Consider the following 57,150-nt stretch of genomic DNA (forward strand, 5'->3'; position numbering starts at 1 on the left):
ACGCCTTCTATGGTGATTTTCAGGCACTTTATGGGGTCGATCTACAGGTCGCACCCGGCGAGGTGCTGGCGATTATCGGGGCCAATGGGGCGGGCAAATCCACGCTGATGCGCTCGATCTCGGGGCTGACCCGGAATAAGGCCGAGATGGTCCGTTATCGCGGCGAAGCCATCGGAGCGCTGCGCGCCGACCAGATTGCCGCCAAAGGCATCGCGCTGGTCCCCGAAGGCCGGCAGCTTTTCCCATCGCTTTCGGTTGAGGAAAACCTGATCATCGGCGGACAAGTCGGCCGGGCCGGTCCATGGTCCCTACCCGCGGTCTATGATCTTTTTCCGATCCTCAAAGAACGGCGGCATCAGGAATCAACCTCGCTGTCCGGCGGACAGCAGCAGATGGTGGCCATTGGCCGGGCGCTGATGGCGAACCCGGACCTGATCCTTTTCGATGAAATCAGTCTGGGTCTCGCGCCCATTGTGATCAAAGACATCTACAAGGCGCTGCCCGGGATCATCGGCACGGGAATGAGCGCGCTGATCGTCGAACAGGACATCACCAAAGCACTGTCGGTGTCGCGCAGGTTTTATTGTTTGCAAGAAGGGCGCGTGTCGCTCGAAGGCGTTTCGGGCGAAGTCCCGCGCGAAGACATCTCGCGCGCCTATTTCGGGGTGGAATAAAATGGAATGGGTAAACGCAATCCTGCAAGGCGCCCTGCTGGGCGGGCTTTATGCGCTGTTTGCAGCAGGGCTGTCGCTGATCTTTGGGGTGATGCGGCTGGTGAATATCGCCCATGGCGATCTGATCGTGCTGGGGGCCTATCTGGGGCTGTCCGTAACGCTGGTGCTGGGGGTGCATCCGCTGGTCGCGTTGGTGCTGGTCGTGCCTGCCATGGCGGTGATTGGTTATGTTCTGCAACGGTGCATTTTGAACCAGACCCTGGGAAAAGACATCCTGCCCCCGCTCTTGGTGACGTTTGGGCTGTCGGTCATCATCCAAAACGCGCTGCTTGAGACTTACACAGCCGACCCCCAAAAAATCAGCGCAGGTGCGCTGGAAACCGCGAGCCTGTCAGTGGGCGGGCTGTCCTTTGGGGTGCTGCCGGTGATGACCTTTGTGATCGCCGTGGCAGTCATCGCCGGGCTGCAATGGGTTTTCTATCGCACGGCCCTTGGCCGCGCGTTCAGGGCGACATCGGACAATCAGGAAATTGCGCAGTTGATGGGGCTGAACCGGCGGCACATCTTTGGGCTGGCCATGGCGCTTGCCCTGGCGGTCACGGCCATCGCGGGCATCTTGCTGGGTATCCGCACCAGCTTTGATCCGTCCATCGGCGGCGGCCGTCTGATCTTTGGATTTGAGGCGGTGATTATCGGCGGGCTTGGCAACCTCTGGGGCACACTTGTCGGAGGGATCATCCTTGGCGTCGCCCAAACCGTCGGCGCCAAGATCGACCCGGGCTGGCAACTGCTGGCCGGGCATCTGGTGTTTTTGCTTATCCTGGCCATCCGGCCCAGCGGACTTTTCCCGAGGATCAAAGAATGATGGCTTCCAACTATTCGGTCACCCGCTCATCCGGGGCGACCAAAATCGCGGCGTTTGTCGGGATTATGATCCTTGTCGCATTGATCGCCGCGCCGCTTTGGGCGGGGCGGGCGGACATGCGGCTGATGGGGGAATTGTTCCTTTATCTGGCGCTGGCGAGCCTTTGGAACCTGATGGCGGGTTATGCGGGGCTCGTGTCTGTAGGGCAGCAAGCCTATGTGGGCTTTGGGGGCTATATGCTGTTCGCCCTGACGATGTTCGGCGGACTGCATCCGGTTCTGGCAATTGCGATTGCCGGCCTGCTGGGGGCCGTTATTTCGATCCCTGTCGCGCTGCTGATCTTCCGGTTGCGGGGGGCATATTTTGCCATCGGAACATGGGTAATTGCCGAGGTGTTCCGCCTGTCATTTGCGCAGGTATCGACACTGGGCGGTGGATCAGGATCATCGCTACCAGCGGGGATTGTACGGTCCCTTGCCGATAGCCGCGCCGGGCGGGAACATCTAAGCTATTGGCTGGCCTTGGGATCGGCTGCGATCGTGATCGCCGCGGTCTTCCTGTTCTTGCGGTCACGGAACGGGCTGGCGCTGACGGCGATCCGCGATAATGAGCTGGCGGCCGGATCGCTGGGGATCGACATCTGGCGCACCAAATTCGTGGTTTACATCGTCACCGCCGCGCTGACAGCGATGATCGGGGCGCTGATTTTCCTGCAAAAGCTGCGCATTTCACCCGATGCAGCCTTTTCCGTCAATGATTGGACGGCCTTTGTGATCTTTATCGTGGTCATCGGCGGCATCGGCACGCTAGAGGGGCCGATCATCGGCACCCTGCTTTTCTTTTTGCTGCGCGAGACGCTTGCAGACCTTGGCACCATTTACCTGATGGTGCTTGGGGCGGTGGCCATTGTCATCATGCTTAAGGCACCTAATGGCATCTGGGGGCTGATCCGCAACCGCTTCGATATCGAACTCTTCCCGCTTAGCTACCGCGTCAAACCTGCTCAGAAAGATTGATCATGCCCAAGGCAAAACAAAAGACCATCATCACCTGCGCCGTCACCGGGGCGATCCATACGCCAACAATGTCGGGTAGCCTGCCCTATACCTATGATGACATCGCGCGCGAGGCGGTTGAGGCCGCCGAGGCCGGGGCCTCGATCCTGCATCTGCATGCGCGGGACAATGAAACAGGGGCACCTTCGGTCAATACCGATGATTTTGCGCCCTTCCTGCCCCGGATCAAGCAGGCAACCGATGCTGTGGTGAACATTTCAACCGGCGGGTCGCTGACCCTGTCTATCCAGGACCGGATCACGCCAGCCAAGACTTTCAGCCCGGAAATGTGTTCGATGAATATGGGCTCAATGAATTTTTCGTTTCACCCGTTGGCAGGCCGCTACAAGGATGAGGATTGGAAATTCGATTGGGAAAAAGACTATGTGGCCAATTCGGACGGAAACATCTTTCGAAATACCTTCCGAGACATCAAAGAGGCCGCAGACACGCTGGCGCCCCACGACATCAAGTTTGAACATGAATGCTACGACGTTGGCCACCTTTATAATCTGAAATTCTGCATGGATATCGGGCTGTTCAAAGCGCCGGTCTTCATTCAATTCATCTTTGGCATCCTGGGCGGGATCGGGCCTGAGGTGGATAATCTGATTTTCATGAAGCGCACCGCAGACCGGCTGTTTGGCGATGATTATCGCTGGTCCGTCTTGGGCGCGGGCAACGCGCAGATGAACCTGGGGACCACCGCCAGCCAGATGGGCGGTCATGTACGCGTCGGGCTTGAAGATAGTCTGTTCATCTCGCGCGGGAAGCTGGCCCACAGCAACGCCGATCAGGTTCGCAAAATCCGGCGGATCGTCGAGGATCTGGGCTGCGAAGTCGCAACGCCCGACGAAGCGCGCGAGATGTTGGATCTAAAGGGCGGGGATAAGGTCGCCTTTTAAGGGGGTGCGCAGAACGCCGCGTTTCAGTTGAGTGCGTTGTCGTGTTAGGTTTTCGAGATGAGACTGAAGCATGTGAACCTGACCGCACGAAACGCAGATCGTCTTGCCGCATTCTATCAGAACACCTTCGGGTTTGCGGAACGAAGACCACCCAAGCGGCTGTCTGGCGAGGCCGTGTCCCGTGGGAATGGGCTGCTAAACTCAGACATCTACGCAATCTGGTTGAACATGGACGATGATAGCGGCCCCTTCCTAGAGATCATGGAATACACCGACACGGTCAACAGGCCAAAGCCAGCGGTGAATGAAACAGGATATGGCCATCTTGCCTTTGAGGTGAGCAACCTGTCTGAGTGTGTTGAGAATGTGCTTCGGTTCGGTGGGTCGCTACAAGGTGAAATTACAAACTTTGGAACCAGCGAAATACCTCTTCTAATCGTCTATGTGCGTGACCCGGAGGGTAACATTCTGGAACTGGAACAACCTTCCTGCGAATGAGGTAGAACATTAGGCTTGCCGCGCAAAGGTTAGCTTTCGGCAGGCGGCGTCCGGGACCGTTGGGCTGTTTTCCGACCTCAAAAACCCGCTGGATAAACACGTCCTTCGTCTGCTTGTGCTGCATCATTGGCGGCGGATTGCTCTGCGATGCGGGGCATGGGCCCATGCCAGTCTGGTACCAAATGGGGTAGATTCCGGCTGAGTGCAGAATAGTACGTTAAGCCGGGACGGCATTGCTGCGGTTGATTGATTTGTTCACCCGTCAGTTGTATCGCTAATCATGCTGATGCTCAGTAAATGATTTCTGAGGCTTTCGATTGAAGGGGTAAGTGTTTGTTATCGTTAGCAGTGATTGGGTATCAGTTGACCATCGCATTATCGTTGTTAGCTGCGAGAGTGTTTGGCTCGGCATTCAACAAGCCTGACCTGCTATTCTGGGTCGCCATAGGGTGGACTGCTTTTACTTTTGCCTTTGTGTTCGTATCCCCGTTGCTGATCTTGCAACTCTTGGTCATTTGGGGTGTGACCGCTTGGATCAGACCGCCGGATGAGGCACCCGTTCCACCGCGTCCCAGCAAGCTTGAAACGCTGACGGCGCAAGATGAGGAATGGCCTCGCATTTTCCGACGTGTTTGCGAGTCGCCTGCTGAGGAAGCATTTCTTGACGCAATGGTATCAGCGTTTGATCTGAAACCTGACAAAGGTCGCCTATCTGGTGGTGGGCTGTTGTTGCAGATGCAGGTGCAAGTAGCGAAATACCGGCTCGACTTTCTCATCGACAAGGGGCTGGTCGTTGAGGTCGATGGCGCGGCATGGCACTCGTCGTCGGAGGCTAAGGAACGCGATGCTGAAAGGGATAAGGCCCTGACAGCTAAAGGGTTTCACGTTTTGCGTATTCCTGCGAAGATCACTCTCTACAATCCAGAGCAGGCGATAGCACAGGTTCGGGAAGCGCGGGCGCTCTGGTTGACCCAAAAGGCTCAGACGCGAGTGTCCGTGATAAAAAGGCAAAAGTATCTGAGCAGCGTGACGGCAGTCGGCCAGCGAACGCTCTTGCTGCGGTAGAAAGTAGTCTGGACAAACTCAGCGGCCGCATCAACGCATCCAACCAAAATTTTTCTGAGAAATGCGATCAGTTTCTCGAAACCTGGCAGGAGAAACTGGATGAAAGCCTTGAAAATGCCCAAAAGCAGGTGGAGGAACGGGACCGACATATTCGGGAAGAGCTGAATGCTGATCCGGAATTGCGAAAGATTTACGAAGAGTTGCAAGTGAACTGGGACGAGAAATGAAATTGAGCTTCAGAACAAATCCGCGGCGCTGATATCCGTTTTGACTGTGTCGGCCTGTATGTCCGCGCCGACATTCTACGACAATTACAAAGCTGGGCAGCCTCTGCGGGGCTTTGCTTACAAAGCTGGTGTTGGGTGGGCTGCAATAGATCGCGACAAGACAAATTGCGAGATTGAGGCCGCCCAGAGGGTACCGCAAAATATCGTGGTTCAAACATCGCCCAGCTATACGACACCAACCCAGACATACTGCAATCAGGTTGGCACACAGACCATTTGCAATACCACCGGCGGGCAGACTTATGGTGGCCAAACGACATCAACGGATGCCAATGCCGGTTTGCGATCACGAGCATACGCGCAATGCATGGCGCAGAAGAATTACCGTTTCGTGGATATCCCGGCATGCCCAACAGGGACCGATCTGTCATCTCAGCATAATGAAACCATCCTGCGGCCACTTTCGCGACGAACATGTTATCAAGCCTACCCGTCAGGAAGCTTTGCCATCGGAGATGGGTGATCTGCAGAGTTGCCGCACTTTTTTTGGCGGAGATGCCAGTGCCAGGCAGATCAAGCCTTCAGTACCCGCGTCCCATAGTCGCGCAAATTCCCTTTTGGATCCACGTATCGGTAGAGTGTGACGGGGCGGATACCGAGCTCTTTGCATAGTTCGGAAACAGAGGTGTCACGATTGGCCATTGCGGCCTGCGCCATGCGAACTTGCGCTTTCGTCAGTGCAAATTTCCGTCCGCCCTTGCGCCCTCTAGCACGGGCCGCTTGTAGCCCCGCCATGGTGCGTTCCCGGATCAGTTCGCTTTCAAACTCAGCCAAGGCGGCAAAGATGCCAAATGAAAGACGGCCTGCCGCCGTTGTGGTGTCGATCTGCGCGCCTTGTCCGGTCAGCACCTTGAGACCAACGCCCCGCTCGGACAATAAGCTGACAGTTTTGACAAGGTGATGGAGGCTGCGGCCCATGCGGTCGAGTTTCCACACGACCAGCACATCGCCTTTCCGCAACGCTTTTAGGCAGGATTCCAAGCCGAGCCGGTCATCTTTTTTGCCTGATGCCAGATCAGAATAGATCTGGTCCTCTGCGACACCTGCCGCGATCAGTGCATCCCATTGCAAATCGAGCGATTGGCTACCGTCCGCTTTCGAAACCCGCGCATAGCCGATCAGCATATTTCACAAACGGTCGTTTGAGGAATGGTTTGAACTTCCATCGTGATAGCCACATAAGCTGTTACATAATCAGTTTCTTATTCAACGGTACCCAATCACTCCCTTGAAAGCAAAAGAAACATGACGCATCGCACTATTCTGACAGAGCGGCAGCGCTCTGATCTTTTTGATCTACCGACTGACGAAGCCACAATCCTACAACACTACATCCTGTCTGATGAAGATCTGGAGAAATCATCCGGACCCGCCGCCGCGCGCGCAATCAGTTTGGCTTTGCGCTGCAGCTATGTGCGCTGCGTTACCCAGGGCGGTTGTTGGCGCCGGGAGAAACAATCCCCGAGCCACTGACAATGTTTCTGGCTGCTCAGCTTGGTCTTAATCCAGATGATCTGGTCGACTATGCGCATCGCGCCGAAACGCGCCGCACACATCTTATCGAGCTTCGATCTGTATTTGGTTACAAGATGTTTTCCGGCCGCGGTGCGCGTGATCTGCGAGCCTGGCTTGAACAAGCGGCCGAGACTGGCGGTTCGAACAAAGAATTGGCACAAGGATTTATTGAGCAATGCCGGCGCACCCAGACCATTCTGCCCGGCGTGTCGGTTATCGAGCGGTTGTGTGCAGATGCCCTTGTCGCCGCCGAGCGCCGAATAGAAGCCCGTATTGCAGATCGGCTTACCAATGTGGAGAGAGACCGCCTCGATGGCCTGCTGACAGAACTGGTCGGTGGTACCGTCAGCCGATTTGTCTGGCTCAGGCAGTTCGAGGTCGGCAATAACTCAGCGGGCGCGGCCCGCCTCATTGATCGCCTGGAGTTCCTGCACGGTCTGGGGCTTTGTCCAGAATTGCTAAGGGACATCCCACCTCATCGTGTCACGCGATTGCGCCGACAAGGAGAACGATACTTTGCGGATGGGCTACGGGATATCAGCGGAGACCGGCGGCTGGTAATCCTCACCATTTGCGCTGTGGAATGGCATGCGGCCATTTCGGATGCGCTTGTGGAAACCCATGACCGGATTGTTGGGAAGACTTGGCGGGAGGCAAAGAAAATATGCGACGCGAGGATTGCTGACGCGAAGCTCACGCTTCATGACACACTGAAATCGTTCAAGAACTTGGGAGCCGCCCTGCTGGAAGCAAAAGAGGATCAGGCCTCACTTGATGTGGCGACCGAAACGGCTTGTGGCTGGTCGCATCTGGAAGGCCTTGTCGCGACTGCCGCAGAATTGACGGATACTATGTCCGCCGACCCGCTCGCTCATGTGGTGCAGGGCTATCATCGCTTTCGGCGATATGCCCCACGTATGCTGCGCGCGCTCGACATCCATGCGGCAGCTGTAGCCGAGCCGCTCATGGCTGCCGCTACAGTCATTGAACGGGACCACAAAGATGGCCATCGGTCCAATAACTTCCTGCGACGTGGATCAAAATGACATCGTCACTTCAATGCAGGGAACGAAAACGACCATCGGCTGTGGGAGGTCGCAGTTCTTTTCCACCTGCGTGACGCCTTTCGGTCCGGCGATATCTGGCTGGTGCACTCTCGGCGCTACGTAGACCTGAAAAAAGCGTTGGTACCAATTGAAGCGGCGAAAGCTACACCCAGACTGACTGTGCCTTTCAACCCGGAATCTTGGCTTTCTGATCGCAAAGTTCGCTTGGCCGATGGACTTGAACGCCTCGCCAAAGCCGCCCGAATTGGCGCAACCCCCGGCGGATCAATTGAAAATGGTGTTCTGAAAATTGATCGGTTGAGTTCCGCAGTCCCAGAAGAAGCCGACTCGCTCGTGCTTGATCTCTATAACCGACTACCAGCCGTTCGCATTACGGATCTCCTGTTAGAAGTCGATGACGAGATAGGTTTTACCGATGCCTTCCTGCATCTGCGAACGGGCTCGCCCTGCAAGGATCGTATCAGCTTGCTGAACGTCTTGCTGGCTGAAGGCGTGAATCTTGGCTTGAGCAAAATGGCTGAGGCGACAAATACACACGATTTCTTTCAGCTATCGCGCCTCTCGCGGTGGCATATCGAAAGCGATGCCATCAACCGGGCATTGGCCATAGTCATCGACGCACAATCCAGATTGCCAATGGCAGTGCATTGGGGCGGCGGTGTCACAGCATCAAGCGACGGGCAGTTCTTTCCCGCCGCACGTCACGGCGAGGCAATGAACCTCATCAACGCAAAATTTGGCTCCGAACCTGGCCTGAAAGCCTATACCCATGTCTCGGATCAGTTTGGGCCGTTTGCCACCCAGAACATCCCGGCTACCGTCAATGAAGCACCTTATATCCTGGACGGGTTGCTGATGGATGAGACAGGTCGGAAAATCAAAGAACAATACGCCGATACAGGCGGCTTCACGGATCATGTGTTTGCTGTCACCGCATTGCTGTCCTATCGTTTCATTCCCCGTATCCGGGACCTACCATCGAAGCGGCTCTACCTCTTTGATCCCGCGTCAGCTCCGAAGGAATTGCGGGGGCTGATCGGTGGCAAAATCAGAGAAAAGCTCATTGCTGAAAACTGGCCAGACATCTTGCGCGCCGTGGCCACCATGGCTGCGGGCATCATGCCGCCCAGTCAGTTGCTGAAGAAATTCGCGGCCTACCCCCGTCAGCATGAGTTAGCCGTAGCCCTGCGCGAAATCGGGCGGATCGAACGGACGCTGTTCATCATTGACTGGCTGCTCGACGCTGATATGCAACGTCGCGCCCAGATCGGTCTGAACAAAGGAGAGGCGCATCATGCTTTGAAAAACGCGCTGCGCATCGGTCGTCAGGGCGAAATCCGGGACCGCACGGCCGAAGGCCAGCACTACCGCATGGCGGGGCTAAATCTGCTCGCAGCGATCATCATTTACTGAAATACAAAGCACCTCGGCCATGCTGTCGCTGCAAGAAGCCAATCCAGCCTCGACTGCTCACCCGCCCTTCTGTCGCACATCTCACCCCTCGGATGGGCGCATATCCTGCTCACAGGCGAATACAGGTGGAAAAACCGACCGTGACCGGCCTTAACGTACTATTCTGCACTCAGCCGGAATCTACCCCCAAATCGTGACATCGCGCGATGTTATATGCCACTGATTGCCTTTTTGGCCGCGACCGACCGAACCCCGCGAAGTATTGGGTGTTTCGATGCGTCATTGTCGTAGAGGGCCCTAACGCTCCACATCGGAAAAAGCTTTCATATCAATTGTGCGGCCAACCGGTGATATCTGCCCCATCCATTTTGCTTACAGGAATGTTTGCAAAGCGCCCGAATTTTAGCCATCTTCAAGCCGATGGAACTGTTACCCTTTACCCATAGCGCTTTCTTGATCGTAATGTCCTGCCTGGTCGCGCTTGTCGCTGGCTTTACCGGATTGTCATTGACCCGCGATCTATCCGCAAAGCCGATGTTCCAGAAAAAGGCTGCGATTGCCCTGTCGTCGGTGGCGCTGGGCGGCGGTATCTGGGCGATGCATTTTGTAGCCATGCTGGGCCTGCAATTGCCGATTCTGTTCTACTATGACGCCGCAATCACGCTGGTATCTGCCTTGTCGGCGATCTTGTTGGTGGGCGCGGCCCTGATCCTTTTGCATTTTGCCGAACGTACACCAAAGATCATCATGCTTGCGGGCGCAATCGTCGGGGTCGGCGTGCTGGTCATGCACTATATCGGCATGGCCGGGCTTGAGCTTTGCCGCGCGATCTATACCCCCCTGGGCGTCATCTTTTCATCCATTGTGGCCATCGGCCTATGCATGCTTGCCTTTTGGATTGCCTATGGGCACCGCACCAATCGCAATATCGTTTTGGGCACGTTTTGCTTTGCGACTGCGGTTTGCTCGGTGCATTTTCTGGCGATGGCTGGCACCGCCTTTGTCGCCGAGCCAGATTTGGCGGAGTTTGGCCCCTCAATGAGCAATGAGACCCTGGCCCTTGGCGTCATCTTTTTCAGCTTTGTGATTTTTGGCGCCTGTCTTTGGGTCAGCGTAACCTATCTGGTCCCGCCGGTAGATCAGCCCGCCGATGCCCCCAAACCCGAACCCGATCCGGCACCAACACCGCCGCAAACACTTGCCCCTGTGGCCCCGCAGGTTCCTTGCGAAAGGGATGGCGCAAAGGTCTTTGTACGTGCCGGTGATGTGCTGTTTCTGCGCGCGGATGGGCACTATTCCCAAGTCTATACTGAAAGTGAGCGCCTCTTCTGTGTGTGGCCCATCACCGAAGCCACCCGCCGCTTGCTTCCTGCCGGTTTTCTGCAGACCCATCGCAGTTATCTGGTCAATCCTGGCCGCGTCGCTCGGTTTGAGCGCAGCAAGGATAAGGGGCGCTGTGTCTTTGACGCACCTGACCTGCCCCCGGCCCCGGTCAGCCGCACCAAGCTGCGGGCGACTCAGGATGCACTTGCAAACCAGGATGGCGCAACTCGTGCATGAGCACGCGCATTTCGTGCAAAAACCCAGTCTTTCATTGATTTTCTAAAGTCAAAGTATGCCGTTGCATGCTCACCTATCCCTTAGCCAGATCAATCGCTTTTTTAGGGAGGAGAGCCGATGATTCCAGCGGCCTTTGAATATTACAGACCCAAGGACATGGCCGGTGTCCTATCCTTGCTTGAAGAACACGGCGATGATGCCCGTGTTATGGCGGGCGGCCACAGCCTGATCCCGATGATGAAGCTGCGCATGGCCGACGTGCCGCATCTGATCGACCTGCAAGATGTGGGCGGTCTGTCTGATATCGCCTTGGATGGGGACATGATCCGTATCGGTGCGATGGTCACGCAGGCCCAGATTATTGACCATGCGGGCTTGACCGAAAGCGCCCCGATCTTGCGCGAAGCCGCCCTGCAAATCGCCGATCCGCAGGTCCGTTATATGGGGACCGTCGGCGGCAATGTGGCCAATGGCGATCCGGGCAACGACATGCCCGGCTTGATGCAATGTCTTGATGCGACCTTCCATTTGATCGGTCCTGACGGGACCCGTGATGTCGCGGCCCGCGACTTTTACGAGGCCGCCTATATGACCGAGCGCGAAGACGAAGAAGTGCTGACAGGGGTGACCATCCCTGCTCCCACCGGCGGCTATGCCTATGAAAAGCAAAAGCGCAAAATCGGTGACTATGCCACCGCTGCAGCCGCTGTTCAGATCACCAAGGATGGGGGCGCCTGTGCCAGTGCCTCAATCGCGATGACCAATCTAAGCGATACACCAATCCATTCCCAAGCGGCCGCCGCCGCCCTTGTCGGCACACCCGTGGATGAGCCCGCGCTCAGCGCCGCTGTTGCCGCGATGCTGGCCGATATTGATCCGGTTGAGGATAATCGCGGCCCCGCCGCATTCAAAAGCCATGTCGCTGGCGTGATCCTGCGCCGCGCGATCACACGCGCCTGGTCGCGGGCCTGAGGGAGGAGACAAAGATGTCGAATAAGATGCATATTAAGTTGAATGTGAACGGCAAGGACGAGGAATTCCTCGCCGAACCGCGCGAATTGCTGATCTACACCCTGCGTGAGCGGCTGAATATCACTGGCCCGCATATTGGCTGCGAAACCTCGCATTGCGGGGCCTGCACGGTGACGATTGATGGCAAATCGGTCAAATCCTGCACCATGTTTGCCGCCCAAGCGGATGGGAAAGAGATCACCACAATCGAAGGGATCGGCGGCCCCGACGACCTGCACCCGCTGCAGGCTGCGTTCAAGGAACATCACGGCCTGCAATGCGGCTATTGCACGCCGGGCATGATCACCCGGGCCACCAAGTTGCTTGAAGAGAACCCCAACCCGACCGAGGAAGAAATCCGCTTTGGCATGGCTGGCAATATCTGCCGCTGTACCGGGTATCAGAACATCATCAAATCCATTCAGGCCGCCGCCGCCGAAATGTCAGCCGCGAAGGAGGCCGCAGAATGAAGGACGAAGTAACTCGCGACGAACGTATCGATAACCTCAAGGGGATGGGCTGCTCGCGCAAGCGGGTCGAAGACGCCCGCTTTACCCAAGGCAAGGGCAATTATGTCGATGACATCAAGCTGGACGGGATGCTGTTTGGCGATTTCGTCCGCTCGCCCTATGCCCATGCCCGGATCAAGAATATTGATACCGCTGCCGCCCTTGAGGTGCCTGGCGTGCTGGCCGTTTTGACCGCCGCTGATCTGGAACCGCTTGGCCTGCATTGGATGCCCACCTTGGCCGGTGACAAGCAAATGGTCCTGGCTGATGGCAAGGTCCTGTTTCAGGGCCAAGAGGTTGCATTTGTTGTCGCCGAAGACCGGTATGCCGCTGCCGACGGGATGGAGGCGGTCGAGGTCGAATATGAGGAACTGTCCGTCATCGTCGATCCGTTTGAAGCGCTGAAATCTGATGTGGTTTTGCGCGAAGATACGGTCGATGAAAACGGCAAGCCAACCGATGGCGCCCATGGGCCGCGCAACCATCCAAACCATATCTTCACCTGGGAAGCAGGCGACAAAGACCCCACAGAAGAGGTCATCGCCAATGCCGAAATCGTCGCCGAAGAGGAAATGTATTATCATCGCACCCATCCCTGCCCGCTGGAAACCTGCGGCTGTGTGGCATCGATGGACAAGGTCAATGGCAAGCTGACCCTATGGGGCACCTTCCAGGCGCCGCATGCAATCCGCACGATTGTCTCGCTGATCTCAGGTCTTGAAGAGCATAACATCCGCGTCATCAGCCCGGACATCGGCGGGGGCTTCGGCAATAAGGTCGGTGCATATCCGGGTTATGTGTGTTCTGTCGTCGCCTCCATCGTGACCGGCAAACCCGTCAAATGGATCGAAGACCGGATGGACAATCTGATGACCACGGCCTTCGCCCGCGACTATTGGATGAAAGGCAAGATCAGCGCTACGCCAGAGGGGAAGATCACCGGCCTTCATTGCCATGTCACGGCGGATCATGGCGGCTTTGATGCCTGTGCCGATCCGACAAAATTCCCGGCAGGGTTTATGAATATCTGTACCGGGTCATATGATATCCCGACCGCCTATCTGGCGGTGGATGGGGTCTATACCAACAAGGCCCCTGGCGGTGTCAGTTATCGCTGTTCGTTCCGCGTGACCGAGGCTGTCTATTTCATCGAACGGATGATTGAGGTTTTGGCCATCAAGCTGGACATGGACGCTGCTGAGCTGCGCCGCATCAACTTTATCAAGAAAGAACAGTTCCCCTATACCGCCGCACTTGGCTGGGAATATGACAGTGGCGATTACCACACCGCTTGGGACAAGGCGCTGAAGGCCGTCGACTATGACGGGCTGCGCGCAGAGCAGGCGCAACGTGTCGCGGATTTCAAGGCCGGGAAAACCCGCAAGCTGATGGGCATCGGGCTATCATTCTTTACCGAGATCGTCGGGGCTGGCCCGGTCAAGAATTGCGATATTCTGGGCCTGGGGATGTTCGATAGCTGCGAAATTCGCATCCACCCCACAGGGTCAGCGATTGCGCGGCTTGGCACCATTAGCCAGGGTCAGGGCCACGCAACAACCTTTGCGCAGATCCTCGCCTCAGAAATCGGGCTGCCTGCGGACAGTATCACCATCGAAGAAGGTGATACTGACACTGCACCTTACGGTCTGGGGACTTATGGTTCTCGCTCAACCCCTGTAGCGGGGGCGGCCACGGCCATGGCGGGGCGCAAAATCCGCGCCAAGGCGCAGATGATCGCGGCCTATCTGTTGGAAGTGCATGACAATGACGTCGAATTTGATGTCGACCGCTTTGTTGTCAAAGGCGCGCCCGAGCGGTTCAAGACCATGAAAGAAGTCGCTTTTGCCGCCTATAACCAAGCGATCCCAGGGATCGAGCCAGGGCTAGAGGCGGTCAGCTATTATGATCCGCCCAATATGACCTATCCGTTCGGGGCGTATATCTGCGTGATGGATATCGATGTGGATACCGGCGTGACTGATATTCGGCGCTTCTATGCGCTGGATGATTGCGGCACGCGGATCAACCCGATGATCATCGAAGGCCAGGTCCATGGTGGCCTGACCGAGGCGCTAGCCGTCGCGTTGGGCCAGGAAATTGCCTATGATAATATGGGCAATGTGAAGACCGGCACATTGATGGATTTCTTCCTGCCGACCGCATGGGAAGTGCCCAATTACGAAACCGACTACACCGTCACCCCGTCCCCGCATCATCCGATTGGCGCCAAGGGCGTGGGCGAAAGCCCCCATGTAGGCGGTGTGCCGTGTTTCTCAAATGCTGTGCAGGATGCGTTCCGCCCCTTTGGGAACACGCATACGAACATGCCGCATGATCATTGGCGGATTTGGAAAACAGCGAATGGGCTGGGTCTGCACGACTAAGCGCGCTCACGGCGCCCCGGGCTTGCCCCGGGGCCTCTTACTCTCTTCTTTTGCCAGAGGTCCTGGGTCAGGCCCGGGACACGAGATACCAAATGTCCTACCAATCACTTCAAACAAACCTGGCGGACCAGGGCTATGTTGCATCGGATGATTTAGCCGTTGCATTGCAGCTGGCCTTGTCCCTTGGCCGCCCCTTGTTGCTGGAAGGGGCTGCTGGCGTTGGCAAAACCGAAATTGCCCGGACCTTGTCAGCGGTCCAGGACACGCAATTGATACGGTTGCAATGCTACGAAGGTCTGGACGCATCACAGGCAATTTATGAATGGAACTACCAACGCCAATTGCTAGCGATCCGCGCATCAGCAGAGGATGGGCAGACGGGCAAAGCCGTCGAAGACCGCATCTTTTCGCGCGATTTCCTGCTGGAGCGCCCCTTGCTGGCCGCCATCACCCAAGATGTATCCCCGGTTCTGCTGATTGATGAAATTGACCGCGCTGACGAAGAATTTGAGGCCTATCTCTTGGAAATCCTGTCCGATTTTCAGGTCTCTATTCCTGAGCTTGGCACGATTACCGCAACCACCCGCCCGATTGTCATCCTGACATCCAACGGCACCCGCGATCTGTCGGATGCACTGCGCCGCCGGTGTCTTTATACCTATGTGCCCTATCCAGACCGCGCGACTGAACTGGCCATCCTGAACGCGCGCTGCCCGGATATCGAGGCCCAGCTGGCCGCACAAATCATCGGATTTGTCCAAAAGCTACGCGAGGAAGAACTTGAAAAGACCCCCGGCATCGCCGAGATGCTGGATTTCGCCGCTGCATTGATGGGCCTTGGAATTGCGGACCTGACCGAAGACCCAGCCATCCTGCAATCGACCCTGACCACGCTTTTGAAAACCCAATCTGACCAGGCCAGTATCACCCCCGAGGTCGCAGGCCGCATTGCAGGCAAAGCCGCATGAGCCGCGTCACCAAATTTGCCGCCCGCGATCCTGGTCCAGCCGCCCGTATGACTGGTTTTATCGCCCATTTGCGCGAAAATGGGTTGCGGCTGGGTGTCGCCGAGGCGGATCTTGCCTTGGCGGCATTGACTCAAATTGAGGCCATCCGCCCCGATGACAGCCGCCGCGCGCTGCGCGCTGTGTGCACCGGCTGCAAGGAAGAGGCCGAACGGTTCGATGACCTGTTCGACAGTTTCTGGATGGATATGGGCCGGGTAAAGCAAAAGACGGTGCCCACCCAATCTGCGCCGCCCAGCGACAATGTTCATTCCTCGCGCGATGCCAAGGGCGAAGATGCGGGCAGCGCAGGCAGCGCCACAGCGCCTGATGATCGGGGCGATAGCGATGCTGCGGGCGATGGAACGGGTAAGCTGATCGCATCTGAGACAAGCAATATGGCCCAAAAGGACCTGCGTGAAATGGTCCGCCCCGATGAAATCGCCAAGGCCGAAGAGGTCGCCCGCCTGATCGGCGCAGCCCTGCGCGACACCCGGTCGCGCCGCCGCATCGCCGCCCGCCGCGGCGACCGGCTGCACTTTCGCAAGACCATCCGCAGCAGCCTGGCCACAGGGGGCGAGCCGCTTCGCCTGATGAAAAAACGCAGACCGGACCGGACCCGCAAGATCGTGGCGCTTTGCGATGTGTCGGGATCAATGACCGTGTATGCGCAGGTTTTTCTGGCGTTTCTTGCCGGGTTGATGCGCGCTGATATGCAGGCCGATGCCTATCTGTTCCACACCCGTCTGGTGCGAATCACCGAGGCTTTGCGCGACAAGGATGCGATGCGTGCCATTGGCCGCCTATCGTTGATGGCTGACGGGTTTGGCGGTGGTTCAAAGATCGGGCCATCGCTGATGCGCTTTGCAGATACCTATGCCAAACGGTTCGTTGATGGGCGCAGCGTCGTGCTGATCTTGTCAGATGGGTATGACACCGAAGCGCCCGATCTGATTGGCAAGGCACTGACCAAACTGCGCAAACGCGGCTGCAAGGTGATTTGGCTGAACCCGCTAAAAGGGTGGGCCGATTATGCGCCGGTTGCGGCCGGCATGGCCGCGGCCCTTCCGCATCTTGATCTGTTTGCACCGGCCAACACCTTAGGCGATCTGGCCGCGCTTGAGCAGGAGCTGACACAGCTATGACCCCGGCTGAGATCATGTCCACCGATTTGGCCGAGGCCGCGCAAGAACTGCGCGCGCGGGATGAACCCTTTGCCTTTGCGACCATCGTGCGCACGGCAGGGGCTACGGCAGCCAAGCCGGGCGCGAAGGCATTGCTTAGCGCTGATGGCACGATCTTGCATGGCTGGCTGGGCGGCGGCTGCACGCGCGGGGCGGTCAAACGGGCCGCATTGCAGGCCCTGCAAGATGGCGCACCACAACTGATTTCAGTCGCCCCCGAGGATTTGCTGGCCGAAAAAGGCGTCAGCGCCGGGGACGAGGTTGATGGCACGCGCTTTGCCCGCAATGGCTGCCCGTCACGCGGGACGGTCGATATCTTTATCGAACCTTGCCTGCCGCTACCGCAACTGACTGTCATGGGCAGCTCGCCGGTTGCACAGGCGCTTGTCGCGCTCGCCCCGCAATTTCATTGGGCGGTCACCGCAGCACCCGGCGCTGAAAAACCCCACCAGCAACGCTTTATCGTGATCGCCACCCAAGGCCAGGGCGATCTGGATGCGCTTAAATCCGCATTGGGCAGCCGCCCAACCTATGCGTCCTTCGTTGGCAGCGCCCGTAAATTTGCGACCTTGGCGGCAAAGCTTGAGGCCGCAGGCATCGCCCGCCCCTTGATCGATCAGGTTAAGGCCCCCGCCGGGCTTGATCTGGGTGCGGTCACCCCCGAGGAAATCGCGCTTTCGATCCTGGCCGAACTGGTCCAGGCCCGCCGGTCTGCCATGACTGCCCCCCAAACTGACACTGCAACGGAGACGACCTGATGAAAAAACTAAAGTCGACTATTGCACGAATTCACCGCAAACTGATGCTAACGCCCAAACAGGCGGAACAATTAGCAGCGATCAAATTCCCCTGTTGTTAAGAAGGAAAACAAATGGAACTCGCAGACGAAATCGTCATCAACGCCCCCAAGGAAAAGGTTTATGCCGCGCTCAATGACCCGGAAATCCTGCAGCAATGCATCCCTGGCTGCGAAGAGCTGGTCAAACATTCGGATACCGACCTAGAGGCCAAGGTCGTTTTGAAAGTCGGCCCAGTGAAGGCGAAATTCAGCGGCGATGTGCAGCTTGATACCGCCGGGGCACCCGATGCATTTTCGCTGACAGGGCAAGGCAATGGCGGCGCGGCGGGCCATGCCAAGGGCGGGGCCGATGTCACATTGACGGCGGATGGTCCGGACAGCACCATCCTGCGATATGAGGCCAAGGCCGAAATCGGTGGCAAGCTTGCCCAGCTCGGCAGCCGTCTGATCCAGGGCACGGCCAAGAAACTGGCGGCGAAGTTCTTTAAATCATTCGCTGATGTGGTCAATGAAGACGCCACTGCCTAACACGCTGGCCTATGCCGAACACGCGTCAGAGATCGTCGCAAAAGGGGCTGCGTGTATCGCGGCCTCTGAACGCTTTGCGCTGATCACATCGCTGGCGATTGAGGGCGGCGCGGCCCGGGCGGTTGGATCGCTTGCATTGGTTGACCAAACCGGCCTGATGACCGGCTATCTGTCAAACGGCTGCATTGATCGCGATATTCAGCTTCACGCCATGGATGCTTTGCAAACGGGGCAGAAAAAGCTGATCCGCTATGGCGATGGGTCGCGCTATGCCGACCTGAAACTGCCCTGCGGCGGGGCGCTGACCGTGTTGATTGACCCGGCCCCCGATCATGCGGCCATCACCGCCGCCCATGGCGGATTTCTGGCCCGCAAACCAATAAGCATGGATTTCCAAGGAACCGATGAAACCGGCGCCACTCTGGCACGGCGGTTCACCTATGCCCCGCAAACCCGGCTGGTTTTGGCAGGGCGCGGTGCGATCTTTCGCTCGGTTGCGCAAATTGCCCATGCGACGGGCTATGATCTGCGCCTGCTATCGCCCGAGGCCGAAGACCTCGCGGCGATTGGCCATCTGGCCAGTGCTGATCCGGTGCATCTGACCACGCCGGACGGGCCTGCGCCCTTAGACGGGATTGATGCCTATTGTGCCTTTTTGACCCTGTTTCATGATCACGACTGGGAGCCATCCCTGCTAAAGGCGGCCCTTGATACATCTGCCGGGTTTATCGGCAGCTTGGGCAGTCAACGAACCCATGCCATGCGCTGCGCGACATTGGCCGATATGGGCATTGACGAAAGGGCGCTGAAGCGGCTGCGCGGCCCGATCGGGTTGGTGCCGTCTTTGCGGGATGCGTCCTCAATCGCGGTATCGACATTGGCCGAAATCGTCGCGGCCTTCCCCGAAGCGGTTGAGATGCAACCGGACAACACGATTGCGACAGCGACGGTTGATTGACGGGCACAGCGGCAAAACAAATTGCGGTTGTTGGGATAGCTCTGCTAAGCCAGCGTAATGAATTCTGACCTTCCAAACCCCACTTCGGTCCCGCATCTCAGCCCCGTTTTGCACAAAGCCCTTTGGCTTGGCCTTTTGGTGATCTTAGCGCTGGTTCTTCTGCCAACGCTAAGCAGATCCCATGTCGAAGGGTTCACCTACCTGACCGAGACGATGTCGTTGCTCTGGCGGGATGTGTCCGCGACAGACCCGATTTGGGACATTTCCTATCGCTATTTCTATGTCTCGCGGCCTGGAACAATCTGGTTGATGGCGCCGCTGTCGGCGCTTGTGCCCGGCGCGGGCTATGATCTGCTGATGTGGATCATGATGCCAGCCGCATTTAGCGGGTTGATCGTGCTAACCAAGTTGTGGACCGGTGCGACCTGGCTGGGCTGCACCGCAGCACTGTTGTTTATCCCGCTGATGTTGGATGTGCAGTTTTTCCACAATGACAATCTGGCGGCCTTCAGCTTTGCGGTATGGGGATTGGCCCTTGTGACCTGGTCCAAACGCGGCATTGCGATCTTTGCTGCGGGCATGTTTTTGGCGATTGCGATACTGTGCAGGCTCGACCAGCTTCTCTTGCTGCCCCTGTTTTTCGGCATCGCGGTGATTGGGGCACCGCGGATCAGTGTCGCGGCGCTGCGGGTGGGACTGATGGCGGCAGGCGTGCTGGCCATGCACGGGCTTGCCGCTTTGCTCGACCCGCAAGTCGTGAATCTGTTCTACCGCATCGATGTTGTGACCGGAGCGGACGCGCTTTGGAGACGTGGTAATTTCTCATTTGGCATCAAAGTTCTGCGCGACAGTGCGGCCGCGATGCTCGCATTCGGAGCGGGTCTGCCCGCCATTTTGTATGGCTACAAGATACTGGCCGAACGGCGCCGTGACGCGCAATCAGAAGGATTGCTTGCGCCAAACCATTTGCTGCTCTTGCTTTTGCTGATTTACCCGGTTTTGATCTACGGTGTGACTGTTGGGAAGTATTACGACCCGCGCGGCTTCATGACGGTTGTTCCCCTGATTGCCCCCGCAATCGCGTTGGCCATAGATCGCCACATCCTGCTGCCCATCAGCGATCACGATCCGAACGACCCGGAACAGCGCAAACTGCCTTTGGCGTTGATGCTGCTTTTTCTGGTCGTTCCAGGCGTGCCGCCCATCGCGGATTTCACTGCCATCCGCCCTGAATCCGAAAATGCCGTACCGACACTGACCGGACGGGTGTGGTACGGGCATAGCTGGCGACACTGGCAACAGGGTTTTGAGAGGGCAGAGGATGAAGCCACAGCGCTGATGGACGCTGTCCAGGAAACATCCGAACCAGCCATCATCATATCGACCCAATGGACCCTTGATCGATTGTTGCAAAGCACGATGGCAACCCAGGGCTATCGGCCCGTACCATCACAGTTGGACGCATGTCAGGATTATGTAGAAGCCTGGCAAAAACCCGGTGGGTCAACGCTTTATCACTTGCGAACCCATGTGCCATTCTTCCCAAACGGAGAGGTCTACACAGCCGCCCTGTTCCAGTTATTTGGCGAAAATTGCATCAGACAATTCGACCCCAATCGGCGATTTACCATGACAACGATTATTGCAGCCACCGCCGAAACCAAAAGAGAGATCACACTTACCCCCGAACCGGGTGGATTTTTCAAAGTACCGGACAGCGCCTTGGAAACACTGGCTGCCGACGCGTATGATACATTGGTCGAAGGTGATCCCGATATCGATGCCGTCGCTGAGGTGCTGCTCGGGCGGGCACATGCGGTTTTGAACGGCCAATAAGGCGCTGCGGGGTCGGTTAATCACCCCCTGTTTGATAAACCCACACCCCATCCGCGTTCAGGTGCCGGGTGGCGCGCCCCGCAAGGTAGAGGTGATTGACATGGGCCACGGCCTCAACCAAGGCCAGCCCGTATTCCCCTTCGCCAATGCTGCGCTTGAATAGCGCTGGAAAACACGCGGTTGCGCTTTGGGGTATGGTCAGAAATTCTGACAAACGGCGCAGCGCGCTGTGGTGATTGTCGATCAACTGACGCAAGCGCAGGGGCAGCCCCTTATAGGGCAGTTTGTGGCCACCCAGAACCAGCTGATCTTCACGGGCGAAGTCCTGAAACCGCTCACAGCTTTCCAGCCATTCGGCGACCGGGTCGGCCTCTGGCTCGGTCGGGTAGACGCCCAGATTGGGGCTTATCGAGGGCAGCAGCTGGTCGCCGCCGATCACCAGATTGTCGTCCCGGCTCCAGAAGGTGGCATGTGCAGGCGCATGGCCATTGCCCATGCGGATGTCCCAGGTGCGGCCGCCCATCTGGATCGTGCCGCCCTCGATCAAACCGGTGAAGCCAAGGGGCAGCGGATCAACGCAATCGATGAAGTTGAACGGTCGCTCGGCCTGACGTTTAGCCAGAAGGGCGGGGTCCATGCCGGCGCGTTTGTAGAATGTCATCGTCTCGGGTGGGGGGGTGGCCTGTTCATCCAGTGTCAGCATCCGGGTCATCAGCCAGGCGGTACGTGACATCTGTAAATCCGACCCTTTACCGACAAAATATCCCGCCATGCCCACATGGTCAGGATGATGGTGGGTGACGACAGTGCGGGTGACAGGTTTTCCTGCGAGCGGGCCGCTCAGCAGGGCCTCCCAAATCGCTTTTGTGCGTTTGGAGGACATGCCCGTGTCGATGATTGTCCAGCCATCCCCGTCATCCAGCGCATAGACATTCACATGGTCCAGTGCCATTGGCAGCGGAAGTCTGATCCAAAGGACGCCTTCGGCGACTTCAATGATTGCGCCTTCGGCGGGGGGCGTATCCCAGGGGTAAGTGATCATGGGACCGGGTTACGTGCCCGGCGCGGCGGGGGCAAGCCCGGCCTCTTCCCGAAAACGTGCGGCCCAATCGGCATTGCGTGCATCGCTCAGGCGGGCTGTGCCAGGTCTGATGCCGTCAGCCTTGCGCTCATCACAGCCCAGGAAGTGCAGAACACGGCGCAATTGGTCGTTCGGGTCCTGCGCAAGGTCTTCATAGGCCACTTGCAGCGGCGTGATGTTTTGCCCGTCGAACCAGCTGTTCCAATTGCCATGCCCGACGCTGACTTCTTCATAGATCGCGTGGATTGCATCAAAATCATAGTCAGGCTCAGCTGGCGGTCGGGTCCGTTCCAGCTCGGACCCATCCGCGTTGCGATGCCAAAGCCCGGATTGATCAGCGATAACGTAAGAGACGGCTTCGGCCACCAGATCGCGGCGGGCGAGATGGATGAACTTCAAGGGCCCGAAGGCAGCTTGCAACCGATCAAGGTCTGTTTGGGCCGCGGGGAAGAGGACCCCGAGCCGTTGAATGAAATCAGGCACATTGTTCTGCCACATGATCCGCATGCCGAAACACCCCGTATTGGCGCTGCCATGGGTTAGGGCCGCATCAATGTAGGATTGGTCAAAGTCATCCAAACTGGGCGCAGGAACGTCCCACTCTGCCGCGAAATCCGCCAGGGATTGCGGCCGAAAGAACGAATTCGGCTTGCCCGCCACCCCGGTTTGGCTGAGCAGATCACATAGCAGCGTGCTGCCACTGCGCGGCATGGTGCAAATCAGATAGCCCTGTTCAGGCCGCAAGATCATCGGCGCTGATCGCCATCAAATCATCGGCCCCTTCACGCACATGCGCCAAAAGGCTGGCATGTTCGGGCAGCAGCCGCTTGATGTAAAAGCGCGCCAATTTGATCCTTACAGCATCCCCGGCCATCGCCGCGCTTAGATGCGCATGCCCGCCCAGCACCCGCGCAAAGGCCCGCAAATAGGGCACGGCACCGGCAAACCGTTGGGTCAGATCATCTTGTTCGACCAGCCATTCGGTTGTCTCGCGCAAGGTTTCGGCGGCCTGCCAGACAGCTTCGGCCAGATCCGGATAAGTGCCTTTGGCAGCTTCTGCGCCTTGCTCGATTTCTTCAAGAAGGCGAAAGGCGGCCTCGCCCCCGTCCATCAATTTACGCGCCACAAGGTCCATGGCCTGGATGCCGTTGGTGCCTTCGTAAATGGCCGTCACCCGCACGTCGCGGCTGAATTGGGCGGCGCCGGTTTCCTCGATAAAGCCCATGCCACCATGGACTTGCACCCCCGTGCTGGACACGTCGATGCCCACATCTGTACCGAAGGCTTTGCCAATCGGCGTCAAGAACGCGGCGCGCGCTTTCCAGCCCGCATCGCCGGTGGCTGTTGTCATATCAATCGCAACCGCGTTCATCATCGCGATGGCCCGGGCCGCAAAAACATCGGCCTTCATCGTGCTCAGCATCCGGCGGACATCGGCGTGTTCGATGATCGCACCTGAACCCGGCGCTTTGCCCTGTTTGCGTTCCTGCGCATAGGCGATGGCATGCTGCAACGCGCCCTCGGCGGCGCCAATGCCCTGCACGCCAACCCCAAGCCGGGCGTTGTTCATCATGGTGAACATCGCGGCCATACCGCCATGCTCCGGCCCCACCAGCCAGCCCTGCGCGCCGGAATATTCCATCACAGCCGTGGGCGAGCCATGCAGACCCATTTTATGTTCCAGGCTGACGACGCGCAGATCGTTTTGCTTGCCGGGATTGCCCTCTGAATCAGGGATGTATTTCGGCACCATGAACAGACTGATCCCTTTGGTCCCAGGTACCCCGTCCGGCAGGCGTGCCAATACCAGATGGCAGACATTTTCGGTGAAATCATTATCACCCCAGCTGATATAAATCTTCTGGCCAGTGACCGCATAGGTCCCGTCGCCATTGGGCTCGGCCTTTGCGCGCAGCGCGCCCACATCTGACCCTGCCTGCGGCTCGGTCAGGTTCATCGTGCCACACCATTCGCCCGAGATCAGCTTGGGCAAATAAGTTTCCTTCAACGCGTCGCTGGCGTGATGCTCAAGCGCTTCGATCTGGCCTTGGGTCATCAGCGGGTTCAACTGCAGCGACAAACACGCCCCGGCCATCATTTCATTGACAGCGGTCGTCAAGGTCATGGGCAGGCCCATGCCGCCATGCTCGGCCCCTGCTGACATGCCGATCCAACCGCCCTCGGCAATGGCTTTATAGCCATCTGCAAAGCCCGGCGACGTGCGTACGATCCCGTTCTCCAGATGCGCCGGATGCAGATCGCCGTTGCGGTTCAGCGGGGCCAGGATATCGTCGCACATCTTCCCCGCCTCGGACAGGATCGCATCAACCATATCGGGGGTACTTTCGGCGAAGCGATCTGTTTTTGCGACCTCTTCAAAGCCGATGACGTGGTCCATCAGGAAACGATAATCGCCAGTGGGCGCACGATAAGGCATTGTTTTATCTCCGAATTTCGCGACCGCTTGGCAAATCTGGCGCGCGAGTCTATGCATCTAAAACTTGCGTCCAATCTACCCAAGCCCCGCGACCCATCAACCAAAACGCCACGTCATGACCAAAGCGCCGTTCCAGATATTCCAGCCAGACCCCGCCGGATTGGCCAGCGCCGCCGCGCTGTTGCAGGCCGGTGGGCTGGTGTCCTTTCCGACTGAGACGGTCTACGGGCTGGGGGCTGACGCCCGCGATGACAAGGCTGTTGCCGGTATCTATGCCGCTAAAGGCCGCCCTAGTTTCAATCCGCTGATCGTGCATCTGGCCAGTTTGCAGGAAGCTGAAAATCTTTGTGTTTTCAATGATCAAGCCCAACGGCTGGCGGGTGCATTCTGGCCCGGCGCCCTGACATTGGTGCTGCCGCTGAAACCGAATGCAGGGATATCAAAGCTGGTGACAGCAGGTTTGCAGACATTGGCCGTCCGGGTGCCGGATCATCCTGTTGCGCAGGGGCTGCTGCGTGCCTTTGCGGGGCCTGTGGCAGCCCCATCGGCCAATCCGTCGGGGCGTGTCAGCCCGACCACTGCGGTGCATGTGGTGGATGGTTTATCACATAAGATCAATGGGTTGATTGATGGCGGCGCGTGCGCTGTTGGGCTGGAATCAACCATCGTTTCCTGCGTTGCACAGCCCAGCCTGCTGCGCGCGGGTGGTATCCCGGTTGAAGCGCTTGAGGCATGCCTTGGCGCGCCGCTCAGCCGCCCATCTGACCCTGCAACGCCGGTCGCGCCGGGGCAGCTGGCCTCGCATTATGCGCCGAAGGGCACTGTGCGTCTGAACGCGGTGGATATCCATAAGGATGAGGTTTTACTGGGGTTTGGCCCGGTTGAGGCGACACTGAACCTGTCCCCATCCGGCGATCTGACCGAGGCCGCAGCGCGGCTTTTTGACTGCCTGCACAAGCTGGATGCGATTGGGGCAGAAAAGATCGCCGTCTCGCCCATCCCGGAAGAAGGACTAGGGCGGGCGATCAACGACCGGCTAAGGCGGGCCGCTGCGCCGCGCTGACATATCGCGTACAGAATGCGTACATACCGCGTATGTACGCGCGGCGCCGCAGGCACGATGCACCCAGTCAACGCAGAACTAACGTCTCATTTGCCGCGCCAGCAGCACCGCAAGAGCAGCAGCAACTGCAAGCCCGAGCGCCCCGGCGATCCAAGCGACACCCACGCCTTGCGTCTCGCCGACCGCGCCAAGGACAAGCAAGCCCATCATCGCACCGAGCTGTTTCAAAAGCGACTGAACCGACAGGATGGTAGAGCGGCGGTTGTCCGGCGCATGGGCATGCAGGATACTTGCGGCAGGTGACTCGGAGATTCCCAGCAAGACCGAAAAAATGAGGAATACGACGATAAAGCCCAAAAGAGACGCCTGCAGGGCGAGCGTAATTTGACAAAGGATAAGCGCCGCAAGAACCGCCGCGAGCGTCACCGCGTGACGGCGTCTCAACAGGCGACCAACCGGTCCGGCAAGGCTCGCGCCCGCGGCAATCGCCAAAAAATATCCGGCAGTCAAAAGCCCCACGATGGCCGCCGCGCGTTCGGGATCAAGCATCGTTTGCACCACAGTGGGCCAAAGCACCTCGACCGGATTGGTGGCGAACAGCATGAGTGTCAGGATCGCCAGAAGCAGAAAAAGCGCATGGTGCGAGATCGCGAGCCGGGCACCATCGCCGATCGTGCGCGGGACGGCGCGTATCTCACGCAGAACAACTGCAGCATTCATCGGGCGGGCCGGTTCCCGGACCAAAAAGACCGTGTACACAATCACGCCCAGCGTGAGCAAAATGCCCGCAGCATATGACACGTCATAGACTGTGCGGCCAATCAATGGGGCCGAAGGATCATTCCCGGACGCGAGGCCAGGAAGGAACCCGCCCATAATCGCGCCACATCCCAGACCTATGAAATTCGCTGTCTGCGCACGGGCGAGGAGTGGCTGGATTTCGACACCGGGCGCGCGAACATGCAGTTCTTCGACATACCAGGCATCGAGCGTTCCCGACCGCAATGCACGCCCCAAGCCGACCAATCCGAACGACGCGGCAAGCGGCCAGAACGCGCCGGATATTATGAACACAGTGTATGCCATCAGGCTTGCAACCGTCGCGATCAGAAAGACCGGCTTGCGCCCCACGCCATCTGCAAGGCCGCCAAAGGGCAGCTCAGCGATCATGGCAACGGCGGCGTAGATGGCAAAAAGCGCACCAATCTGCGCAACATCCAAGCCGCGTCCTTGAAGGGCAAGAGCGGTCACGGCAACGATCACGCCCATAGCGAAACGATCTAGAAATTGGTGGCCTTGAAAAAGATACACATGCCGACGCGCGGAAACCGGCAGCTTTGCGAAGGGTACATATGTGTCAGACACCATATCCGCGAACTTCAGTGACAAAGAAACAAAGTGCAACGGTCATTGTGGTATGTCTGCTGAAACAGGCATTCATGCAGGGTGTGTATGGGCTGACCGCCGACCTAAGCCGCGCAACGCCTCAAGGTCAGTGGGCAGCCCTTCAGCGGACATTATTCGAAGGATCGTCAAGGTCTTCTGGGCGGGACGAAGCTGCCGTCGGATCGAAGCGCAGCATTGGGAAATATTGGGCTCTGAGCAGACCTAAGTGACCTAACCGAAGCGACGTCGCCTATTACACGAAAAGGAGCCATCAACAACTCAGGATACAAAGTAAAAAGGGGCGCTCAAAGCGCCCCTCATCTGAAGTCAGAATCCGTTCTGCTACCCTTCAGAACAGGTAGGCGAAGTTAATCCGCGCGATTGTCGCTGAATGAGATGTCAGGCCGCAATAGCTACATTGAGCTGCGGTGTCTGGGTCAATAAACTCATCGTTTTCCAATAGATGCAAAACGTCTGCTCCGATCGTGAACGTGTCAGAGATACGGTAGTCTACACCGACGCCAATCACAAAATTCTGAAAAGTACCTTCCGACCCAGATCCATTTTCGTCAAAGCTGCTCACTTCGGTCAAAGCGACGCCCGCAGTTGCGAAAGGGAGAATATCACCCATGTCATATCCGGCCCGACCGCGCAGTATTGTGACGCTCGTAACTTCGAGACCACACGTTTCGTCGAAGCAGCCGAATCCCGCTGTGCTGCCAACTGAACCGGAAATGTCCCCAAACATCAGATCCCCTGCGACGCCGTACACGATGCTGCCGTTCTGCCAATCATAGCCAGCAGTTATACCGACGAGACTGCCATCGGCTTCCGGATTTGGCAGGCTGCTTTTGTCAGGATCGGAACAGGATGCGAACGCCGCCCCATCGTCGCAGAAATACGAGGAGTGCGTCGCTGTACCCAGTGAGCCGCCTACGTAAGCGCCCGACCAATCACTAGCGTGCGCAACTACAGCAGGTGCCGGCAGAATGTCGTTTGCGGACGCAGGAAAAGCAAATGCGACGATCGCAGTCACCAGCGAAATTTTCTTCAGACTATTCATAATAATTCTCCGATAAATGTAATAGGCAAGTAACTGTAATCCTAATCGTAAAAGCAGGTAGTGCCGGAACTCAGTGTCGCTAAACTTCTCCGGATTGTGTCACATTTTTGCAACTGCGCCCCGTCCACGTTCCCGCTGTAACTTATTGGCTTTCTTGGCCTGCGACTGAATCAACAACGCTTGGCATTGGTGCGAGCATTGCCAAGCTCGGCGGCTATTTCGGCGGAGCAGCCATTCGACGCATCACTTCGATGCGGACAGTTGGGCACTAAGCTGCCACCGGACGTCGGCCAGCAGCCAAGTCACCGCGTCAAGTGCCAAGAAAGCGGGTTTATGGGAAACCCTCGCATCATTTGATCTATCATGGCGGCTTGGTGGATATCAGACTGACGCGAGGGCCGCGCGCCCCGGGGAAAACCGTTCGGCGTTGATCCTAAGATGCTAGGCCTGGCCCAAGGTCGCGGCGTTGACCCTATCGATTTCGGCTTCGTACCAGGCGATTGTTTCTTTGGGATGCGCGCGAAAGGCAGGTGCGAAGCTGTCAGGCGCCTCGGTGTTTTCGTCATATTCGGTCGACCAGACCATCATGCCCAGAAAGGCGGGCAGGAGCGCGCGCGCCTTGGCTGTGGGGATATAGCAGACTTTGCTTTTCTTCCGTGGATCGATGTGGCGTTCAAGCATGCCGCTTTCCTCAAGCTTTTGCAGACGCGTCGCCAATACGTTGGTTGCGATCCCCTCTTCAGAGCTCAGGAATTCCCCATAATAGCGTTTGCCATGCAACAAGACGTCGCGCAGCAGAACAAAGCTCCATTTATCGCCAAAGATGCCAGCCGCGTAGCGCACCGGGCAGCCGATCCAGGGTTTTTTCACTGTCTTAGCCATGCGTCTCATATAGCGTATCAAATTTCACTTGCAATTCACAAGTTCCGCCAATACGAATTTACTTGCAAAAAGCAAGTAAATGGAGAATGACGATGAGCACTGGTTTTGTATGGTTCGACAACATCGGGTCTGAACGTGCCCAAACGACCGCATTTTTGACCAAGACCTTTGGATGGGCCCGGAATGACATTGGCCTGATGACCTTTTTGATCAAAGGCGAGGGCCAACCCTTTGCGGCGACATGTGACGCGATGGAAGGGATCAGAGGTTGGGTGCCTTATGTTGAAATCGACATGCTGGCCGATGCGGTTGCCGTGGCCCAAGACAATGGGGCGACGGTTCTGGCCGAAAATATCCAAGGCCCAGCCGGGATCGCCACATTCATCACTGATCCGGGCGGCGTACCGCTGGCCCTGTGGAAACGGGCGGAGGGTATGTGAATGGCCCTGCAAACTGTCCTAACCGTGCTAGCCTTCATGGTTGTGTCCTTTGCTGTGCAGGGGCTTTCGCATTTCATCATCAATGCCAAGCATTTCGCAGATATTGGCTTCATGCGCCCCGATCCGATCTTACCCATGGGTTTTGCGGTGATGATCATTCAGGCGTTGATCATTAGCTTTGTCATGATCAACCTCTGGCCCAACGGGGCCACGATAATGCAGGCTTTGACGGTTGCCGCTTGCTTTGGCCTGTTCCTGGGCAGCTACATCGCTCTGGCGGAACCGGCCAAATATGCGGCGCCATCAATCCCGGCCTGGATCATGGTCGAAGCCTCGGCAAGCTTTGTGCAATTCGCGGGTTTTGGCGTGTTGCTCGGGCTGATCTATCGCGGATCGCCTGCGACGTAGTTCACGACCATTCCGACAGTTCCTGCGCTTTCTTTTTATGAAACGAACTGTTCCGCCAAATTTGGCCAAGACATCAAGGCGTACCGACCCTCGCGCGCGGCAAGGGCTACAGAATTTTCAGAAAGACATCTGAACAAAGACCCGTCCCTTGGCGGGTCTTTTCGTTGGTACATGGGAAAAAGCACTGGTAAGATCATGCGCAGGGGGCGCGTCTTGATAAAGGATTTCGCGCGAAATGGAACTCGACAGCATAGATTACCGCATTTTGGCCGTTTTGCAGCGAAAAGGGCGGATTTCGAATGCAGACCTGTCCGAGCAAGCCAATTTATCGGCCTCGGCCTGTCACAGGCGGGTGCAGCGGTTGGAAAAAGACGGGTATATCCGTGATTACGTCGCGCTGCTTGATCCGCGCAAAATGGGGCGGCCAACCACGGTTTTTGTGGAAATTACGCTCAGCGGTCAGGCCGATGAGGTACTTGATGCCTTCGAAAAGGCCGTCGCCCGGGTCCCGGATGTGCTGGAATGCCATCTGATGGCGGGCACGGCGGATTACCTGCTTAAAGTCGTGGCGGGCGATACCGAAGATTTCGCGCGGATCCACCGCAAATATCTGGCCACCTTGCCCGGGGTAGCGCAGATGCAGTCTTCATTCGCGCTGCGCACCGTCAGACAAACCACAGCGCTACCTGTCTAGGCGTCGAACGGGCCCAGCACGCCGCCTTTGATGGTCAGCAATTGGGGGGTCAACGGTCTGCCATTTGCAACCGGATCAGCGACGCTTTCGGCATGCATGACCGCGGCGATCTCTTTCATGCCCGCAACGGAATCCGGATCATTCGCCCCGCATGCATGGATCGAAACCCGTGTTCCGACCGCGAAAACAGGCGGCCCGTCTAGCGCATCCAGGTCCAACCAGGTCTCGGTGGTCAGCAAAAACGACGCTGATAGATCCAGGTCGGGTGTAAACCGGGCACGATATCGGCCGCCGCCACCCTCGACCGTCAGATCAGCTGCGGCAGCACGCAGCCGGGCCATAGCGATGTCGCGCGCGGCGTCATAGCTCAGGCCCTGTTGATCCAGATGGGCAGATGACATCAGCTGAAAAGACGGCCCCGCATTCAGCGCCAGAACCTCGACAACCCCATCGACAACCGGGCGGGTGACAGGAATGTCTGCATCGCCCGCACCTGCGTTACGCAATGTTTCAACCGTCGCGGCCAAACTGTCAGTGTCACGCAGCAGAATGTCGATCTGCGTTGAAGGGGCCTCTGCCTTGGGTTTCCGTTTGAAGATATCCAGTAAACCCATGGTCCTGCCCCTTTTGCTATGGTGCCGGGAAATCCGCCACGTCCCTCTTTCCCTTGCCTGATGTGCAAGGTAAAGGGGCGCAACTGTAAAAAGGGAGCCTCTGCCATGGGCTATAAGATCGTCATTGTCGGCGCCACCGGGAACGTGGGCCGCGAAATGCTGAACATCCTCGACGAACGGGCCTTTCCCGTTGACGAGATGGCCGTGCTGGCCAGCCGGAAATCGCTGGGCACCGAGGTGAGCTTTGGGGAAAAGACCCTGACGACGCAGGACCTGGATACATTTGATTTCAGCGGCTGGGACATTGCCTTATTTGCCGTGGGATCAGAGGCCACCAAAACCTACGCGCCCAAAGCTGCGGCGGCTGGATGCGTGGTCATCGATAACTCATCGCTTTACCGCTATGACCCGGACGTGCCGCTGATCGTTCCCGAGGTCAACGCAAACGCGGTCCATGGCTATGCCAAGAAAAACATCATCGCGAACCCCAATTGTTCGACGGCGCAGATGGTTGTGGCGCTCAAGCCGCTGCATGACCGGGCCACGATCAAGCGCGTTGTGGTCAGCACCTATCAATCCGTCTCAGGCGCAGGCAAAGGCGGCATTGATGAACTTTGGGACCAGACCAAATCGATGTATAACCCCACCGATGACAAGCCGCCCAAGCAGTTCACCAAACAGATCGCCTTTAATGTGATCCCGCATATCGACAAATTCCTGGATAGCGGTGAGACCAAAGAAGAATGGAAAATGGTGGCCGAGACGAAAAAGATCGTCGATCCATCGATCAAGGTCACGGCCACTTGCGTACGGGTACCGGTCTTTGTTGGCCATTCCGAGGCCATCAATATCGAATTCGAAGGTTTCCTTGATGAGGACGAAGCACGCGACATCCTGCGCGAAGCGCCCGGCGTCATGGTCATCGATAAACGCGAAGACGGCGGTTATGTGACCCCGGTGGAATGTGTCGGCGATTTCGCGACATTCATCAGCCGGATCCGGCAGGACAGCACCATTGATAACGGGCTGAACCTGTGGTGCGTGTCAGACAATTTGCGCAAAGGCGCCGCATTGAACGCCGTGCAAATCGCCGAGCTACTGGGACGTGAGTGCCTGAAAAAGGGCTGAGGCCGTTTCGATCTTGACGAAGGGGGCGCGATTTTCGTGCCCCCTTTTTCGTTGGATGCACGGTTTGCTTTGCCCCGGGCCCCCAGGATCAGGATGTATCCCAATTCAAAATGATTACTGTCTGACGGAGTATCGCAAGCAAAGTTTGCAATACGGACCAGCCCAGTTGCTTTGATATTGGATAACAAGGTCCCGATAACATAAGCCAACAACAAACTCACAGAAAACAACAAAGGTAACACATTGAAAAAACTAATTTGTTCGGTTGCGCTCATTGGCTTGGCAGGGTGTTCATGGACACCGCTCGATCTTTGCAAGCGCGATGCGTATTTCGAAGCGCTCGATCTAGAAGAGCAGATCGAGCTGGCAGCCAAAAACTTGGATCGGGGATACGGCGTTGGCTACATTGAAAGCAATGACTTCTGGTCGCACAAGTTAGGATACCGAAACAGGTGCCAATCATTTGGACAAGAATACCATTGCCACGTGCTGCTGGAAGACGGTTCTGTTGGGCATATTGAAAGCCCACAGCGCGTTCCAATCTCAATGACGCAAGAGCGCGTGCTTTTGGAAAGATACACGAACCGGCTTGGAAACAAGGAAGAGTATGTGCGGAACGCTTTTGCAGCATGCCAGCAAGAATACCCTTCTCATGTTGGGCAGGATGAAAAGTATCCCGGGGACGGTAGCGATCTCTGGCAATAAGACTCAAAAACAGAAAAAAGAAGAAAGCTGAAATGAAAGAAATACTATCAGTCGTGACAATCGTTGGCCTGTCATCTTGCGGTGTTGGCCAGTGGGCATGCGAGTTAGGGGTCGATAATCAGATTGCCGCATTGGAGCGACAAATTTATGCTGCAGAACAGCATTTAGAAAGCGGCTACGCATATGTTTCCAACGAAGTTGTTCGTAGAAGCGTTGTTACACCGGCAAGAAACGAAGATCCCGATTTGCGTGCAGTTCCATGTACTGGAACCGATGTGGATGGCGCTATACGTAACTTTACCTGCTTTCATGAAGTGACGTCGCAATCTGCCCCTGGACGGAAAATACCGCTCGATAGGGCCTTCGAAATGCGGGTTCTCAATGAAGCGCGTATCGAACTTCGCGAACGGCGCGCTAGCCGTGAAAAAGACATTGCTGAGTGTATCAGCTAGCTTAGACCCTTATTGGAAAATGTGCCCTTCACTCTGTATTGAGAGTGGGGGCACAGCAGCCGGACGCATTCGCCGCATGATCTTGAAGCCATGCCGACGGCACGAACCGAGCAGATACGGTGATTGTCACGCTGCCCGCACATTCATCTTGAAACCACAATAACTGGGTTGGGCTAAGCAGGGATCTCGGACAAGACCTACTACTAGGGTAAAAAGTTTGGGGGTGTCGGCCGTCCTCAACTTTCGGAGACCAACAGCAAAGGACAGATCACTGGCTTTTGTTGCGATTGACGATGCCCGGAAAAGTAAAACTTTTTGAGAATGGATCTTTCAGTGGAAAAGCCACCAACCATCTTCTTGCGTGACATGGCCGAAATAAAAAGCGGGATTTTCCTGTGAATTGATCTTTGGGATCAAACCCCAATAATCAGTCAGCGGCGGCAGTAATACCAGCCGCTGACTGACGTTATAACGCTTAGCCAGCGTATTCAGCGATCAGCGCGTCCAGGTTTTCGCAGATTGCTTCTTGGTCACCTGTCGCAGCCGCGGCTGTCATGGCTTCCTGCATTTTTGTGGAAAGCTCAGTCATCTTGGCTGTGTCGGTCGTCGCAAGGGCTTGCATCGCTTCGCTCAGGGTTGTTGTCTTCGCCTGAACATCTTCGGCAGTGCATTCTGCTGCGGCGGCAGTTGCAAGAACGCTCAGTGTCAGACCACCGGCCAGCTTGATGAAGGTCGATTTCATGTAATTCTCCAAATATTAGGGTAATATGCGCGTGCAAAACACGGCAAGCATTCCGCGCTTTAGCGCGTAGGCCGCAGTTAGGCTAGGCCTACCCGAACCGCAATCGATATCCGGCATCGCAAAAACCCGTAGGTGGAAATGTTCCTTTTTCATCAAATCCTTAGGTGCAATCTCGCCGATCAGAACTCGAGATCACAATTCACAGTTTCAACTATCCCAGTCCCGGTATAGGGGCGCCCGTTTATCGCATACGCCCGACCTTTTGTCAGGGCCTCAAAATATTTCGCTGATGCGCCAAGGATAACTGCCTGCCGCACGTCAAAGAGGTTATAAAGACCCTAATTCAAGCAGGAGACCCCTATGTTCCGCCCCTTATTGACCGCTAGTTTCATTGCACTTTCGGCGCCCGGTTTTGCCGATACCTTCACTGGTGAGGCCGTTATCGACACCGTCACGATCTACCCTGGCCTTGCAGAGATCAGCCGCTTGATCACGCTTGATCTGCCTGCGGGTAGCCACGACATTATTGTCCCCGGACTGCCCCAGACGCTGGCAACCGAAGGGCTGCGTCTTTCGGCCCCGCAATCGGTACAAGTGGGCGCGATCAGCCTGTCGCGCGACCGGCTGCCCGTAACGCCAGACCAGACAACCCCCGCCGTGCAAGCCGCCAAGGACGAGGTCACGCGACTGGAAGAAGCCCTGCGCCAGCGCGATGTCACGATCGAAGAAATTCGGCTGCGGGTTCTGGCCGCAGAAGAGCAGATCGCCTTCCTGCAAAGCCTCAGCCAGGCCAGCGCGGGCGACACGCTTAGCGCCGGGGCCGTGGCTGATATCCGGGCACTTGCACAGATGGTCGGAGAAGAAACGCTGGCCGTGCGGCAGGCCGCCTTCACGGCCGAGCAAGAGGCGCTGGCCGCCATGCGCGCCCGCGAGGACGATGTGACAGCCCTGAACGATGCGCGCCAGGCGCTGGCAGCACTGATCGCCCCTGAAACCGAAGGGTCTGTGCTGACATTTACGGTGAATACCGCTGCGCCGGGCGAAGTGGTGATCGATGTCAGCACGCTGGAATCCTACGCAAACTGGTCGCCGGTCTATGATATGCGCCTGACAACGGGTGATACAGCGGCGCTTGATATCGACCGGGCCGTGGTGGTCAGCCAGCAAACCGGACAAGACTGGCTCAACGTCAATCTGATCCTGTCCACCGCACGGCCAGGCGAGCAAATCGCGCCAAGCGATGTCTGGGCACCGCTGCGCCGGATCATCTCGGAAGAAGAACTGGCGCGCGAACAGCAACAAGTGATGCTTGCCGATCAGGTCATGACCCGTTCATTTGCAGGCGGCGTGAGCGAAATGGCCATGGAAGCCCCGGCCCCTGCGATTGTCGCGCAGGCCGATTTCAGCGGCGCGACCGTCACCTATCGCTATCCGGGCCGGGTCGATATTCGGAACGGGGTGGATGATCTGCGCCTGCCGCTTGATCAGCTCAGTCTTGAGGCCGATATCTGGGCCGAAGCCGTACCCAGCCGTGATGATATCGCCTATCGCGTGGCTGAATTCACAAACACAACCGATGAAATCCTGTTGCCTGGGCAGGCCCTTCTTTTTGCCGATGGAACGATGATCGGCTTTAGCCATTTGCCGTTACTTGCGGCGGGGGCCGATCAGAAAATGGGCTTTGGTCCGCTTGACGGGTTGCGGCTGACACGGTCGACGCCCCGCAAATCCGAAGGCGAAACCGGTGTATTCTCAAGCGCGAACCAGCTGACAGAACAGGCTCAGATGACGGTCGAAAACCTGACCGGGCGGGATTGGCGTGTGCTGCTACGCGATGCGGTCCCCTATTCGGAACAGGACGATCTTGAAGTGGAGCTGAACGCCTCGCCCGCGGTCACCCAGCGGAACCCGGACGGGCAGCGCGGCATATTGGAATGGGATCTGAATGTCGGCGCAGGCGAGACCGCCGAGATCGGCTTTGACTACACACTGACCTGGCCAACGGGGTATGTCCTGCAATAGGGCAACATCTAAAACCGGCGCGCTGATGGTGCGCCGGATTGCTACAGGCACCTAGTCGCGAATGGGCGAACTGATATCAACGGCAGAGCCCGCCGGGTCGCGCAGCATCAGCCGTCTTTGTCCATAGGGCAAATCGGTGGGCGGCTGGATGATATCGGCCTGCATCGCCCGCGCCTTTTCGGCCACCTCATCAAGGTCCGGCACGACAAATGTCAGGATGCTCCCGCCCTGGCCTTGCGGCAGATCTTTGGGGATCGTCTCATGGGTCTTGGACAAGATACCCAGCTCAAATCCCGGCATATCCTTATGCGACAAAAGAACGAACCAGCCAAAATCACCGGCGCGTTGCATACCCAATAGCGCCTCATAGAAGGCGGCTGTTTCGGGGACATTGCTGGTAAGAATATTTGTGAAGGCGCGGTTCATGGCGGTCCCATCCATTGTGATCTGTCAGATCCGTTTTCGCCCATACAATGGGTTGTACATACGCCATATGTACAGAATCTGTACGCCGCGCATACATGAAAAAGGGGCGCTGCTGCGCCCCTTGATCTGATCACATATTTGGATAATTCGGCCCGTCCCCCCCTGCGGGACGGTCCAGGTTATGTTCTGGCTGGGGTCTTTGATATCGCAGGTTTTGCAGTGCACGCAGTTCTGGAAATTGATCTGGAACTTCGTCTCATCCCCCTCGCCTACAAATTCATAAACCCCCGCCGGGCAATACCGCGCAGACGGGCCAGCGTATTTGGCCAGATTGACTGAAACCGGCACCGACGGGTCGGTCAAATGCAGATGGGCAGGCTGGCTTTCTTCGTGATTGGTAAAGCTGAAAGACACATTCGTCAGCCGGTCAAATGACAGGGTGCCATCGGGTTTAGGATAATCGATCACCTTGTGCTTGCTGGCATCCTCGGTCGCCTCTGCATCCGATTTACCGTGTTTCAAAGTGCCGATCGGGCTGATCCCGAACGTGTTCGCCCACATGTCAAACCCGCCAATGCCAAGCGAGGCGAGCAGCCCGTATTTGGACCAGAGCGGTTTGACATTGCGCACTTTTTTCAGGTCTTTACCAATCTCGCCACCACGCACGGCGGCATCATAACCATCAAGCAGATCGCCCGCGCGTCCGGCCTTGATCGCGGTGATGGCCGCTTCGGCGGCCGCAATGCCCGATAGCATCGCGTTATGGTTTCCCTTGATCCGTGGCACGTTGACCATGCCAGCTGCACAGCCCAGCAAAGCGCCGCCAGGGAATTCAAGCTGCGGCATGGACTGGTACCCGCCTTCAGAGATCGCCCGCGCGCCGTAGGCGACCCGTTTGCCGCCTTTCAGCAGGTCAGCCACCATCGGATGATGCTTGAAGCGCTGGAATTCCATGTAAGGGAACAGATGCGGGTTCTTGTAGTTCAGGTGAACCACAAAACCGACGTAAACCTGATTATTTTCAAGGTGGTAGATGAATGAACCGCCGCCTGCATTTCCGCCAAGCGGCCAGCCCATTGTGTGGGTCACGGTGCCTTCGCGGTGCTTTTCTGGGTCGATTTCCCAAATTTCCTTCATGCCCAGACCGTATTTCTGCACATCATAGCCTGCGCCCAGCGCATATTTTGCGATAACCTGCTTGGACAGCGATCCGCGCACGCCTTCACCCAGGAAGACATATTTGCCATGCAGCTCCATCCCCGGCTCATATCCGGGGCCAGGGGTGCCGTCGGCGTTTTTGCCAAACTCACCGGCGACAACGCCTTTGACTTCGCCATTTTCGCCATAGACCAGTTCAGAGCAGGACATGCCGGGGAAAATCTCAACACCCATCTCTTCGGCCTGTTCAGCCATCCAGCGGCAGACATTGCCCATCGAGACGATGTAATTGCCGTGATTGTTCATCAAAGGTGGCATCATCATGTTGGGCAGGCGCAGTTGGCCGGCCTCGCCCAGCATGTAGAAATTATCCTGCGTCACCGGCACATTCAGCGGCGCGCCCTTGTCTTTCCAATCCGGGATCAGTTTGTTCAATCCGACGGGATCAAGCACAGCGCCAGACAGAATATGTGCGCCAACTTCAGAGCCTTTTTCCAGAACAACAACATTCAGATCGGCATCAAGTTGCTTTAGGCGGATCGCCGCAGACAGGCCCGCAGGCCCTGCGCCCACGATCACTACGTCATATTCCATCGCTTCGCGTTCAATCTCGGCCATCGGCAAATCCTTCAAACTTCAGGGCAAAGCCCCTTTTATTCAGCTCCCGCAAGGGTTACCTGATGACAGATTGTGGGGCAATCAAGACACGACGTCAAAATGTGGCAACGCGACACCAAATCGCGGCAAAGCCTTGACTCTACGCGCCTCCAATAGACTATGACCGTTTGACTGACACTATTTGCCCCCGGGAGGGGACACGACATGGACAAGATACCACTCACCCGCGCCGGGTTCGATAAATTGGACGCCGAGCTGAAGCAGCTGAAAACCGTAGAGCGTCCGGCGATCATCCGTGCGATTGCCGAAGCGCGCGAGCATGGCGATCTGTCCGAGAATGCCGAATATCATTCGGCCAAGGAAAAGCAGTCTTTCATTGAAGGCCGCGTGAAAGAGCTGGAAGGCGTGATTTCACTGGCCGATGTGATCGACCCTTCCAAGCTGTCTGGCACCATCAAATTCGGTGCAACAGTCGAACTGGTTGATGAAGATACAGACGAAGAAAAGACCTATCAGATCGTCGGCGAATATGAGGCCGATATCGAAAGCGGGAAGCTGAATATGAAATCCCCGCTATCGCGCGCTTTGATTGGCAAAGACGAAGGTGATAGTGTCGAAGTGCGCACCCCTGGCGGCGTGCGCAGCTATGAAATTTTGTCGATCGCATATAAGTAGAAAGCGCGCGTTTTATGGCGCAAAATCCCATCAGTGACAGGGCGCCGAGCGCAACAGGATTAACCCGGGCCGAGGTCATCGCAATTGGTCTGGCCCTTGGGTGGATGGCCGCTGTTGGCCTGTTCTTTCTGATCTCGCCGCCGGCGCAGGTCGAAGGCGCGCCTTTTGACAGCCTGCGCCTTGTGCTGATGTTGATTGCGATCTTCATGCCTGTCGCCCTGATCTGGGTGGCCGCAGCCGCAGCCCGGTCGGCCCGGATCATGCGCGAGGAATCATTTCGCGTGCAGGCTGCCATTGATGGGATGCGCCAGACCTATCTGGCCCAGCAGGCAATGCGCCCGGCTCAGGAACCGGCTGTTGAAAAGAAACTGGATGCCATCGCCCAATCCACAAAGAACACCGAAACGGCGGTGTCTGGCTTTGCTTCGCGCCGCGAAGTATCGCGCGTGATCGTGCCCCGCGCCGCGCCGCAGGCCCCCAGCGATCAACCTGCATTGGAACTTGGCACCCATTTTGAGGAAATCGCCCCGCCGCTGGATCGTATTGATCTGGTCCGCGCCTTGAACTTTCCCAATGATGAACATGACGGCGAAGGCTTTGCCGCCCTGCGCCGTGCCTTGCGCGATCGGTCTGCCCGCAAACTGGTCCAAGCCAGCCAGGATGTTCTGACCCTGCTATCGCAGGATGGCATCTATATGGATGATCTGCGTCCCGACCCTGTTGGGGCTGAGTTATGGCACCGTTTTGCAAAAGGCGAACGTGGCCGCAGCATTGACCCGCTGGGCGGCGTCCGGGACAGGTCATCGCTTGCGCTGGTGGCGGGCCGGATGCGCGAGGACACGATTTTCCGCGATTCGGTGCATCATTTCCTGCGCCGTTTTGATCAGATGCTGATCGCCTATGAAGAACAGGCCACCGATGCCGATCTGCTTGAGCTGGCCGAGACCCGGACCGCCCGTGCCTTTATGCTGCTCGCCCGCGCCAGCGGGACATTCGATTAAGACCGAATGATCGATATTTTCCTGCAAACACTGCCGTTTTTCATGCTGATTGCCTTGGGCTATGGCGCGGCCCGCAGCCAGTTCTTTTCGCAAGAAGCCACCGCGTATCTGACCCGGTTTGTCTTTTATTTTGCCCTGTCGGCCATGCTGTTTCGCTTTGCGGCAAACCTGTCGCTGGATGCGATACTCGATTGGCAATTTGTCATGGCTTATGTCTGCGCTGGTTTGGCCGTGTATGTCATCGCCACGCTGGTTGCGCTGCGCCGCGGTCTGCCCATGACCGAAGCCGCGGTTGAGGCCCAATGCGCCGTTGTCGGCAATGTGGGCTATCTGGGCGTGCCGATGCTGGTGTTGCTGCTGGGCGAACCGGCCGTCGGCCCGGTCATGATGGTATTGGCCGTTGATCTGATGCTGTTTGGCAGCCTGATTGTGATCCTGATCACCGGCGCCCGCGATGGCCGAGTCTCGCCCCGGATTTTTGCCACCGTCGCCCTTGGTCTGGCCCGCAACCCGATGATCCTGTCGATCTGGCTGGGGATGCTGGTTTCGGTCAGCGGGTTCAGCATTCCGGGCCCGATCAATGAATTTCTAAGCCTGCTTGGGGCTGCTGCAACCCCGGGCGCGCTGTTTGCCATTGGGGCATCGCTTGCTTCTAAATCGGCCGAGCGCGTCGCGGTGGCCGGATGGCTTAGCTTTTGCAAGCTGATCCTGCATCCTGCAGCCGTTGCCATTGCCGCGCTGATGATCTTTCAGATCGAACCCTATGCGGCGGGTGTGATGATCGCGGCGGCCTCTTTGCCGGTGGCGGGGAATGTTTATATTCTTGCCCAACATTACGGCGTTGCGCCTGCCCGTGTCTCGGCGGCGATCCTGATTTCAACGGTTGCAAGCGCCGTCACCGTGTCGCTTGTGATTGCGTGGGTGACAAGCCTCTGATCCTGCGTTAGCCGTTGGGTCAAAGACAGGAGAGGCCCATGGAAACCCTATCCGAAAATCGTTGTTTTGGCGGTACCCAAGGGGTCTATCGCCACCGCTCGGACGCGTGTGCCTGCGATATGACCTTTGGACTGTTCCTACCGGCTGAGGCCGCCGATGGCCCAGTGCCCGTTTTGTGGTTTTTGTCGGGGCTGACCTGCACCCATGAAAACGCGATGACTAAGGCCGGGGCACAGGCCTGGGCTGCCGATCAAGGCATCGCGCTGGTTTTCCCCGACACATCCCCGCGCGGGGATGATGTGCCTGATGATGAGGCCTATGATCTGGGTCAGGGGGCCGGGTTTTACATCGATGCAACCCAGGCCCCATGGGACGAGCATTTCAAGATGTGGACTTACGTCGCCGATGAATTGCCCGGCTTGATCGCCCAGGCCTTTCCGCTGGATATGGACCGTCAAGGGGTCACCGGCCATTCGATGGGCGGGCATGGCGCGCTGACCATGGCGATGGCCCTGCCGGGGCGCTTTCGGTCGGTTTCAGCCTTTGCGCCGATCTGCCATCCCACGGCCAGCGATTGGGGCCGCAAACAGTTTGCCGCCTATTGGGGGGATGAAACCGGATGGGGCCCGCATGATGCGACATTGCTGATGCAGGAATCGGGCTTTGATGGGCCGATGTTGATCGATACGGGCACGGATGATCAGTTCGCCGATTTACTGGGCACTGAACATCTGGCCCAGGCGATGGCCGCCCGCCGCCAGGAAGGGCAGATCAGGCTGCAAAAAGGCTATGACCATTCTTATTTCTTCATCGCCAGCTTTATCGAAGATCATATCGCCTTTCACGCAGAGGCGCTTTACGCATGATTTATGTCGATGCCGATGCCTGCCCGGTCAAGGCCGAGATCGAACGTGTCGGCACGCGGCATAAGCTGAAAATGTTCATCGTCTCGAACGGCGGCATTCGCCCCTCGCCCAATCCATTTGTGGAAACTGTGGTGGTTCCTGACGGCCCGGATGTGGCCGATATGTGGATCGCAGACCGCGCGACCAAAGGCGATGTTGTCGTCACCGGGGATATCCCGCTGGCCGCCCGCTGTATCGAAAACGGGGCGTTGGTGCTGAAACATAATGGCGAGGCGCTGACCCAAGCCAATATCGGCAATGTGCTGGCCACCCGCGATCTGATGGCCGATATGCGCGCCGCTGATCCGTTTCGGCAGGGCGGCGGCAAACCTTTTGGCAAGGCGGATCGCGCCCGGTTTCTGGACGGTCTGGAACGGGCTGTGCGGACCGCGGCGCGGGCGTTATGACGCTGTCACCGGCAAAGCTCGGGGCGCTTTGCGCTGCGGTTTCGGTGATGTTCTTTTCGGTCAATGATGTGGCGGTTAAATTCCTCAGCGGCGGGTATGCGCTGCATCAGGTGGTTCTGCTGCGGTCGGTCCTGGGATTGCTGGTGATCATGATCGTGGTCGCGCCCCTGACCGAAGGCTGGGCCATCGCACGCACCAAACGTCTGGGCATGCATATGCTGCGCGGGCTTTGCGTCGTATTTGCGAATATGACATTCTATCTGGGGCTTGCTGCCATGCCACTGGCAGATGCGGTCGCGATCTTTTTCATCAGTCCTTTGGTCATCACCGTCTTTTCGGTGATCTTTCTGAAAGAAACAGTAGGGCCCCTGCGCTGGAGCGCGATTGCCGTGGGCTTTGTCGGTGTCGTGATCATGGTCCGCCCGGGCACAGCAGCGTTCCAGATTGCGTCACTTTGGCCGCTTTTGGCTGCATTTTGCTATGCAGGCATTCATATCATCACCCGCCGCATCGCAGGGACGGAAAGCGCCACGACCATGGTGTTTTACATTCAGATCATGTTCATCATTGTCAGCATTGGCATCGGGCTGGTCGTCGGCGATGGCCGTTTCGACACCCAATCAGACCCATCACTGTCCTTCCTTCTACGCGCCTGGAGCTGGCCTTTGCCCGCTGACTATCCCCTGTTTGTTCTGCTGGGCATCGGGATCGGGATTGGCGGCTATCTGATCAGCCAGGCCTACCGCGTCGCCGAGGCCTCATTTGTGGCCCCTTTTGAATATCTCGCCCTGCCCATGTCGGTTGTCTGGGGCATGATCCTTTTTGATGAATATCCCAGCCTTTGGGACTATGTCGGCATGGGGCTGATCCTCGGGGCGGGGCTTTTTGTGGTCTGGCGTGAGGCGCGCCAGAAAGATGCAACTTTACAGGACCCGGCCCCCGGTTAGGCTAGGGTTGAACAGCAAAAGGAAGCGACACGTGACGCAGGTTCAGGCAGTGGTTTTTGATATCGGGAATGTCCTGATCGAATGGCAACCCGAGCGGTTCTATGACGCAGTGATTGGGCCGGCGCGCCGGAAAGAAATGTTTGGAGCCATTGATCTGCATGGCATCAATGATCAGGTTGATCGCGGCGCCAATTTCCGCGACACGATCTATGCCGCCGCCGAAGCCAATCCCGCATGGCGCGATGAGGTCCAGATGTGGCATGACCGCTGGATCGAAATGGCCGCCCCCGCGATTGACCATTCTGTGCGCTTGCTGCGCGCATTGCGGGCGGCGGATGTCCCGGTTTTTGCCCTGACCAATTTCGGCATCCAGACATTTGAAATCGCCGAGCCGGTCTACCCGTTCCTTAAGGAATTCGACCGCCGCTATATCTCGGGCCATATGGGTGTGATCAAACCCGAACACAGCATTTATGAGATGGTCGAGGCCGATTGCGGCGTCGATCCTGCCGCCCTTCTTTTCACAGATGACCGGATCGATAATATCAGCATTGCCGATGAACGAGGCTGGCAAACCCATCTGTTTGAAGGATCGCAAGGCTGGGCTGACCGGCTGGTAAAAGCAGGCGTTTTGACCGCAGAAGCCGCCAAATGACGGTGATGATCCCCTTTGCCGAGGGCGAGCGGCATCTGGACTGGCTGGGCCTGACCGATGCGCTGGCCGCCGGACATGATTTGCCCCCTGCAGAGGTGGCTGATGTCTTTCTTTATGAAGGCGACAATACGCTGCTAAACCGCTCTGCCTGGATCCCGGGTATGGGTCTTGCAGTCAAATGCGCCACGATCTTTCCCGGCAACCGCGCCCAAAACGAACCTGCGATTGGCGGTGCGGTAAACCTGTTTTCCGGGCAAAATGGCGCGCTTGAAGCGATTATTGATTTTCATCTGGTAACCAAGTGGAAGACAGCCGGGGACAGCTTGCTTGCCGCGCGGCGTTTGGCACGGCCGGACAGCCGTAACATCCTGATCGTTGGGGCGGGCACTGTGGCTCATTCGCTGCTGGATGCCTATCAAGCCGCCTTTCCACAGGCCCAATTCACCATCTGGAACCGCTCACCCGGCGGGGCTGAGGCTTTTCAAACGACCCATCCACATGTCGCGATTGCTGCCGATCTGCAAAAGGCAGTTTCACAGGCCGATATTGTCACCTGCGCCACCATGTCCACAGATCCCTTGATCATGGGCGCATGGTTGCAGCCCGGGCAACATATTGATCTTATTGGCGCTTATCGCCCCGACATGCGCGAAACCGATGATGATGCCCTGCGCCGGGGCCGGATTTTTGTGGATAGCCGCGAGACCACAATCAACCATATCGGCGAGCTGAAAATACCGATCTCTGCGGGCGCCATCGCCGAGACCGATATTGTTGCTGATTTTTACACGCTTGACCGTTTTGCCCGGCAAAGTGATACAGAGATCACAATTTTCAAGAATGGTGGTGGGGCACATCTTGATCTGATGACCAGTCGATACATCCTATCGCACTGGCAACAGGAGGGGTGAGTCCACGCATCGCGCATCAGAAGGGGCGCATTTGGGATGTGGTTTTGGGGTTTTTTGCTGATCGTTTTGCTGGTGGCTTTCGCCCCGGCGATTATAGAGCGTTTGCGCCAAACCATTGGCCCCAAACAACGCGCGGGTGCTGATGGCGACTTTGCGCAGCTGTCACAAGGGATCACGCATTATAAATGGGTTGGCCCGGTGCGCGGCCCCGTTGCGGTTCTGATCCACGGGCTGACATCCCCGTCAATTGCGCTGGAAGGCGTCGCGGAGGGGCTAGGAAAACGCGGTTACCGCGTGCTGACCTATGATCTTTACGGGCGCGGTTTGTCGGACGCCGCGCCTGGGCTGCAAGACCGTGCCTTCTTTTTGCGGCAGTTGACGGATCTGCTGGATCATCTGGGCCTGACAGAGGAAATCACCTGCGTCGGGTATTCCATGGGCGGCGCCATCGCGACAGCCTTTGCCGCCCAAAGCCCGCATCGCATCAATCGTGTGATCCTGTTTGCAACTGCCGGTGTTGAAACAGTGGAAAGCGACTTTTCCAAATTTTGCCGCAACACGCCTGTCTTGGGCGATTGGGTTTATGGTTTGGTCGCACGCGGCCGCATCCTGGGCCAGATCCCCACTGATTCAGCCAACCCCTATGTCGAACGGGTCCTGGATGCCCAGCGACAAGAGCTAAAACGCCAAGGCTATTTGCCAGCAGTTTTGTCGAGCCGCCGCGGCATGCTGGCTGAAAGCATGGAAAAAGATCACCGTAAACTTGGGCGCGAAGATGTGCCCGTTGTGGCGATCTGGGCCGAACAGGATGAGGTGATCCCGATCTCGGCCCTGGGCACGCTGGCCCAGTGGAACAGGTTGGCCCGCCAGGAAGTGGTCGCAAAAGCAGATCACGCCGTGCCCTATACCCATCCGCAAGAACTGTTGGATGCGGTGGCCAACGCGATGCGTGATTGACCACGCGCTTTGCACGAAACAGGTAATTAAGTTTCGGTCTGCGCGCCCAATGTCACCACATGCCCGCCAGCAGCCTGCGCATCTTCGGCGTCATGCGTCACCATCAAAACCGGCAGCTGACGCGCCCTTGCACGGTCAAACACCATCTCGCGCACTTGGGCGCGCAACGCGGCATCAAGACGCGAAAAAGGCTCGTCCAACAGCAATGCGCAGGGCTCGGACAGCAGCATCCGCATCAAGGCCACCCGCGCCTTCTGCCCCCCTGACAGCGTCGCCGGATCGCGGTTTTCAAAGCCGCTCAGCCCGACCTCATCCAGCGCTTCGGCTATTTTGGCTGACCGCTCAGCCGCCGTCCCACCCGGTTTCAAACCAAAAGCAAGATTGGCCCCCACCGACAAATGCGGGAACAGCAGATCATCCTGAAACAAGATACCGACCCGCCGCCGATGCGGCGGGGCCTGCGTGATGTCTCGGCCATCCAGCCATACTGTGCCTTTGGCCCGGAAATCAGCGGGTAAGGTGCCTGTAATGAACGCAAGCAACGTTGATTTACCAACGCCGGACGGACCCATCAGGGTCAGGGCTTCGCCAGAGCCAACATCATGCGAGATCGACAAAAGCGGCGCGCCGCCTTTGGAAATTGTCACGTCCCGCAGGGACAGCCCCCTATCCATGTCGTAACCCTTTTCTGTTTCGCCAGACCAAAGCTGGGATCAGCAATGCCAGCATGAACGGGACCAGCGCGGCCCCTGTTTGCATCAGCCCATAGACGGCGATCGCCCGGCGGTCACCGCCCGAGGCCAGCGCCACCGCTTCGGTCGTCAATGTCACAACGCGCCCTCCACCGATCAGCAAGGTCGGCAAATATTGCCCCACCGATACGGCCAAACCAACCGCCAGCGCGGTCAGGATTGGCCGTAAAAGCATAGGAAGCCGAACCCGCCAGAGCACTCCGTTCGGACTCGCACCCAAGGCGGCGGCAATCGTGCCGGTTCGGCTGTCCCAGGCCCGAAATGGATCGGCCAGGGACAAGAAAACGTAAGGCAACACAAAGACCAGATGGGCCAGCATCACAGGCAATCGGCCCTCATCGGCCCCAAGGTTCAGCATGAGCGTTTGCAAGCCCGGCAAAAAGGCCGTCTGCGGGATCAAGAGTGGAAGATAGAGCAGCCAGACCGCCCGTTGGCTGAACGACAAACCATAGCGATATTCGGCCTCCAGACAGCCGATGGTCAGGATCAACGCCACCAAGGCCGCCGTGACAGCGATGAGCGCTGTTTCCAGCAAAGCATCCATCGTGCCCGGGCCAAAACGCATCCAGTTTCGCAAGGTCAGCCCGTCGGGCAGTGCATCGGGAAACCCCCAAAACCCGGCAAAAGACCAGATGATCAAAACCACCAGGCCCAGCAACACCGCAATGGCCGAGCCCGCCCCGGCGCCAAGCGCTAAACGGGCGACCAAAGGATCAAAGCGGCCACGCGCGCCGCGCGCGACCCAGCGTTTGCCCAGCGCTGCGATTGCAACTTCGCCCATTCGCCAAAAGACAAGCGCGCCGATGACCAAGGCAAGCTGCAACAAAGCGGCGGCGGCGGCCTCAAGCCGCATGGCAAGGTCGGGGTCAGACATCAATTTGACGATCTGAACCGATAGCGGTGGCGGTGTGTTCGGCCCCAGAATAACCGCGACATCCACAACGGACATCGAGTAGGCCAGCACCACATAAACGGGTGGTCTGATCTGCGCATAAACACGCGGCAGCACGGTTTTCAGCCAACCAGTCACCCGCCCATAGCCCAGCGCCTGCGCGATGGTCACGCTGCGCCGGCCGTCCGCCTGCCCGAGGGCGGCAAGCGTGATCAACAGCAAAAACGGGACTTCCTTGATGATCAGCCCCGCTGTCATCGTCAGGCCCCAGCTGTCCTGAATGATCAAAACATCAGGTGGTCTGTCCCAACCGGTCACACCAGGTGAAACAAGCCGCGACAACCAGCCCGATGGGGCAATCAGAAAGGCCAACCCAAAGGCAGCGGCGGCATGCGGCACCGACAGCAGCGGCGACAAAAGGCGTTCCACCGCATGAAAGGCACGGGTGCCAGACCAACCGGCGGTCAGCAACACAACGATCAAAAGCGAAATTGACGTGGCCAGCAGACCAGTTGTCACCGACAAAATCATTGCTCGGGGCAAACCGCCCCAGGTCAAAAGATCCCGGAAAGGATCAAGCGAAGGTCCGGTAAGCCCCGCCGCCGGAAGATGCCCGAATGCGGGCAAGACCGTGCCCAGCAGACCTGCGACCACCGGCCCCAACATTGCAAGCAATGTCAGGATCGGCAGGAACGGCAAGGCGCGGCGGCGTGTCACCGAAACAGACACGTTTACTGGGCAACACCGTAACGTTGCATCCAATCATCGGCGATCCGTGTCATCCAGCTTGGGTGCGGTTCGGCCTGAACGCTGCCCAATTCGGCAGGCGACAATGTCGCAACACCCAGCTCAAGCGCATCAAAGGCGGCGCGGTCCTCGGCAGGTAAGGCATCCATGTTCAAAACAGTGCCATAGCCCAGAATTTCAGGGTCTTGGGCGCGGGCCTGTGCCTCGGGTGACATCAGGAAATTGGCGACGACCATCGCACCTGCGGTCGATCCTGAATTGTAAGGAATCGCCACGAATGAGGCGTTGCCGATCGTCCCTTTGTCCAAAACAAATGTCCGTACAGACGGTGGCAGCTGGTTATTGGCAATGGCCGCAGTGGCTTCGCCCGGACTAAAGGAAATGGCCAGATCGACCTCACCATCGGCGATCAGCTGCAATTGCGCAGGGCCGGTTGCCGGGTAGGCGCGCCCTTCGCGCCAAAGCGTCGGTGTCAGATCGTCCAGAAATGCCCATAGCGGCGCGGTGACCGCATCGTAGTTGTCATCTGTGGCGGGCGCGGCCAGAACAGATGGATCATCCAGCAAATCGACCAAAGCCTGCTTTAGAAATGTCGTTCCCAGAAAATCCGGTGGCTGCGGATAGGTGAAACGGCCCGGATTGGCCGCTGACCAATCCAAGATGGCGTTCATCGATCCCAAAGGCGCGGCCAAATCGGATGTGTCATGAATGAACACGACCTGCGCCATCGCCCATGGGCTTTCATAACCTTCAACCGGCACAGTAAAATCTGTTTGCACGGTTTTGCCTTCCGCATCCACGAAAGCCCAGTTTGGCAACTGTTCAGCATAAGGACCAAAGAGCAGATCAGCCTCTTTCATCGCGGCGAAATTGGCGCCGTTGATCCAGATCATGTCGATCGCGCCGTCTTCATCCTCGCCGGCTTGCTTTTCTGACAGAACGCGGGTCACGGCATCTGCCGTATCGGTCAGTTTGACATGCTCAAGGGTCACGCCGTAATCTGCGGCGACACGGTCACCAACCCACGCGATAAAGTCATTGGTTGTGGTCGACCCGCCCCAGGCGTTCCAATAAACGGTTTGACCCTCAGCCTCGGCGATGACTGCGTCCCAATCGGCAGGGTCGGCATCAGCAAGCGCAGAGACTGGGGCCAGCATGGCGGCCAGAACGGCAAGATGTTTCATGTCGTAGTCCTTTATGACGTGTAGATTTGTTTCGCGGCATAAATCCGCAAGGTGGCGGTCGCAAAGCACAAGGCCCCAAAGGCCCAGGCAAAAATGGGAAAATAGGCGGGCAAAAGACACAGGATGACAAAGAAGATGATCGTCTCTGTGCCCTCTAACAGGCCATTTGAATAATAAAGCGATTTCTGACCTTGCGCGTCGGTCTTATGCCCATGTTTCTCAGCCAGAATAGCGTAGCCGAGGAAACTGGTCCCGTTGAAATAAAATGACGCCAGCAGAAATGCCCCTGCCGCCCCATTGGTGGCCGGATCATTCAGCACAAATGCCATCGGGATTGCCCCGTAGAACAAAAAATCAACGGCAATATCCAGATATCCGCCGAAATCAGTCTTACGCGTGGCCCGCGCAACGGCCCCGTCCAGCCCATCAGCGATCCGGCTGGCCAAAAGCGGGATAAGCGCCCAAAAAGGCGCGCCCAGCCCAATCATCAGTGCAGCGATCAATCCCAGCCCCAGCCCAATCAATGTCACACCGTCGGCCGTAAACCCTTGCGCAGCAAGCGTTTGCCCGATCCGGTTCAGGGGCGGATCAATGATCTGACGGGCGTGGCGATCAAGCATGCAACTGGTCCTAACGTTTGCGCGTTTGTGACCTAAGCTGTGCTTTGACGCAATCTGACTGACAGGAATGTGAGGTTGCGGACCGCAATTGACACATTTGCCAGGTACGGGCCCTAGGCGCGGGCAATGCGGGGTCTGCCGCTTCCCACCGCGCGCAATGTCGCCTCGATAAACATCGGCTGGCCTTCGATCTGCGTTTCTTTGACGTCGCGGGTAACGCGCACCGAAATCTCATCGACACCGGCCTCACGCGCCTTTTGGCGTACGCCGTCGCTTAGCGCGGCTTCAAGCGCGTCTAATGCAGCCTCTTGCGCAGTGAAAACCTGCACACCATCGGGCAAATGCACAGCGAATTTACCGGCGCCAGCCGCCGTGACCGTTCCGCTCATCTGCATCTGTACCTGCCCAATAACGGCGCCAATCGCATTGGCGACATGACCATTGGCAGGCAGCCGCATCTGCGTGCCCAGACGCGCGCCAACCGGTTCATAATAAGCCGCCGCCGAGGCCCCAAGCCCAATCACCGGCACCCCCAGCGACAGCTGGGTCTGGATAATATCGGCATGTTGATCCATCCCGGCCAATGCCAAAGGATGCCCCGGCAGGTCGGCAGGATCGGCCCAGTCGCGGCCATCTTCGGCAAAGGCGGCAGCCAGCAGGCAATCCACGGTTTGCGCTTGCAGTTGCTTGATGATCATCGCCGCCAAAGTTGGGGCATCCGCAGCGACAGGCTGGCCCGCTCCGGTCCGGTTACGGGCATACAGCGTCAGTGCCTTTTCTGCGGCGGCGATATCCCAAACATCCGTCAAACCTGCAACATGCGCCGCATCTGACGGGGTGACACCTGCCAATAAAACAAAGCCGCGATCAGCCAAGCGGATCAGCGCGGGGTTTTCCATACGGGTCAAGACCACATCGCCCAGCCTTTGCGGGCCGTTCGCGAGCCGGGCGGCCACCGCCGTTTCGCGTGCATCCAAACCAGTGGGCATGTTTTGCCAAAGAGGCACAACAAACTGCCCGCCATCCGCTGCCGGAACATCAAGCGTCAAGGCCTTGTCCAGCGCGTCGTGCACGAATGCCCGAAACTGCGTAGCGAGCAATGAAATGGGCATCAACCGGCGCGGCCCGAGGCGCAGACCGGCATTCAGACCATCGGTGATATGCACCGCACTATCGCCGCCAAGACCCGTGGTGCGCATTGCCACCGCTTCAACCATCGTGCGGAACGGCCCGACACGGGCGCCTTGCGGATCAATCTGCGGACGGCCATCGCGCAATAGGCAAATATCCGTCGTTGTCCCGCCAATATCGCTGACAAGCGCATCCGTTTCACCGGTTAGCCAACGCGCCCCCGCGATTGAGGCCGCAGGGCCGCTCAAGATCGTCTCAATCGGCTTTTCACGGGCCAGGTCGGCCGAAATCAACGCACCATCACCGCGCACGACCATCAGACGGGCAGGAATACCAAGGCGCTGCAAATGCGCCTCGCAGGCGGTGATCAACCCATCGATCATACCGATCAATCGGGCGTTCAGAACAGCCGTCAGCGCGCGTTTTGGGCCGCCCAAAGCCGATGACAGCTCATGCGAGCAGGTCACGGGTTTACCCGTCTTTTGGCGGATCAGGTCACGGGCTGTGATTTCATGGGCTGGGTTTCGGGTCGCAAAGCTGGCGGCTACGGCAAATGCGGTCACGCCAGGATCAAGCCGGTCCAGCCCGGCACGCAAGGCATCCATGTCAAATGGGGCAGCCTCCGCCCCCGCATGATTGTGGCCGCCGTCCAACCGAAGCACCGGATCACCGCGTAGCGCATCGCCAAGGCCGGCGCGGCCGAGATCGGCCTCTTCAAAACCAATGGAAATCAGCGCGACCCGGCCGCCCTGGCATTCGACAAGGGCATTGGTGGCAAGTGTCGTGGACAAGGAAACCAGTTGGATATCGGCTGCGGGAATGGCTGCCTGGCTGATCGCGGCATCAATCGCCGCGCCAACACCCAAAGCCAGATCAGGCCGGGTGGTCAAGGCTTTGGCGGTAGCAATAATCTGATCAGACGCATCATCAAGGATCACAGCATCGGTATAGGTGCCACCCGTGTCCACGCCCAAAAGATAGCTCATCACGTCGTCCGTTTCGTTTCACATTGGCCTGATAAGCGGTCCGAAGGGACCAAAATGCAACGACAATTTACCATAGTTCCGCCAAAAGCGTGGCGCATTGGCGGGACATGCTTTACGGCAACGCAATCTTCAACCAATCTGCGCCCTATTCGGCAGTGAAAGACAATTCATGTTCAAGAAATCCATCGGCCAAGCCCACGAAAAACTGGTTTTTAACCGCCGTGTCCGCGTGCTTGTTGAAGAAATCGGCGCCATGTTGCCTGCAGGGGCGCAAATGCTGGACGTGGGAACCGGTGATGGCCAGATCGCCAAGATGATCGGCGAACGGCAGGATGGCACGGTTGTCCAGGGTATCGACATCATGGAGCGTGAAACGATCCATATCCCTGTGACATTGTTTGACGGCAAAACCATCCCGATGGAAGATAACAGCGTCGATATCGTCACCTTTGTCGATGTGCTGCATCATACGGATGATCCGCAGATTTTGATCAGCGAAGCATCTCGCGTCGCCCGTAAAGCAGTGATCATCAAAGACCATCTAAGCGAGAACAAACTCGATCATCTGACATTGCGGCTGATGGATTGGGTCGGCAACGCGCCGCACGGGGTCGTGCTGCCCTATAACTATTCGCCGCGCCGCGATTGGGAAACATGGTTTGCAAATGCAGATCTGACAATCGATAAATTCCAGACCAAAGTGCCGCTATATCCTGCGCCGCTCAGGTGGGTATTTGGGCGCAAACTGCATTTTATTGCGCGTCTGACCCCGGGGAATGGCGAAAAATAATGAACCGGCAGATGGCATAGCTGACCACGGCAGCTGTGCCTGCCGTGACCAAGAAAATCAGCGTATCCCATAGAAAGATGCGCGTCACAAAACGGCTGGTGATCGTTGATACAACAGCGAGGCTGGCCACCTGTGTTCCCGCATAGATTAGCATAGCTGATCGGCCCGTCTGATCGGCGCGAAAGGCGATCTTCTTTTGCGCCCAAAAGGCCAGTGGAATGCAAAGCAGATAGATGATCACGCTTGTCGGTAGTGGCGGCGCAGAAGCAAAACGAATAAGTGCCGACGTCACAAGCGCATAGCTTAGGCTAAAACTACCGCCAACAGCCAGAAAACGCAGAAAGGCCCAATCCATCAGCGCAGCACTTCGAAAAGAAGCTGATTTTCATCCGAGAGCGGCACAGGGCGCAGCCAGTCAACGGTACCACCATCGGCCAAGGCGCGCGCGGGTGCGCCCCGATATTGATACCCTTTGCAAAGCAGCAGGTAAGTCGCGCCAGAGTCTTTGACAAAGGTCTCCATCTCGGCAGCTTCCAATTCGAAGGGAACGATACTGTTGCGCATCGCCGCCGCGCTGCGGTGATAGCTAACCGACAATACATCATGATGCGTCGCCCAAAGCAGTGAGGGGCCAAAATTGAAATTGTTCAAGATCAGGCCAGGAGGCGCTTCGTTCAGGGCAATAAGCGCGTCGTAGGTTCTGCAATCTGCGGCTTGGGTCAGTGCAGACCGATCAGTTACTGGCACAAAGGGTCGTATGGCAGCGGCGAACTGCCCCGGTGACATGACCGCGGTGGAAAAAACCAAAAGAAGCAGGGCACTGATCGGCTTTCGGCCTTTCAAATATCGATCAAGTAGGCAGGCAAGCACATATCCCGCCAATATCGGCACGACCGAGGCCGCCATGATCACAGTGCGCATCTGCACAAAAATCATGGCAATTCCAGCAAGGCAGACGAACAAAAGACCAAACAATGCGGTCGTATTACGCTGCTCGCGGCGATGACTGGCTAAAATGGCGAAACCAGCCAATGTGGTCACAAAGACGGGCAGGACAAATGTAACAAAGGGCGCAGGGCGGCTGATGGCATAATCCAATCCTGGCCTAGCCTCGATGATGCGGCCACTGATGAATTCCTGCAAAACGGGGGGGAGATTGGCATAAGGGCCGTCCAGGCAGGGCGATACCAGCTCCCAAGCTGCAAAAATGCCAATCGCCGTCAAAATGGCGGTGATCGCCAGATGAACCACAGGGCGGCGAAAGACCGGCCCAAAGGCAAGCGGCAAAACGCTGGCACCAGCGGCGATCCACACCAATGCCAGGGTTGGTGTGCCCAGTTGATCACAAATCGGCTGCAAGCGGCTGGCAGGCGCCGCCTGCCCCAGCCACAGGACAATGGCGCTCAGGCCAAGGGTCAGACAAAACGAAACCAGCAGCTGCCGGGTTAGCGCCGTGCCGTCCAAAATGACACGCAGCAGAACAACCGTGCCAATGACGATCACAAAGGGCAGGCTTTCAAGCCCAATGGCCAACGAAAAGGCCGCCGAAAATCCACCAACGATCCCAGCGAAAACAGGGCGATCGGGCCAAACAACGGCAAGGGCCATCAACGTCATGGTCAACATCTGCACATTGTGATGGTCCAGATTGCCGCCACCGGAATGCAAATCGCCCGTGACAGGCCAAAGGGCTGTGCAAAGCAGCGCAAAACAGGCTGCAGGAACGCCAAATAACCGGCGTGTGGCAAAGCCGATCACCATTAAATTCAGCATCATGACGAAGGTGGGCCAGATAACGGCTGCCAAGACCTCGGCAGTGGGCATTGGCAGGAACCATGACAAAGGCAGGATAATCGCAGCGATGCCAAGATCGAGATAACGGGACCAATGAAGCGAAACCCCCTCAGGCGGGACCGCGCGATATTGGGCCACATCGTACCAGCCCTGCCCGGCCAGCCAGTCCCGCACGGACAAAAGACGCATGATGTCATCATTGCCTTGTTTTGCGAAATTGGCGAAGGCCTGCGTGCTGTAGAAAATCGCCTCAATCAGGACCATGATCAGGACCAGAGCAAGCACGATCTGAAATGGGCGCTCGCGCAAAACGCGCAAAACAGCAGATTCGCTCATCAAAAATACCTTCTTTATGACCGTCAGAGGCCTAGCACGCGCGGCTATACCGCAACATAGCCGGTTATGGCCAACCGGGCCGCAGCGAAACGTTGTTGCGCAAAGGCCACGACATGGCCTATCCGCATCTTAACCAAGCCTGAATTACGCCCTAATCTGCCGCTACCAACCATGACGAAACAAATATAAGAGCCGCGCATATCATGACCGAACTAACCATCCTGATGCCCTGCCTGAACGAGGCTGAAACGCTCGAAACCTGTATCGTCAAGGCGATGGACTATCTCAAAAGATCCGATGTGGATGGTGAAGTGCTGATCGCTGATAACGGGTCCACCGATGGCAGCCAAGACATTGCCAAAAGGCTTGGGGCGCGGGTGGTTGATGTCCCGGTCAAGGGCTACGGAGCCGCGCTTGGGGCAGGCATTGCCGCCGCCAAAGGCAAGTTCGTCATCATGGGTGACAGCGACGATTCGTACGATTTTTCGAACCTTGATCCCTTTGTTGAAGAGCTCCGCAAAGGGGCTGATCTGGTGATGGGCAACCGTTTCCGGGGCGGGATCGAAAAAGACGCCATGCCGCCGCTGCACCGCTATTTGGGCAACCCCGTTCTGTCAGCAGTCGGGCGGGTCTTTTACCGGACGCCTGTGGGCGATTTCCATTGCGGGCTGCGCGGTTTCTCGCGCGAGGCTATTTTGGGGCTGCACCTAAACACACCTGGGATGGAATTTGCCTCAGAAATGGTGATCCGGGCGACGTTATTCGGGCTGGATATCCGCGAAGTGCCAACAACCCTGAAACCGGACGGGCGGTCACGGCCACCGCATCTGCGCAGCTGGCGCGATGGGTGGCTGCATCTGAAACTGCTTTTGACCTTCGCGCCGTACTGGCTGTTCTATTATCCGGGGCTGATCATGTTCTGGACCGGGCTGATCAGCTTTTGCGCGCTGATGATGGGGCCTGTGGTGATCGGCGGTGTGACCTTTGATGTCGGGACAATGATCTTGTCGAGTGCGCTTTTGCTGACCGGGTTCCAGATGGTCTGCTTTTACGCGCTATCACGGATTTTTGCGGTCCGGTTCAATCTTCTGCCGACCTCTGACAGGTTTGAACGGCTGCGCAAAAAGATCACGGTCGATAACGCCTGCATTGCCGGGGGTATCCTGCTGTTTATCGCATTTATCGCAACCTTGTCGGGGATCTTCAGCTGGGGGGCGACCGGCTTTGGGGATATGGATGCCAGCAGTATCGTGCGCGCCGCCTCTATGGCTGTGGTCAGCGCGTCCCTTGGGTTGCAATTCATCACGACCGGGTTCCTGTCATCGATGCTGCAACAACAGATCAGACCTGATCCGTCTTAGGGTCAGGACCCTAAGGGTTGCGATGGCATGAACCATGGCCAATAGTCGGGCCATGGACATCCTGAATGACGCCATCACAAACCGGCGCGATGATCTGATTGGGCTGACCCAAGACCTGATCAGGATCCCCACGCTGAACCCGCCCGGGGACTGCTATCGCGAGATTTGCGAATATCTTGAAAGGCGGCTGAAACGCAGCGGCTTTGAAACGCAGCTGATCCGGGCCACCGGCACACCGGGGGACAGTGATAAATATCCTCGCTGGAACATTGTCGCGCGGCGGACTGGCAAAATGGCAGGCGATTGCGTGCATTTCAACAGCCATACGGATGTGGTTGAGGTCGGCAGCGGCTGGACCAAAGACCCGTTTGGCGGGGAACTGGACGACGGCAAGATCTACGGGCGCGGGGCCTGCGACATGAAAGGCGGGCTGGCCGCCTCAATCATCGCGGCAGAGGCCTTTATCGCAACGCACCCGGATTTCAGCGGGGCGATCGAAATATCCGGGACAGCCGACGAAGAATCGGGGGGCTATGGCGGCGTCGCCTATCTGGCCGAGCAGGGTTATTTCGACCCAAAACGGGTCCAACATGTGATCATCCCCGAACCTTTGAACAAAGACCGGGTGTGCCTTGGGCACCGGGGTGGCTGGTGGGCCGAGATCGAAACATTTGGTGAGATCGCCCATGGGTCCATGCCGTTTCTGGGCGATTGCGCGGTGCGGCAT

The 57,150-nt window shown here is 57.5% G+C and carries 53 protein-coding genes and 2 pseudogenes (2 of these 55 only partly in view); 37 read left to right on the top strand and 18 right to left on the bottom strand.

Annotated features, from left to right (window positions below; genetic code table 11):
• From AABB29_RS05555 to AABB29_RS05580, 6 genes are all read left to right on the top strand, one after another.
• Positions 1–674, top strand: partial view of an ABC transporter ATP-binding protein gene (locus AABB29_RS05555; RefSeq protein WP_341367883.1) — the 3' portion only. The gene continues 34 nt to the left of window position 1, outside the view; the window shows 674 of its 708 coding nt (coding positions 35–708); its start codon lies off the left edge, out of view; the stop codon is at positions 672–674.
• 1 nt (position 675) lies between these two features.
• Positions 676–1,539 carry a branched-chain amino acid ABC transporter permease gene (locus AABB29_RS05560; RefSeq protein ID WP_341367882.1) on the top strand — a complete coding sequence of 288 codons (864 nt, stop codon included), beginning with the start codon at positions 676–678 and terminating at the stop codon, positions 1,537–1,539.
• Positions 1,536–2,555 carry a branched-chain amino acid ABC transporter permease gene (locus AABB29_RS05565; RefSeq protein ID WP_341367881.1) on the top strand — a complete coding sequence of 340 codons (1,020 nt, stop codon included), beginning with the start codon at positions 1,536–1,538 and terminating at the stop codon, positions 2,553–2,555. The genes AABB29_RS05560 and AABB29_RS05565 overlap by 4 nt, the downstream gene beginning before the upstream one ends.
• A 2-nt stretch (positions 2,556–2,557) precedes the next feature.
• Positions 2,558–3,499, top strand: a complete 942-nt coding sequence (locus AABB29_RS05570; RefSeq protein WP_341367880.1) for a 3-keto-5-aminohexanoate cleavage protein — start codon at positions 2,558–2,560, stop codon at positions 3,497–3,499.
• A gap of 57 nt (positions 3,500–3,556) precedes the next feature.
• The gene (locus tag AABB29_RS05575; protein WP_341367879.1) at positions 3,557–3,997 is read left to right on the top strand and encodes a VOC family protein; all 441 of its coding nucleotides are present in this window, start codon (positions 3,557–3,559) and stop codon (positions 3,995–3,997) included.
• Positions 3,998–4,360: 363 nt separating this feature from the next.
• A complete protein-coding gene (locus tag AABB29_RS05580) occupies positions 4,361–5,062 on the top strand; it encodes a DUF559 domain-containing protein (protein WP_341367878.1) in 702 nt (233 codons plus the stop codon).
• Between the two features lie 800 nt (positions 5,063–5,862).
• On the opposite strand, the gene AABB29_RS05585 is transcribed toward AABB29_RS05580, so the two are convergent.
• The gene (locus tag AABB29_RS05585) at positions 5,863–6,474 is read right to left on the bottom strand and encodes a recombinase family protein (protein WP_341367877.1); all 612 of its coding nucleotides are present in this window, start codon (positions 6,472–6,474) and stop codon (positions 5,863–5,865) included.
• 120 nt (positions 6,475–6,594) lie between these two features.
• Here AABB29_RS05585 and AABB29_RS05590 point away from each other — a divergent pair.
• The 11 genes and pseudogenes from AABB29_RS05590 to AABB29_RS05640 all read left to right on the top strand — a co-directional run bounded on the left by AABB29_RS05590 (position 6,595) and on the right by AABB29_RS05640 (position 21,117).
• Positions 6,595–9,488 (top strand): annotated as a pseudogene (locus AABB29_RS05590) (Tn3 family transposase).
• Positions 9,489–9,764: 276 nt separating this feature from the next.
• On the top strand, positions 9,765–10,904 hold the full coding sequence (locus tag AABB29_RS05595) for an MHYT domain-containing protein (protein WP_341367876.1): 1,140 nt from the start codon (positions 9,765–9,767) through the stop codon (positions 10,902–10,904).
• Between the two features lie 117 nt (positions 10,905–11,021).
• Positions 11,022–11,876, top strand: a complete 855-nt coding sequence (locus tag AABB29_RS05600) for a xanthine dehydrogenase family protein subunit M (RefSeq protein ID WP_341367875.1) — start codon at positions 11,022–11,024, stop codon at positions 11,874–11,876.
• Between the two features lie 14 nt (positions 11,877–11,890).
• A complete protein-coding gene (locus AABB29_RS05605; RefSeq protein WP_341367874.1) occupies positions 11,891–12,385 on the top strand; it encodes a (2Fe-2S)-binding protein in 495 nt (164 codons plus the stop codon).
• Positions 12,382–14,808, top strand: a complete 2,427-nt coding sequence (locus AABB29_RS05610; protein ID WP_341367873.1) for an aerobic carbon-monoxide dehydrogenase large subunit — start codon at positions 12,382–12,384, stop codon at positions 14,806–14,808. Before AABB29_RS05605 ends, AABB29_RS05610 begins: the two co-directional genes overlap by 4 nt.
• Positions 14,809–14,900: 92 nt before the next feature.
• Positions 14,901–15,776 carry a MoxR family ATPase gene (locus tag AABB29_RS05615; protein WP_341367872.1) on the top strand — a complete coding sequence of 292 codons (876 nt, stop codon included), beginning with the start codon at positions 14,901–14,903 and terminating at the stop codon, positions 15,774–15,776.
• Positions 15,773–16,957 (top strand): VWA domain-containing protein, encoded by a 1,185-nt coding sequence (locus tag AABB29_RS05620; RefSeq protein WP_341367871.1) that lies wholly within the window; start codon positions 15,773–15,775, stop codon positions 16,955–16,957. Before AABB29_RS05615 ends, AABB29_RS05620 begins: the two co-directional genes overlap by 4 nt.
• Positions 16,954–17,754, top strand: a complete 801-nt coding sequence (locus tag AABB29_RS05625) for an XdhC family protein (protein WP_341367870.1) — start codon at positions 16,954–16,956, stop codon at positions 17,752–17,754. The genes AABB29_RS05620 and AABB29_RS05625 overlap by 4 nt, the downstream gene beginning before the upstream one ends.
• 113 nt (positions 17,755–17,867) lie before the next feature.
• On the top strand, positions 17,868–18,323 hold the full coding sequence (locus AABB29_RS05630) for a carbon monoxide dehydrogenase subunit G (protein ID WP_341367869.1): 456 nt from the start codon (positions 17,868–17,870) through the stop codon (positions 18,321–18,323).
• Positions 18,304–19,281: an XdhC family protein gene (locus AABB29_RS05635; RefSeq protein WP_341367868.1), complete on the top strand. Its 978-nt coding sequence runs from the start codon at positions 18,304–18,306 to the stop codon at positions 19,279–19,281. The genes AABB29_RS05630 and AABB29_RS05635 overlap by 20 nt, the downstream gene beginning before the upstream one ends.
• A gap of 57 nt (positions 19,282–19,338) precedes the next feature.
• Positions 19,339–21,117 carry a hypothetical protein gene (locus AABB29_RS05640; protein ID WP_341367867.1) on the top strand — a complete coding sequence of 593 codons (1,779 nt, stop codon included), beginning with the start codon at positions 19,339–19,341 and terminating at the stop codon, positions 21,115–21,117.
• 16 nt (positions 21,118–21,133) lie between these two features.
• On the opposite strand, the gene AABB29_RS05645 is transcribed toward AABB29_RS05640, so the two are convergent.
• From AABB29_RS05645 to AABB29_RS05655, 3 genes are read right to left on the bottom strand one after another with little or no spacing between them, the layout of a single operon-like run.
• A complete protein-coding gene (locus tag AABB29_RS05645; RefSeq protein ID WP_373636818.1) occupies positions 21,134–22,159 on the bottom strand; it encodes an MBL fold metallo-hydrolase in 1,026 nt (341 codons plus the stop codon).
• Between the two features lie 9 nt (positions 22,160–22,168).
• Positions 22,169–22,948, bottom strand: a complete 780-nt coding sequence (locus AABB29_RS05650; RefSeq protein WP_341367866.1) for a Stf0 family sulfotransferase — start codon at positions 22,946–22,948, stop codon at positions 22,169–22,171.
• The gene (locus AABB29_RS05655; protein ID WP_341367865.1) at positions 22,932–24,635 is read right to left on the bottom strand and encodes an acyl-CoA dehydrogenase; all 1,704 of its coding nucleotides are present in this window, start codon (positions 24,633–24,635) and stop codon (positions 22,932–22,934) included. Before AABB29_RS05655 ends, AABB29_RS05650 begins: the two co-directional genes overlap by 17 nt.
• A 115-nt stretch (positions 24,636–24,750) precedes the next feature.
• Between AABB29_RS05655 and AABB29_RS05660 the strand changes: the two genes are divergently transcribed.
• Entirely contained in the window at positions 24,751–25,698 is a 948-nt protein-coding gene (locus tag AABB29_RS05660) for an L-threonylcarbamoyladenylate synthase (protein ID WP_341367864.1), read from the top strand.
• 78 nt (positions 25,699–25,776) lie between these two features.
• On the opposite strand, the gene AABB29_RS05665 is transcribed toward AABB29_RS05660, so the two are convergent.
• From AABB29_RS05665 to AABB29_RS05675, 3 genes are all read right to left on the bottom strand, one after another.
• Complete coding sequence (locus tag AABB29_RS05665; protein ID WP_341367863.1) at positions 25,777–27,066, bottom strand: MFS transporter; 1,290 nt, start codon at positions 27,064–27,066, stop codon at positions 25,777–25,779.
• 367 nt (positions 27,067–27,433) lie between these two features.
• Positions 27,434–28,147, bottom strand: a complete 714-nt coding sequence (locus tag AABB29_RS05670) for an outer membrane beta-barrel protein (protein ID WP_341367862.1) — start codon at positions 28,145–28,147, stop codon at positions 27,434–27,436.
• A 441-nt stretch (positions 28,148–28,588) separates the two neighbouring features.
• The gene (locus tag AABB29_RS05675) at positions 28,589–29,029 is read right to left on the bottom strand and encodes a helix-turn-helix domain-containing protein (protein ID WP_341367861.1); all 441 of its coding nucleotides are present in this window, start codon (positions 29,027–29,029) and stop codon (positions 28,589–28,591) included.
• A gap of 92 nt (positions 29,030–29,121) precedes the next feature.
• Here AABB29_RS05675 and AABB29_RS05680 point away from each other — a divergent pair, with 92 nt between their 5' ends.
• The 3 genes from AABB29_RS05680 (at position 29,122) to AABB29_RS05690 (ending at position 30,571) form a co-directional block, all read left to right on the top strand.
• Positions 29,122–29,469, top strand: a complete 348-nt coding sequence (locus AABB29_RS05680; protein WP_341367860.1) for a hypothetical protein — start codon at positions 29,122–29,124, stop codon at positions 29,467–29,469.
• Positions 29,470–29,877 carry a hypothetical protein gene (locus tag AABB29_RS05685; RefSeq protein WP_341367859.1) on the top strand — a complete coding sequence of 136 codons (408 nt, stop codon included), beginning with the start codon at positions 29,470–29,472 and terminating at the stop codon, positions 29,875–29,877.
• A 235-nt stretch (positions 29,878–30,112) separates the two neighbouring features.
• Positions 30,113–30,571 (top strand): Lrp/AsnC family transcriptional regulator, encoded by a 459-nt coding sequence (locus tag AABB29_RS05690; RefSeq protein ID WP_341367858.1) that lies wholly within the window; start codon positions 30,113–30,115, stop codon positions 30,569–30,571.
• Here the strand turns inward: AABB29_RS05690 and AABB29_RS05695 are convergent.
• On the bottom strand, positions 30,568–31,185 hold the full coding sequence (locus AABB29_RS05695) for a hypothetical protein (RefSeq protein WP_341367857.1): 618 nt from the start codon (positions 31,183–31,185) through the stop codon (positions 30,568–30,570). The two genes, AABB29_RS05690 and AABB29_RS05695, sit on opposite strands and share 4 nt — an antisense overlap.
• A gap of 105 nt (positions 31,186–31,290) precedes the next feature.
• On the opposite strand from AABB29_RS05695, the gene AABB29_RS05700 reads away from it, so the two are divergent.
• The 3 genes from AABB29_RS05700 (at position 31,291) to AABB29_RS05710 (ending at position 33,470) form a co-directional block, all read left to right on the top strand.
• The gene (locus tag AABB29_RS05700) at positions 31,291–32,313 is read left to right on the top strand and encodes an aspartate-semialdehyde dehydrogenase (RefSeq protein WP_341367856.1); all 1,023 of its coding nucleotides are present in this window, start codon (positions 31,291–31,293) and stop codon (positions 32,311–32,313) included.
• Positions 32,314–32,556: 243 nt separating this feature from the next.
• The gene (locus tag AABB29_RS05705; protein WP_341367855.1) at positions 32,557–33,018 is read left to right on the top strand and encodes a hypothetical protein; all 462 of its coding nucleotides are present in this window, start codon (positions 32,557–32,559) and stop codon (positions 33,016–33,018) included.
• Positions 33,019–33,050: 32 nt separating this feature from the next.
• Positions 33,051–33,470: a hypothetical protein gene (locus AABB29_RS05710; RefSeq protein WP_341367854.1), complete on the top strand. Its 420-nt coding sequence runs from the start codon at positions 33,051–33,053 to the stop codon at positions 33,468–33,470.
• Between the two features lie 475 nt (positions 33,471–33,945).
• On the opposite strand, the gene AABB29_RS05715 is transcribed toward AABB29_RS05710, so the two are convergent.
• Entirely contained in the window at positions 33,946–34,212 is a 267-nt protein-coding gene (locus tag AABB29_RS05715) for a hypothetical protein (RefSeq protein ID WP_341367853.1), read from the bottom strand.
• 360 nt (positions 34,213–34,572) lie between these two features.
• Here AABB29_RS05715 and AABB29_RS05720 point away from each other — a divergent pair, with 360 nt between their 5' ends.
• Positions 34,573–36,234, top strand: a complete 1,662-nt coding sequence (locus AABB29_RS05720; RefSeq protein ID WP_341367852.1) for a mucoidy inhibitor MuiA family protein — start codon at positions 34,573–34,575, stop codon at positions 36,232–36,234.
• A gap of 51 nt (positions 36,235–36,285) precedes the next feature.
• Here the strand turns inward: AABB29_RS05720 and AABB29_RS05725 are convergent, their stop codons facing one another.
• Positions 36,286–36,660 (bottom strand): VOC family protein, encoded by a 375-nt coding sequence (locus tag AABB29_RS05725; protein ID WP_341367851.1) that lies wholly within the window; start codon positions 36,658–36,660, stop codon positions 36,286–36,288.
• A gap of 130 nt (positions 36,661–36,790) precedes the next feature.
• A pseudogene (locus tag AABB29_RS05730) lies at positions 36,791–38,436 on the bottom strand (electron transfer flavoprotein-ubiquinone oxidoreductase).
• 204 nt (positions 38,437–38,640) lie between these two features.
• Between AABB29_RS05730 and greA the strand changes: the two are divergent.
• From greA to AABB29_RS05775, 9 genes are read left to right on the top strand one after another with little or no spacing between them, the layout of a single operon-like run.
• Positions 38,641–39,111 (top strand): transcription elongation factor GreA, encoded by a 471-nt coding sequence (greA, locus tag AABB29_RS05735; protein ID WP_341367850.1) that lies wholly within the window; start codon positions 38,641–38,643, stop codon positions 39,109–39,111.
• A 14-nt stretch (positions 39,112–39,125) separates the two neighbouring features.
• Positions 39,126–40,112 (top strand): hypothetical protein, encoded by a 987-nt coding sequence (locus AABB29_RS05740; protein ID WP_341367849.1) that lies wholly within the window; start codon positions 39,126–39,128, stop codon positions 40,110–40,112.
• 6 nt (positions 40,113–40,118) lie between these two features.
• Entirely contained in the window at positions 40,119–41,048 is a 930-nt protein-coding gene (locus tag AABB29_RS05745) for an AEC family transporter (RefSeq protein ID WP_341367848.1), read from the top strand.
• 38 nt (positions 41,049–41,086) lie between these two features.
• Complete coding sequence (gene fghA / locus AABB29_RS05750) at positions 41,087–41,914, top strand: S-formylglutathione hydrolase (protein ID WP_341367847.1); 828 nt, start codon at positions 41,087–41,089, stop codon at positions 41,912–41,914.
• Complete coding sequence (locus AABB29_RS05755; protein WP_341367846.1) at positions 41,911–42,360, top strand: YaiI/YqxD family protein; 450 nt, start codon at positions 41,911–41,913, stop codon at positions 42,358–42,360. The genes fghA and AABB29_RS05755 overlap by 4 nt, the downstream gene beginning before the upstream one ends.
• Positions 42,357–43,307, top strand: coding sequence for a DMT family transporter (locus AABB29_RS05760; RefSeq protein ID WP_341367845.1), 951 nt, complete (start codon positions 42,357–42,359; stop codon positions 43,305–43,307). The genes AABB29_RS05755 and AABB29_RS05760 overlap by 4 nt, the downstream gene beginning before the upstream one ends.
• Before the next feature lie 31 nt (positions 43,308–43,338).
• On the top strand, positions 43,339–43,962 hold the full coding sequence (locus tag AABB29_RS05765; RefSeq protein ID WP_341367844.1) for an HAD family phosphatase: 624 nt from the start codon (positions 43,339–43,341) through the stop codon (positions 43,960–43,962).
• Positions 43,959–44,873: an ornithine cyclodeaminase gene (locus AABB29_RS05770; protein WP_341367843.1), complete on the top strand. Its 915-nt coding sequence runs from the start codon at positions 43,959–43,961 to the stop codon at positions 44,871–44,873. Before AABB29_RS05765 ends, AABB29_RS05770 begins: the two co-directional genes overlap by 4 nt.
• Positions 44,874–44,909: 36 nt before the next feature.
• Positions 44,910–45,830 (top strand): alpha/beta hydrolase, encoded by a 921-nt coding sequence (locus AABB29_RS05775; protein WP_341367842.1) that lies wholly within the window; start codon positions 44,910–44,912, stop codon positions 45,828–45,830.
• A gap of 26 nt (positions 45,831–45,856) precedes the next feature.
• Here the strand turns inward: AABB29_RS05775 and AABB29_RS05780 are convergent, their stop codons facing one another.
• The 5 genes from AABB29_RS05780 to AABB29_RS05800 all read right to left on the bottom strand — a co-directional run bounded on the left by AABB29_RS05780 (position 45,857) and on the right by AABB29_RS05800 (position 52,142).
• Complete coding sequence (locus tag AABB29_RS05780; RefSeq protein ID WP_373636819.1) at positions 45,857–46,504, bottom strand: ATP-binding cassette domain-containing protein; 648 nt, start codon at positions 46,502–46,504, stop codon at positions 45,857–45,859.
• On the bottom strand, positions 46,497–48,140 hold the full coding sequence (locus AABB29_RS05785) for an ABC transporter permease subunit (RefSeq protein WP_341368999.1): 1,644 nt from the start codon (positions 48,138–48,140) through the stop codon (positions 46,497–46,499). Before AABB29_RS05785 ends, AABB29_RS05780 begins: the two co-directional genes overlap by 8 nt.
• A gap of 65 nt (positions 48,141–48,205) precedes the next feature.
• On the bottom strand, positions 48,206–49,405 hold the full coding sequence (locus AABB29_RS05790; RefSeq protein ID WP_341367841.1) for an ABC transporter substrate-binding protein: 1,200 nt from the start codon (positions 49,403–49,405) through the stop codon (positions 48,206–48,208).
• Positions 49,406–49,416: 11 nt separating this feature from the next.
• The gene (locus AABB29_RS05795; protein ID WP_341367840.1) at positions 49,417–50,025 is read right to left on the bottom strand and encodes a CDP-alcohol phosphatidyltransferase family protein; all 609 of its coding nucleotides are present in this window, start codon (positions 50,023–50,025) and stop codon (positions 49,417–49,419) included.
• Between the two features lie 113 nt (positions 50,026–50,138).
• Positions 50,139–52,142 (bottom strand): hydantoinase/oxoprolinase family protein, encoded by a 2,004-nt coding sequence (locus tag AABB29_RS05800; protein ID WP_341367839.1) that lies wholly within the window; start codon positions 52,140–52,142, stop codon positions 50,139–50,141.
• A gap of 169 nt (positions 52,143–52,311) precedes the next feature.
• Here AABB29_RS05800 and AABB29_RS05805 point away from each other — a divergent pair, with 169 nt between their 5' ends.
• Positions 52,312–52,932, top strand: a complete 621-nt coding sequence (locus AABB29_RS05805) for a class I SAM-dependent methyltransferase (protein ID WP_341367838.1) — start codon at positions 52,312–52,314, stop codon at positions 52,930–52,932.
• Here AABB29_RS05805 and AABB29_RS05810 read toward each other — a convergent pair.
• Complete coding sequence (locus AABB29_RS05810; protein WP_341367837.1) at positions 52,895–53,287, bottom strand: GtrA family protein; 393 nt, start codon at positions 53,285–53,287, stop codon at positions 52,895–52,897. The two genes, AABB29_RS05805 and AABB29_RS05810, sit on opposite strands and share 38 nt — an antisense overlap.
• Positions 53,287–55,062 carry a hypothetical protein gene (locus tag AABB29_RS05815; protein ID WP_373636820.1) on the bottom strand — a complete coding sequence of 592 codons (1,776 nt, stop codon included), beginning with the start codon at positions 55,060–55,062 and terminating at the stop codon, positions 53,287–53,289. The genes AABB29_RS05810 and AABB29_RS05815 overlap by 1 nt, the downstream gene beginning before the upstream one ends.
• Positions 55,063–55,265: 203 nt before the next feature.
• On the opposite strand from AABB29_RS05815, the gene AABB29_RS05820 reads away from it, so the two are divergent.
• Entirely contained in the window at positions 55,266–56,423 is a 1,158-nt protein-coding gene (locus AABB29_RS05820; protein ID WP_341367834.1) for a glycosyltransferase family 2 protein, read from the top strand.
• A 34-nt stretch (positions 56,424–56,457) separates the two neighbouring features.
• Positions 56,458–57,150, top strand: the 5' portion of a protein-coding gene (locus AABB29_RS05825; RefSeq protein ID WP_373636821.1) for an acetylornithine deacetylase/succinyl-diaminopimelate desuccinylase family protein. It continues 597 nt past the right edge of the window; only the first 693 of its 1,290 coding nucleotides appear in the window; its start codon is at positions 56,458–56,460; the stop codon falls past the right edge of the window.

The sequence above is a fragment of the Yoonia sp. BS5-3 genome (genome assembly GCF_038069655.2).
Taxonomy (GTDB): Bacteria; Pseudomonadota; Alphaproteobacteria; order Rhodobacterales; family Rhodobacteraceae; genus Yoonia; species Yoonia phaeophyticola.

Excerpts from the sequence above, each read along its gene's own strand:
- AABB29_RS05610 (WP_341367873.1), top strand. The coding sequence starts at position 12,382 with ATGAAGGACGAAGTAACTCGCGACGAACGTATCGATAACCTCAAGGGG.
- AABB29_RS05740 (WP_341367849.1), top strand. The coding sequence starts at position 39,126 with ATGGCGCAAAATCCCATCAGTGACAGGGCGCCGAGCGCAACAGGATTA.
- AABB29_RS05700 (WP_341367856.1), top strand. The coding sequence starts at position 31,291 with ATGGGCTATAAGATCGTCATTGTCGGCGCCACCGGGAACGTGGGCCGC.
- AABB29_RS05630 (WP_341367869.1), top strand. The coding sequence starts at position 17,868 with ATGGAACTCGCAGACGAAATCGTCATCAACGCCCCCAAGGAAAAGGTT.
- AABB29_RS05760 (WP_341367845.1), top strand. The coding sequence starts at position 42,357 with ATGACGCTGTCACCGGCAAAGCTCGGGGCGCTTTGCGCTGCGGTTTCG.
- AABB29_RS05810 (WP_341367837.1), bottom strand. The coding sequence starts at position 53,287 with ATGGATTGGGCCTTTCTGCGTTTTCTGGCTGTTGGCGGTAGTTTTAGC.
- AABB29_RS05600 (WP_341367875.1), top strand. The coding sequence starts at position 11,022 with ATGATTCCAGCGGCCTTTGAATATTACAGACCCAAGGACATGGCCGGT.
- AABB29_RS05620 (WP_341367871.1), top strand. The coding sequence starts at position 15,773 with ATGAGCCGCGTCACCAAATTTGCCGCCCGCGATCCTGGTCCAGCCGCC.
- AABB29_RS05670 (WP_341367862.1), bottom strand. The coding sequence starts at position 28,147 with ATGAATAGTCTGAAGAAAATTTCGCTGGTGACTGCGATCGTCGCATTT.
- AABB29_RS05560 (WP_341367882.1), top strand. The coding sequence starts at position 676 with ATGGAATGGGTAAACGCAATCCTGCAAGGCGCCCTGCTGGGCGGGCTT.
- AABB29_RS05770 (WP_341367843.1), top strand. The coding sequence starts at position 43,959 with ATGACGGTGATGATCCCCTTTGCCGAGGGCGAGCGGCATCTGGACTGG.
- AABB29_RS05650 (WP_341367866.1), bottom strand. The coding sequence starts at position 22,948 with ATGATCTTGCGGCCTGAACAGGGCTATCTGATTTGCACCATGCCGCGC.
- AABB29_RS05795 (WP_341367840.1), bottom strand. The coding sequence starts at position 50,025 with ATGCTTGATCGCCACGCCCGTCAGATCATTGATCCGCCCCTGAACCGG.
- AABB29_RS05640 (WP_341367867.1), top strand. The coding sequence starts at position 19,339 with ATGAATTCTGACCTTCCAAACCCCACTTCGGTCCCGCATCTCAGCCCC.
- AABB29_RS05615 (WP_341367872.1), top strand. The coding sequence starts at position 14,901 with ATGTCCTACCAATCACTTCAAACAAACCTGGCGGACCAGGGCTATGTT.
- AABB29_RS05800 (WP_341367839.1), bottom strand. The coding sequence starts at position 52,142 with ATGAGCTATCTTTTGGGCGTGGACACGGGTGGCACCTATACCGATGCT.
- AABB29_RS05585 (WP_341367877.1), bottom strand. The coding sequence starts at position 6,474 with ATGCTGATCGGCTATGCGCGGGTTTCGAAAGCGGACGGTAGCCAATCG.
- AABB29_RS05695 (WP_341367857.1), bottom strand. The coding sequence starts at position 31,185 with ATGGGTTTACTGGATATCTTCAAACGGAAACCCAAGGCAGAGGCCCCT.
- AABB29_RS05780 (WP_373636819.1), bottom strand. The coding sequence starts at position 46,504 with ATGGATAGGGGGCTGTCCCTGCGGGACGTGACAATTTCCAAAGGCGGC.
- AABB29_RS05595 (WP_341367876.1), top strand. The coding sequence starts at position 9,765 with ATGGAACTGTTACCCTTTACCCATAGCGCTTTCTTGATCGTAATGTCC.
- AABB29_RS05815 (WP_373636820.1), bottom strand. The coding sequence starts at position 55,062 with ATGAGCGAATCTGCTGTTTTGCGCGTTTTGCGCGAGCGCCCATTTCAG.
- AABB29_RS05685 (WP_341367859.1), top strand. The coding sequence starts at position 29,470 with ATGGCCCTGCAAACTGTCCTAACCGTGCTAGCCTTCATGGTTGTGTCC.
- AABB29_RS05605 (WP_341367874.1), top strand. The coding sequence starts at position 11,891 with ATGTCGAATAAGATGCATATTAAGTTGAATGTGAACGGCAAGGACGAG.
- AABB29_RS05665 (WP_341367863.1), bottom strand. The coding sequence starts at position 27,066 with ATGGTGTCTGACACATATGTACCCTTCGCAAAGCTGCCGGTTTCCGCG.
- AABB29_RS05575 (WP_341367879.1), top strand. The coding sequence starts at position 3,557 with ATGAGACTGAAGCATGTGAACCTGACCGCACGAAACGCAGATCGTCTT.
- AABB29_RS05690 (WP_341367858.1), top strand. The coding sequence starts at position 30,113 with ATGGAACTCGACAGCATAGATTACCGCATTTTGGCCGTTTTGCAGCGA.
- AABB29_RS05715 (WP_341367853.1), bottom strand. The coding sequence starts at position 34,212 with ATGAAATCGACCTTCATCAAGCTGGCCGGTGGTCTGACACTGAGCGTT.
- AABB29_RS05710 (WP_341367854.1), top strand. The coding sequence starts at position 33,051 with ATGAAAGAAATACTATCAGTCGTGACAATCGTTGGCCTGTCATCTTGC.
- AABB29_RS05660 (WP_341367864.1), top strand. The coding sequence starts at position 24,751 with ATGACCAAAGCGCCGTTCCAGATATTCCAGCCAGACCCCGCCGGATTG.
- AABB29_RS05820 (WP_341367834.1), top strand. The coding sequence starts at position 55,266 with ATGACCGAACTAACCATCCTGATGCCCTGCCTGAACGAGGCTGAAACG.
- AABB29_RS05565 (WP_341367881.1), top strand. The coding sequence starts at position 1,536 with ATGATGGCTTCCAACTATTCGGTCACCCGCTCATCCGGGGCGACCAAA.
- AABB29_RS05570 (WP_341367880.1), top strand. The coding sequence starts at position 2,558 with ATGCCCAAGGCAAAACAAAAGACCATCATCACCTGCGCCGTCACCGGG.
- AABB29_RS05805 (WP_341367838.1), top strand. The coding sequence starts at position 52,312 with ATGTTCAAGAAATCCATCGGCCAAGCCCACGAAAAACTGGTTTTTAAC.
- AABB29_RS05675 (WP_341367861.1), bottom strand. The coding sequence starts at position 29,029 with ATGGCTAAGACAGTGAAAAAACCCTGGATCGGCTGCCCGGTGCGCTAC.
- AABB29_RS05725 (WP_341367851.1), bottom strand. The coding sequence starts at position 36,660 with ATGAACCGCGCCTTCACAAATATTCTTACCAGCAATGTCCCCGAAACA.
- fghA (WP_341367847.1), top strand. The coding sequence starts at position 41,087 with ATGGAAACCCTATCCGAAAATCGTTGTTTTGGCGGTACCCAAGGGGTC.
- AABB29_RS05785 (WP_341368999.1), bottom strand. The coding sequence starts at position 48,140 with ATGTTGGGGCCGGTGGTCGCAGGTCTGCTGGGCACGGTCTTGCCCGCA.
- AABB29_RS05680 (WP_341367860.1), top strand. The coding sequence starts at position 29,122 with ATGAGCACTGGTTTTGTATGGTTCGACAACATCGGGTCTGAACGTGCC.
- AABB29_RS05645 (WP_373636818.1), bottom strand. The coding sequence starts at position 22,159 with ATGATCACTTACCCCTGGGATACGCCCCCCGCCGAAGGCGCAATCATT.
- greA (WP_341367850.1), top strand. The coding sequence starts at position 38,641 with ATGGACAAGATACCACTCACCCGCGCCGGGTTCGATAAATTGGACGCC.
- AABB29_RS05790 (WP_341367841.1), bottom strand. The coding sequence starts at position 49,405 with ATGAAACATCTTGCCGTTCTGGCCGCCATGCTGGCCCCAGTCTCTGCG.
- AABB29_RS05755 (WP_341367846.1), top strand. The coding sequence starts at position 41,911 with ATGATTTATGTCGATGCCGATGCCTGCCCGGTCAAGGCCGAGATCGAA.
- AABB29_RS05655 (WP_341367865.1), bottom strand. The coding sequence starts at position 24,635 with ATGCCTTATCGTGCGCCCACTGGCGATTATCGTTTCCTGATGGACCAC.
- AABB29_RS05625 (WP_341367870.1), top strand. The coding sequence starts at position 16,954 with ATGACCCCGGCTGAGATCATGTCCACCGATTTGGCCGAGGCCGCGCAA.
- AABB29_RS05635 (WP_341367868.1), top strand. The coding sequence starts at position 18,304 with ATGAAGACGCCACTGCCTAACACGCTGGCCTATGCCGAACACGCGTCA.
- AABB29_RS05775 (WP_341367842.1), top strand. The coding sequence starts at position 44,910 with ATGTGGTTTTGGGGTTTTTTGCTGATCGTTTTGCTGGTGGCTTTCGCC.
- AABB29_RS05745 (WP_341367848.1), top strand. The coding sequence starts at position 40,119 with ATGATCGATATTTTCCTGCAAACACTGCCGTTTTTCATGCTGATTGCC.
- AABB29_RS05720 (WP_341367852.1), top strand. The coding sequence starts at position 34,573 with ATGTTCCGCCCCTTATTGACCGCTAGTTTCATTGCACTTTCGGCGCCC.